The organism is Streptomyces sp. NPDC003077 (assembly GCF_040611095.1).
Lineage (GTDB): Bacteria > Actinomycetota > Actinomycetes > Streptomycetales > Streptomycetaceae > Streptomyces.
The window spans coordinates 1-57,671 of record NZ_JBEXNM010000041.1; the positions used below are offsets into that span (position 1 = coordinate 1).

46 protein-coding genes and 1 CRISPR repeat array (1 of these 47 running past the window's edge) are annotated in these 57,671 nt (G+C 73.2%); of the genes, 28 read left to right on the plus strand and 18 right to left on the minus strand.

Features of this window, described 5'->3' with window-relative positions:
- Positions 1 to 62: 62 nt before the first annotated feature.
- On the minus strand, positions 63 to 536 hold the full coding sequence (locus ABZX96_RS24490; RefSeq protein ID WP_355548209.1) for an STAS domain-containing protein: 474 nt from the start codon (positions 534 to 536) through the stop codon (positions 63 to 65).
- A 383-nt stretch (positions 537 to 919) separates the two neighbouring features.
- Between ABZX96_RS24490 and ABZX96_RS24495 the strand changes: the two genes are divergently transcribed.
- The 4 genes from ABZX96_RS24495 (at position 920) to ABZX96_RS24510 (ending at position 5,767) form a co-directional block, all read left to right on the plus strand.
- Entirely contained in the window at positions 920 to 2,122 is a 1,203-nt protein-coding gene (locus tag ABZX96_RS24495; protein WP_355548212.1) for a hypothetical protein, read from the plus strand.
- Between the two features lie 35 nt (positions 2,123 to 2,157).
- Positions 2,158 to 2,745, plus strand: a complete 588-nt coding sequence (locus ABZX96_RS24500) for a hemerythrin domain-containing protein (RefSeq protein ID WP_355548215.1) — start codon at positions 2,158 to 2,160, stop codon at positions 2,743 to 2,745.
- A gap of 314 nt (positions 2,746 to 3,059) precedes the next feature.
- Positions 3,060 to 4,121, plus strand: coding sequence for a tellurite resistance/C4-dicarboxylate transporter family protein (locus ABZX96_RS24505; protein ID WP_355548218.1), 1,062 nt, complete (start codon positions 3,060 to 3,062; stop codon positions 4,119 to 4,121).
- Positions 4,122 to 4,408: 287 nt separating this feature from the next.
- Positions 4,409 to 5,767, plus strand: a complete 1,359-nt coding sequence (locus ABZX96_RS24510; protein ID WP_355548221.1) for an NAD(P)/FAD-dependent oxidoreductase — start codon at positions 4,409 to 4,411, stop codon at positions 5,765 to 5,767.
- A gap of 29 nt (positions 5,768 to 5,796) precedes the next feature.
- Here ABZX96_RS24510 and ABZX96_RS24515 read toward each other — a convergent pair whose 3' ends face one another.
- The gene (locus ABZX96_RS24515) at positions 5,797 to 6,165 is read right to left on the minus strand and encodes a metalloregulator ArsR/SmtB family transcription factor (protein ID WP_355548224.1); all 369 of its coding nucleotides are present in this window, start codon (positions 6,163 to 6,165) and stop codon (positions 5,797 to 5,799) included.
- Between the two features lie 109 nt (positions 6,166 to 6,274).
- Here ABZX96_RS24515 and ABZX96_RS24520 point away from each other — a divergent pair, with 109 nt between their 5' ends.
- The 3 genes from ABZX96_RS24520 (at position 6,275) to lnt (ending at position 13,045) form a co-directional block, all read left to right on the plus strand.
- Positions 6,275 to 8,248: a heavy metal translocating P-type ATPase gene (locus ABZX96_RS24520; protein ID WP_355548227.1), complete on the plus strand. Its 1,974-nt coding sequence runs from the start codon at positions 6,275 to 6,277 to the stop codon at positions 8,246 to 8,248.
- A gap of 161 nt (positions 8,249 to 8,409) precedes the next feature.
- Positions 8,410 to 10,407 carry an ABC transporter ATP-binding protein gene (locus tag ABZX96_RS24525; protein WP_355548230.1) on the plus strand — a complete coding sequence of 666 codons (1,998 nt, stop codon included), beginning with the start codon at positions 8,410 to 8,412 and terminating at the stop codon, positions 10,405 to 10,407.
- A 184-nt stretch (positions 10,408 to 10,591) separates the two neighbouring features.
- Positions 10,592 to 11,047: a CRISPR direct-repeat array (repeat unit 28 nt; unit sequence GTGGTCCCCGCGCGTGCGGGGGTGGTCC).
- Between the two features lie 414 nt (positions 11,048 to 11,461).
- Positions 11,462 to 13,045, plus strand: a complete 1,584-nt coding sequence (lnt, locus tag ABZX96_RS24530; RefSeq protein ID WP_355548232.1) for an apolipoprotein N-acyltransferase — start codon at positions 11,462 to 11,464, stop codon at positions 13,043 to 13,045.
- Between the two features lie 169 nt (positions 13,046 to 13,214).
- Here lnt and ABZX96_RS24535 read toward each other — a convergent pair whose 3' ends face one another.
- Positions 13,215 to 14,120 (minus strand): Gfo/Idh/MocA family oxidoreductase, encoded by a 906-nt coding sequence (locus tag ABZX96_RS24535; protein WP_355548235.1) that lies wholly within the window; start codon positions 14,118 to 14,120, stop codon positions 13,215 to 13,217.
- On the minus strand, positions 14,117 to 15,487 hold the full coding sequence (locus tag ABZX96_RS24540; protein ID WP_355548238.1) for an FAD-dependent monooxygenase: 1,371 nt from the start codon (positions 15,485 to 15,487) through the stop codon (positions 14,117 to 14,119). The genes ABZX96_RS24535 and ABZX96_RS24540 overlap by 4 nt, the downstream gene beginning before the upstream one ends.
- Before the next feature lie 285 nt (positions 15,488 to 15,772).
- Here ABZX96_RS24540 and ABZX96_RS24545 point away from each other — a divergent pair, with 285 nt between their 5' ends.
- Both ABZX96_RS24545 and ABZX96_RS24550 read left to right on the plus strand, forming a co-directional pair.
- Positions 15,773 to 16,372, plus strand: a complete 600-nt coding sequence (locus tag ABZX96_RS24545) for a TetR/AcrR family transcriptional regulator (RefSeq protein WP_355548240.1) — start codon at positions 15,773 to 15,775, stop codon at positions 16,370 to 16,372.
- A 184-nt stretch (positions 16,373 to 16,556) separates the two neighbouring features.
- Complete coding sequence (locus ABZX96_RS24550) at positions 16,557 to 17,090, plus strand: DinB family protein (RefSeq protein WP_355548243.1); 534 nt, start codon at positions 16,557 to 16,559, stop codon at positions 17,088 to 17,090.
- Positions 17,091 to 17,428: 338 nt separating this feature from the next.
- Here ABZX96_RS24550 and ABZX96_RS24555 read toward each other — a convergent pair whose 3' ends face one another.
- The gene (locus tag ABZX96_RS24555; RefSeq protein ID WP_355548246.1) at positions 17,429 to 18,172 is read right to left on the minus strand and encodes an SDR family oxidoreductase; all 744 of its coding nucleotides are present in this window, start codon (positions 18,170 to 18,172) and stop codon (positions 17,429 to 17,431) included.
- 91 nt (positions 18,173 to 18,263) lie between these two features.
- Here ABZX96_RS24555 and ABZX96_RS24560 point away from each other — a divergent pair, with 91 nt between their 5' ends.
- Positions 18,264 to 18,872, plus strand: a complete 609-nt coding sequence (locus ABZX96_RS24560) for a TetR/AcrR family transcriptional regulator (RefSeq protein WP_355548249.1) — start codon at positions 18,264 to 18,266, stop codon at positions 18,870 to 18,872.
- Positions 18,873 to 19,027: 155 nt separating this feature from the next.
- Here the strand turns inward: ABZX96_RS24560 and ABZX96_RS24565 are convergent, their stop codons facing one another.
- From ABZX96_RS24565 to ABZX96_RS24600, 8 genes are all read right to left on the minus strand, one after another.
- Entirely contained in the window at positions 19,028 to 21,289 is a 2,262-nt protein-coding gene (locus ABZX96_RS24565) for a translation factor GTPase family protein (RefSeq protein WP_355548252.1), read from the minus strand.
- 287 nt (positions 21,290 to 21,576) lie between these two features.
- On the minus strand, positions 21,577 to 22,185 hold the full coding sequence (locus ABZX96_RS24570; RefSeq protein WP_355548361.1) for a hypothetical protein: 609 nt from the start codon (positions 22,183 to 22,185) through the stop codon (positions 21,577 to 21,579).
- 433 nt (positions 22,186 to 22,618) lie between these two features.
- Positions 22,619 to 23,299, minus strand: coding sequence for a uracil-DNA glycosylase (locus ABZX96_RS24575; protein WP_355548255.1), 681 nt, complete (start codon positions 23,297 to 23,299; stop codon positions 22,619 to 22,621).
- Between the two features lie 243 nt (positions 23,300 to 23,542).
- The gene (locus ABZX96_RS24580) at positions 23,543 to 24,313 is read right to left on the minus strand and encodes an SDR family oxidoreductase (RefSeq protein WP_355548258.1); all 771 of its coding nucleotides are present in this window, start codon (positions 24,311 to 24,313) and stop codon (positions 23,543 to 23,545) included.
- A 33-nt stretch (positions 24,314 to 24,346) separates the two neighbouring features.
- Positions 24,347 to 25,111: a 3-oxoacyl-ACP reductase FabG gene (fabG, locus tag ABZX96_RS24585; RefSeq protein ID WP_355548261.1), complete on the minus strand. Its 765-nt coding sequence runs from the start codon at positions 25,109 to 25,111 to the stop codon at positions 24,347 to 24,349.
- Between the two features lie 350 nt (positions 25,112 to 25,461).
- Positions 25,462 to 25,857, minus strand: coding sequence for a DUF3037 domain-containing protein (locus ABZX96_RS24590; RefSeq protein ID WP_355548264.1), 396 nt, complete (start codon positions 25,855 to 25,857; stop codon positions 25,462 to 25,464).
- Positions 25,854 to 26,681, minus strand: coding sequence for a HipA family kinase (locus ABZX96_RS24595; RefSeq protein WP_355548267.1), 828 nt, complete (start codon positions 26,679 to 26,681; stop codon positions 25,854 to 25,856). Before ABZX96_RS24595 ends, ABZX96_RS24590 begins: the two co-directional genes overlap by 4 nt.
- A 266-nt stretch (positions 26,682 to 26,947) precedes the next feature.
- Complete coding sequence (locus ABZX96_RS24600; protein WP_355548269.1) at positions 26,948 to 27,343, minus strand: hypothetical protein; 396 nt, start codon at positions 27,341 to 27,343, stop codon at positions 26,948 to 26,950.
- Between the two features lie 423 nt (positions 27,344 to 27,766).
- On the opposite strand from ABZX96_RS24600, the gene ABZX96_RS24605 reads away from it, so the two are divergent.
- The 13 genes from ABZX96_RS24605 to ABZX96_RS24665 all read left to right on the plus strand — a co-directional run bounded on the left by ABZX96_RS24605 (position 27,767) and on the right by ABZX96_RS24665 (position 47,813).
- Positions 27,767 to 28,111: a winged helix-turn-helix domain-containing protein gene (locus ABZX96_RS24605; protein WP_355548364.1), complete on the plus strand. Its 345-nt coding sequence runs from the start codon at positions 27,767 to 27,769 to the stop codon at positions 28,109 to 28,111.
- A complete protein-coding gene (locus tag ABZX96_RS24610; RefSeq protein WP_355548271.1) occupies positions 28,108 to 28,344 on the plus strand; it encodes a hypothetical protein in 237 nt (78 codons plus the stop codon). Before ABZX96_RS24605 ends, ABZX96_RS24610 begins: the two co-directional genes overlap by 4 nt.
- Before the next feature lie 7 nt (positions 28,345 to 28,351).
- Positions 28,352 to 29,116 (plus strand): sensor domain-containing protein, encoded by a 765-nt coding sequence (locus ABZX96_RS24615; RefSeq protein WP_355548273.1) that lies wholly within the window; start codon positions 28,352 to 28,354, stop codon positions 29,114 to 29,116.
- 4 nt (positions 29,117 to 29,120) lie between these two features.
- Positions 29,121 to 29,927, plus strand: a complete 807-nt coding sequence (locus tag ABZX96_RS24620; protein WP_355548275.1) for an ABC transporter ATP-binding protein — start codon at positions 29,121 to 29,123, stop codon at positions 29,925 to 29,927.
- Positions 29,927 to 32,467, plus strand: a complete 2,541-nt coding sequence (locus ABZX96_RS24625) for an FtsX-like permease family protein (protein WP_355548277.1) — start codon at positions 29,927 to 29,929, stop codon at positions 32,465 to 32,467. Before ABZX96_RS24620 ends, ABZX96_RS24625 begins: the two co-directional genes overlap by 1 nt.
- Before the next feature lie 129 nt (positions 32,468 to 32,596).
- Entirely contained in the window at positions 32,597 to 34,819 is a 2,223-nt protein-coding gene (locus ABZX96_RS24630) for a prolyl oligopeptidase family serine peptidase (protein ID WP_355548280.1), read from the plus strand.
- Positions 34,820 to 35,629: 810 nt separating this feature from the next.
- Positions 35,630 to 36,115, plus strand: coding sequence for a Rieske (2Fe-2S) protein (locus ABZX96_RS24635; RefSeq protein ID WP_355548283.1), 486 nt, complete (start codon positions 35,630 to 35,632; stop codon positions 36,113 to 36,115).
- Between the two features lie 760 nt (positions 36,116 to 36,875).
- The gene (locus ABZX96_RS24640; protein WP_355548286.1) at positions 36,876 to 40,544 is read left to right on the plus strand and encodes a nitrate reductase subunit alpha; all 3,669 of its coding nucleotides are present in this window, start codon (positions 36,876 to 36,878) and stop codon (positions 40,542 to 40,544) included.
- Positions 40,545 to 40,731: 187 nt separating this feature from the next.
- Positions 40,732 to 42,363, plus strand: a complete 1,632-nt coding sequence (gene narH / locus ABZX96_RS24645) for a nitrate reductase subunit beta (RefSeq protein WP_355548289.1) — start codon at positions 40,732 to 40,734, stop codon at positions 42,361 to 42,363.
- Entirely contained in the window at positions 42,360 to 43,184 is an 825-nt protein-coding gene (narJ, locus tag ABZX96_RS24650; RefSeq protein WP_355548292.1) for a nitrate reductase molybdenum cofactor assembly chaperone, read from the plus strand. The genes narH and narJ overlap by 4 nt, the downstream gene beginning before the upstream one ends.
- Positions 43,181 to 43,936 carry a respiratory nitrate reductase subunit gamma gene (gene narI / locus ABZX96_RS24655; RefSeq protein WP_355548295.1) on the plus strand — a complete coding sequence of 252 codons (756 nt, stop codon included), beginning with the start codon at positions 43,181 to 43,183 and terminating at the stop codon, positions 43,934 to 43,936. The genes narJ and narI overlap by 4 nt, the downstream gene beginning before the upstream one ends.
- A gap of 708 nt (positions 43,937 to 44,644) precedes the next feature.
- Positions 44,645 to 46,348, plus strand: coding sequence for an acyl-CoA synthetase (locus tag ABZX96_RS24660; protein ID WP_355548297.1), 1,704 nt, complete (start codon positions 44,645 to 44,647; stop codon positions 46,346 to 46,348).
- Positions 46,349 to 46,439: 91 nt separating this feature from the next.
- A complete protein-coding gene (locus tag ABZX96_RS24665; protein ID WP_355548367.1) occupies positions 46,440 to 47,813 on the plus strand; it encodes a carboxyl transferase domain-containing protein in 1,374 nt (457 codons plus the stop codon).
- A gap of 682 nt (positions 47,814 to 48,495) precedes the next feature.
- On the opposite strand, the gene ABZX96_RS24670 is transcribed toward ABZX96_RS24665, so the two are convergent.
- The gene (locus ABZX96_RS24670; RefSeq protein WP_355548300.1) at positions 48,496 to 49,404 is read right to left on the minus strand and encodes a LysR family transcriptional regulator; all 909 of its coding nucleotides are present in this window, start codon (positions 49,402 to 49,404) and stop codon (positions 48,496 to 48,498) included.
- Positions 49,405 to 49,759: 355 nt separating this feature from the next.
- Between ABZX96_RS24670 and ABZX96_RS24675 the strand changes: the two genes are divergently transcribed.
- Complete coding sequence (locus ABZX96_RS24675) at positions 49,760 to 50,842, plus strand: DMT family transporter (RefSeq protein ID WP_355548370.1); 1,083 nt, start codon at positions 49,760 to 49,762, stop codon at positions 50,840 to 50,842.
- A gap of 131 nt (positions 50,843 to 50,973) precedes the next feature.
- On the opposite strand, the gene ABZX96_RS24680 is transcribed toward ABZX96_RS24675, so the two are convergent.
- Positions 50,974 to 52,305, minus strand: coding sequence for an aminotransferase class I/II-fold pyridoxal phosphate-dependent enzyme (locus ABZX96_RS24680; protein WP_355548303.1), 1,332 nt, complete (start codon positions 52,303 to 52,305; stop codon positions 50,974 to 50,976).
- A 35-nt stretch (positions 52,306 to 52,340) separates the two neighbouring features.
- On the opposite strand from ABZX96_RS24680, the gene ABZX96_RS24685 reads away from it, so the two are divergent.
- The 3 genes from ABZX96_RS24685 (at position 52,341) to ABZX96_RS24695 (ending at position 54,075) form a co-directional block, all read left to right on the plus strand.
- Positions 52,341 to 53,006, plus strand: a complete 666-nt coding sequence (locus ABZX96_RS24685) for a pyridoxamine 5'-phosphate oxidase family protein (protein WP_355548306.1) — start codon at positions 52,341 to 52,343, stop codon at positions 53,004 to 53,006.
- Positions 53,007 to 53,015: 9 nt separating this feature from the next.
- Positions 53,016 to 53,144 carry a hypothetical protein gene (locus ABZX96_RS24690; protein WP_355548308.1) on the plus strand — a complete coding sequence of 43 codons (129 nt, stop codon included), beginning with the start codon at positions 53,016 to 53,018 and terminating at the stop codon, positions 53,142 to 53,144.
- A 376-nt stretch (positions 53,145 to 53,520) separates the two neighbouring features.
- Positions 53,521 to 54,075 (plus strand): EF-hand domain-containing protein, encoded by a 555-nt coding sequence (locus tag ABZX96_RS24695; protein ID WP_355548311.1) that lies wholly within the window; start codon positions 53,521 to 53,523, stop codon positions 54,073 to 54,075.
- A gap of 74 nt (positions 54,076 to 54,149) precedes the next feature.
- On the opposite strand, the gene ABZX96_RS24700 is transcribed toward ABZX96_RS24695, so the two are convergent.
- The 3 genes from ABZX96_RS24700 to ABZX96_RS24710 all read right to left on the minus strand — a co-directional run bounded on the left by ABZX96_RS24700 (position 54,150) and on the right by ABZX96_RS24710 (position 56,860).
- Positions 54,150 to 55,190, minus strand: a complete 1,041-nt coding sequence (locus ABZX96_RS24700) for an EamA family transporter (RefSeq protein ID WP_355548314.1) — start codon at positions 55,188 to 55,190, stop codon at positions 54,150 to 54,152.
- Between the two features lie 223 nt (positions 55,191 to 55,413).
- Positions 55,414 to 55,962, minus strand: coding sequence for a Clp protease N-terminal domain-containing protein (locus tag ABZX96_RS24705; protein WP_355548317.1), 549 nt, complete (start codon positions 55,960 to 55,962; stop codon positions 55,414 to 55,416).
- A gap of 301 nt (positions 55,963 to 56,263) precedes the next feature.
- Positions 56,264 to 56,860 carry a PadR family transcriptional regulator gene (locus ABZX96_RS24710; RefSeq protein WP_355548320.1) on the minus strand — a complete coding sequence of 199 codons (597 nt, stop codon included), beginning with the start codon at positions 56,858 to 56,860 and terminating at the stop codon, positions 56,264 to 56,266.
- Between the two features lie 183 nt (positions 56,861 to 57,043).
- Between ABZX96_RS24710 and ABZX96_RS24715 the strand changes: the two genes are divergently transcribed.
- Positions 57,044 to 57,671: the 5' portion of a PhzF family phenazine biosynthesis protein gene (locus ABZX96_RS24715; protein ID WP_355548323.1), read on the plus strand. 290 nt of this gene lie beyond the right edge of the window; 628 of the gene's 918 nt are visible here — the first part of the coding sequence; the start codon lies at positions 57,044 to 57,046; its stop codon lies beyond the right edge, outside the window.

The window sequence follows — 57,671 nt, forward strand, 5'->3', positions numbered from 1 at the left end:
GCACTCTCCGTGAGAGTGCCGGGCGCGGGAAGGGGCGCCGCCGCCCCGCCGGTCGCGCGGGGTCAGGCGATGGCCGCCCCGGCGGCGGCCCCGTCGTCGCCGTCGCCACCGATGCCCGGGTACGCGTCTCCCAGCCCCGGGAAGGCGTCCCCGCGAGCGGGGAACTCTTCCGCGGCACCGGGGAGCGGACCGGCGAGCCCGGCGGCCTCGTCGATCACGAAGTAGCGGGCCAGTCCCGTCAGGCCCAGCAGTCGCCGTACGCTCCGGCTGGCCGCGACGCCCGCCAGCCGCAGGCTGCCGCCCCGGGACTCGGCGCGATGCCGGGCCCGGCACAGCAGGGACAGTCCCCCGCAATCCATGAAGGTCACCGCGCGGACGTCCAGCACCACGTCGGGGTGGCGCCCGCCGGTGATCTCGTCCAGCCGCCCGGACAGCTCGGTGGCGGCCAGGATGTCCATTTCTCCGCTCAGTTCCACCACGATGCCGAAGCCCGCCGGGCGTTCCCGGCTTCCGAATCCGTGTCCCTCGATCACCATGACCGCTCTACCTCCGTGGCCAAGCGCGCGATGCCCCCATGCGTGGCGGTGGAGCGGTACGGAAGTTGGGGGACTCGCCAGGTCTGGACCAGGCGGGGGATACCACCGACGGCGCTCGGCATCCGCGCGGTGCCAGCCTCCGGCGGGGTCCGGGTCGTTGGCTGTGCCCATACGTGTCTACGGCTTACCCGCTGGCAGCGGGCTCAGTCGCGGCGCGGAATACGTAAAGAGGTTGTCTCAAACTCATCCCCTGCCCCCCCGTTCCTGGACGCCCCACCAGCGCGGAAGGCCCTTCGGCGATCACTCGCCCGCGCCGTTTCCCGGTACCGGCCCCGGGTACTCCGGAAGCCCGCCCTCCCCCGGCACGAGGAAGGAAATCCCTGATGACGTTCAATCCATTGGAGCAGCGCGGCATTCCGCTGGAACGGCAAGTGCGCACCTGGCGGGAACTCGACGTGCAGCCCATCGACCCGGACCACTGCGATCCGTACACCCGCTGCCGGGTCATCACCATGAACGGCATCGAGGTCGAGGCGGTCCTCTTCAGCCACCAGATGGCCCGGCACTGCCCCGACCCGGAGGTCAAGCGGCAGCTCGCCCGCACCCGCTACATCGAGGCGCAGCAGCAGAAGGCCGTGAACTGGCTGCTGCCGGGGGTCTCCTCGGTGCTGGAGACCACGATCGCCTACGAGCAGGTGGCCGTGGACCTCACCGCCTGGGTCGCCCGGATGGAGCCGGACCCCTACCTCAAGCAGGCGTACCAGTTCGGCGTGCTGGAGGACTTCGACCACCTGTACCGGTACGCCAACCTCTACGAGATGATCGAGCACCGCAAGGCGGACAGCATCGTCGACCAGCTCACCGAGGTCATGCCGGGCCGGCCGACGAAGTTCCACCACCGCGACCCGGTGGACAACGTGCGGGACCCCTACGACCGCACCCGCACCGACCCGCTCTCCAAGCTGCACGCGTTGACGATCATGTCGGCGGAGCAGCAGACCATGAACTTCTACATGAACACCGGGCCCACCTACATGGAGCCCATCGCCCGGCAGCTCTACCAGGAGATCGGGCTCATCGAGGAGGAACACGTCACCCACTACGAGTCGCTGGTGGACCCCGGCGAGACCTGGTGGGAGCAGCTCGTCAACCACGAGTACAACGAGTGCTACCTGTACTACTCCTTCATGGAGCAGGAGCCCGACCCCCGAGTGAAGTCCCTCTGGGAGCTGCACCTGAACATGGAGCTGGAGCACCTGCGGACCGCCTGCGACCTCATGCGCACCCACGACGGCCGGGACCCGGAATCCGTCCTGGCGCCGCGGCTCCCCAACGTCCTCACCTTCGAGCCCAACAAGGGCTACCTGCGCGAGCTGCTCGACACCCAGATCGACCTCACCACCCTCGGCGCCGGGTACGTCCGCGAGGCCCACGAGCGGTTCGAGGCCATGCAGGAGCGGATCAACGGCGGTGAGCAGCCGCCCAGCGAGCGGGTCATGGCGCAGCACCGGCAGATGTTCGGCCGCGAGTACCGCTCCCAGACCGAGGGCGAACACCCGGACCCCGCCCAGCGCGAGCAGAGCTGACGGCCCCCGGGAACAGGAGCGAGAAGGAGGACACGATGAACCCCCAGTCCCCGACCGCGGGCGCCCCGGACGCGGGCAGTGACGTCGTGGCGCTGCTGATGGCGCAGCACGGCGAGATCCGCAACCTCTTCGACGAGGTGGAGCGGAGCAACGGCGACGCCCGCCGGAACGCCTTCCGGCGCCTGGTCCGGCTGCTGGCCGTGCACGAGACCGCGGAGGAGGAGGTCGTCCACCCCTTCGCGCGCCGGTCCGTCCCCGGTGGCGAGCAGGTGGTGGACGACCGGCTGACGGAGGAGAAGGAGGCCAAGGAGGTGCTGGCCCGGCTGGACGAGACCGACACCGACGACCCCAAGTTCCTTCCGCGGCTCCAGTCCCTGCGCACCAGCGTGATGGCGCACGCCCGCGCCGAGGAGCGGTACGAGTTCACCCACATCCGCCGGCACGCCGACGCGGCCCGGCTCGCCTCGATGGCCAAGGGTTTCCGGGCCGCCGAGGCGATGGCCCCGACCCACCCGCACCCGGGCGTGGAATCGGGCGCGAAGAACATGGCGCTGGGCCCGCTCGCGGCTCTGATGGACCGCACCAAGGACGCGGTCCGTAAAGCCATGGGCAAGGACGGCTGAGCTGCCGGACCCCGGCGGGTGATCTCCCGGGCGGTGGGGCAGAAAGGCGGTGCACCCCAAGGGACGGGCGTGCGGGGCGCTCGGAAAGGGGTGCTGTGGAACAGGATGGGCGGACCCCCGGAGGGGATGACGACGCGCCGGGACCACCAGGTCCGGGGCCGGACGAGGACGCGCCGGGACCACCGGGCCCGGGACCGGACGAGGACGCGCCGGGACCACCGGGCCCGGGACCGGACGAGGACGCGCCCGGACCACCGGGCCCGGGACCGGACGAGGACGCCTCGGGACCGCCGGGTTCCGGACGGGGCGCCGGGATGCCGCGGAGCCGGGGGCAGGGCCGGGGCGCGGCGGTAGGTGAGGCCGAAGGGCGCGCCGTGAGGCGGACGGGTGACGCGGTACCGGTCAGCGGTGCGCGCCCGGCCGGCTCGCACACGAGCGCTCCGCCGCCGAAGGACCGCTTTCCCCCACCGGCCGCGGGCGGTGCCGTGATGGCCACCGGCATCGTCTCCGTCGGGCTGCGGACGACCGGCTGGCCCGTGGCGTCCGGCGTGCTGCTGGTCGTCGCCGTGGCCCTGTGGGTGGCGCTGGCCGGGGTCTTCGTCTGGCGGCTGTGGCGTGACGTCCACCGGTGGCGGGCGGACGCGGACACCCCGCCCGCCCTGACGGGGGTCGCCGCCACCACCGTCCTGGGCACCCGGCTCGCCCTGACCGGGGCGCGGCCGGTCGCCCTCGCGCTGCTGGCGCTGTCGGTGGCGCTGTGGCTGGTGCTGCTGCCCTCGGTCGTCCGGCACCTGCGGCGCCGGATGCCGGGCGCGGTCTTCCTGGTCTGCGTGGCCACCCAGGGGCCGGCCGTCCTCGGCGCGACCCTCGCCCCGGTTCCCGGCACGCGGTGGCTGACCGGGACGGCCACCGGCTTCTTCCTCCTCGGGGTGCTCCTGTACGTGGCGGTGTTCCCCCTCTTCGACGCCCGCCAGGTGTGGACCGGCACCGGCGACCACTGGGTGGTGGCGGGCGCGCTGGCCATCTCGGCGCTGGCCGGCTCCAAGCTGCTGCCCGTCATGGACCCGCACGGCGCGGTACGGGCGCTGCCCGGCGCGTACGGCGTGGTGCGGGTGGCGACCCTGGTGCTGCTGGCCCTGGCCCTCGCCGGGTACGCGCTGCTGGTCTGGGCCGAGGCCCGCCGCCCCCGCACGACGTACGACATCCGCCGCTGGTCCACCGTCTTCCCGCTCGGGATGACGGCGGTCGCCTGCCTGTCGGTGGCGGCGGTCGAGGCCGTTCCCGGGCTGCGGGTGCTCGGTGACGTCCTGCTGGCGGTGGCGGTGGGCGCGTGGTGCGCGGTGGGGGCGGCGGCGCTGGTGGACGCGGCGCGATGATTCGGGCCGCTCGCGGCAAGCGGTGATCCTCCCCCACTCACAGGAACCGCCGGCTCCTCCCCCACTCACAAGAAGCGCCGACTCCTCACCCACTCACAGGAACCGGTGATTCTCACCCGCTCGCAGGAAGCCGGGGCGGGCGCGGTGGCGGGCCCCGTACCCCCGTGCCAGCGTTGCCGAGAGGGCGGCAGCCGGTGACGTAGGGCATCGGCGGCGTCCGCGGCCACCGGCGACCCCTTCGGTGCCGGTGCCGGCCACCGACCGTGCCGACAGAGGCGAGAACCCTCATGGAACGACCCAGAGTCCTGATCGTGGGCGGCGGCTTCGCCGGTGTGGAGTGCGCGCGGGGCCTCGAACGCGGCCTCCCGGCCCGGGAAGCCGAGATCACCCTCGTCACCCCGCACAACTACTCGCTCTACCTGCCCCTCCTGCCCCAAGTGGCCGCGGGCGTGCTGACCCCGCAGTCCATCGCGCCGTCGCTGCGGCGGATGCTGCACCGCACGCGCATCGTGCCCGGCGGTGTGGTGGGCATCGACACCGCCGACAAGGTGTGCCTGGTCCGGCTCATCGACAACGAGGTCGTCTCCATCCGCTACGACCGGCTGGTGCTCACCCCCGGCAGCGTCACCCGCACCTTCGACATCCCGGGGCTGACCGAGCACGCGCGCGGCATGAAGACCCTCGCCGAGGCCGCGTACGTACGGGACCACGTCATCTCGCAGCTCGACATCGCGGCGGCGTGCTCGAACGAGGAGGAGCGGGCCGCCCGGCTCCAGTTCGTCGTGGTGGGCGGCGGGTACGCGGGCACGGAGACCGTCGCCTACCTCCAGCGGCTCACGGGCGCGGCGGCCCGGCGCTACCCGCGACTGGATCCGTCCCTGATCAAGTGGCACCTCATCGACATCGCGCCGAAGCTGATGCCGGAGCTCGGCGACCGGCTCGGCGCCAAGGCGATGGAGCTGCTGAAGAAGCGCGGTACGGAGATCTCGCTCGGTGTGTCGGTGTCGGAGGTCACCGAGGACACCGTGCGGTTCACCGACGGGCGGCTGCTGCCCTGCCGCACCCTGATCTGGACCGCGGGCGTCACCGCCAGTCCGCTCATCGGCACGCTGGGCGCCGAGACCGTACGCGGGCGGCTCGCCGTCTCCCCCGACCTGACCGTCCCGGGCTTCCCCGAGGTGCTGGCCTGCGGCGACGCCGCGGCGGTGCCCGACCTCTCCAAGGAGGACGGCGACGCCATCTGCGCGCCCACGGCCCAGCACGCCCAGCGGCAGGGCAAGCAGGCGGCCCGGAACGTCATCGCCGCCCTGCGCGGTCAGCAGCTCACCCCGTACGAGCACAAGGACCTCGGTCTGGTCGTGGATCTCGGCGGCATCGACGCGGTGTCCAAGCCGCTGGGGTACGAGCTGGCCGGGCTGCCCGCGCAGGCGGTGGCCCGCAGCTATCACCTGATGGCCCTGCACACGGGGGTGGCGCGGTTCCGCACGGTCGCGAACTGGCTGATCAACGCCACGGCCGGGGACGACTTCGTCCGCACCGGCTTCCTCTCCCGGCAGCCCGCGACGCTGCGCGACTTCGAGCGGACGGACGTCTACCTGTCGCCGGAGGACGTGCGGAAGCAGATGGCGGAGGGGAAGGCGGGGTAAAGCCCGCTTCCCCTACGCCCCACCCGTTCTCACGCCGGCCCCTGCTCGTCCGGCAGGTCGCGGGCGCCCAGGCGCAGGTGCTCGATGTGATACACCGCCTCGTCCAGGAGCTGGGCGACGTGCGTGTCGTACAGGCTGTAGACGATGCGGCGCCCCTGCCGGGAGCCGGTGACCAGGCCCAGCGCCCGGAGCAGCCGCAGTTGGTGGGAGACGGCCGACTGCTCCATGCCGACGGCCTCGGCCAGTTCGCCGACCGGGCACGGCCCTTGGCGCAGCCGGGTCAGGATCATCAGGCGCGAGGGTGTGGCCAGCGCCTGGAGGGTGGCGGCGATGGTCGCGGCCGAGTCCGCGTCCAGGTGCGCTGCCGGCGTGGTCCGGCCGTCGACTCCATGTCCCATGCGCTCATCGTATCTTCGCTTGGACAATACACTTGAAGATCTCTTCATGTGTTCGGCTATGGTGTGGGGCAATCTCCCTTCCCGTCCCCTCCTTTTCCGAGGTGCCTCCATGACATCCACGCTCGTCGAGGACCGGTCCGGCCGGGCCGTCGCGCCCGCGCGGCCCGCGCCCCCGCGCCGCACCGGTCTCCTGGCGCTCCCCGAAGTGCGCTGGGCCGCCCTCTCCGCGCTCGCTTTCCTGCTCGCCTTCCCGCTGGACCTGGCGGGCGCCCCGGGCTGGACGTGGGGCCCGCTGTACGCGGTGTGCTACGCGGCCGGCGGCTGGGAGCCCGGCTGGGCCGGGCTGACGGCGCTGCGCGAACGGACGCTGGACGTCGACCTGCTGATGATCGTGGCGGCGATCGGCGCGGCGGCGATCGGGCAGTTCCTGGACGGCGGGCTGCTGATCGTCATCTTCGCGGTGTCCGGCGCACTGGAGGCCCTGGCCACCCGGCGCACCGAAGACTCCGTACGCGGCCTGCTCGACCTGGCGCCGGCCACCGCCGTACGGCTCACCGACGACGCGAACGGCACCGAGGAGACGATCCCCGCGACCGCGCTCCAAGTGGGCGACACCGTCCTGGTCCGGCCCGGCGAACGGCTGCCCGCGGACGGCACGGTGATGTCCGGGGCGAGCGAGGTGGACCAGGCCACGATCACCGGCGAGCCGCTGCCCGTGGACAAGACCATGGGCGACGCGGTGTTCGCCGGCACGCTGAACGGGACCGGCGCGCTACGGGTGCGGGTGGACCGCGACGCGTCCGGTTCGGTGATCGCGCGGATCGTGGCCATGGTCGAGGAGGCGAGCCGCACCAAGGCGCCGACCCAGTTGTTCGTGGAGAAGATCGAGCAGCGCTACTCCCTCGTGGTGGTGGCCGCCACCCTCGCCCTCTTCGCCCTGCCGCTGGCCTTCGGGGCGGAGCTGACCCCGACGCTGCTGCGGGCCATGACCTTCATGATCGTCGCCTCGCCGTGCGCGGTGGTGCTGGCCACCATGCCGCCCCTGCTCTCCGCCATCGCCACCGCCGGGCGGCACGGCGTCCTGGTCAAGTCGGCCGTGGCGATGGAGCAGTTGGGAGCCGTCACGCGCGTGGCCATGGACAAGACCGGCACCCTCACCGAAGGCGCGCCGCACGTCGCCGCCGTCCACCCGGTGGGCGGCGCGGACCCGGACGAGGCGCTCGCCCTCGCCGCCGCGGCCGAGTTCCCCAGCGAACACCCGCTCGCCCGCGCCGTGGTCACCGCCGCCCGGGAACGGGGCCTGCCGATCGCCGCGGCCCGGGACTTCGGCGCGGCCCCGGGACGCGGCGTCCACGCGGTGGTCGAGGGCCGGACGGTCCGGGTGTGCAGCCCGGCCGCGCTGCCCGCGCCGGAGAACGAGGCCGCCGACACCCGCGCCGCCGTGGCCGCAACCGAGGAGGCGGGCCGCACCGCCGTGATCGTGACGGCGGACGACGCGCCGCTCGCCGTCCTCGCGCTCGCCGACCGGCTCCGCCCCGGCGCCCCGGACGCCGTGGCCCGCCTGCGCCACCTGACCGGCACCGACGTGACCCTCCTGACCGGCGACAACTCCGGCGCCGCCGCGCACACGGCCCGCGAGACGGGCATCACCGACGTACGCGCCGGGCTGCTGCCGCAGGACAAGGTGGCCGCGGTGCGCGGCTGGCAGCGGGAAGGCGCCCGGGTGCTGGTCGTCGGGGACGGCGTGAACGACGCGCCCGCGCTCGCGGCGGCGGACAGCGGCGTGGCGATGGGCCGGGTCGGCTCGGACCTCGCCTTGGAGACGGCGGACGCGGTCGTGGTCCGCGACGAGGTGGGCGCGGTTCCGGCCGTCGTCGCCCTCTCCCGCCGCGCCCGCCGCCTGGTGGCGCAGAACCTCGTCCTGGCCTCCGTGTGCATCGGGGGCCTGGTGATCTGGGACCTCGTCGGCCATCTTCCGCTCCCCCTGGGCGTGTTGGGGCACGAGGGCTCGACGGTCCTGGTGGGCCTGAACGGACTGCGCCTGCTGCGGACGGCCGCGTGGCGGCGGGCCGGGGGAAGCTGAAGCCGACGGCGAGGCGGGGGGCTCTTCTGCCGACAAGTCCCCACCTCAAGGAACACCTTGACCTCAACATTGGTTGAGGTCCTAGGTTCCAGTCCGTCGCCGGTCGTCACGGCCCGCGATCCGTGATGGCCACGACGCACACGAGGTACGGGAGAACCACGATGGACATGGAAGTCACCGCCTGGCACTCGCTGCACAGCACGCTCACCGCCCAACAGGACCGCCGCCCGATCTCCCGGGCGACCCTGCGCCGCATCGCCGCCTTCGCCCGCCCGCACCGCCGCCACCTGACGTTCTTCCTGCTGCTGAGCACGGTGACGGCGGCGCTCGCGGTGGCCACTCCCCTGCTCGCGGGCCGGGTCGTGGACGGAATCGTGGGCGGCGCGGCGGCCGGCACCGTCCTGTGGCTCTCCGGCCTCATCGCCGCCATCGCGGTGGTGGAGGCCGGGCTCGGGCTGCTGACCCGCTGGCTGTCGGCGAGCATCGGCGAGGGCCTGATCCTGGACCTGCGCACCACCGTGTACGACCACGTCCAGCGGATGCCCGTCGCCTTCTTCACCCGCACCCGCACCGGCGCGCTCGTCAGCCGCCTCAACAACGACGTGATCGGCGCCCAACGGGCCTTCAGCGACACCCTCTCCGGCGTCGTCGGCAACCTCGTGACCCTGCTGCTGACACTGACCGCGATGCTGGCCCTGTCCTGGCAGATCACCCTGATCGCCCTGGTACTGCTGCCGGTCTTCGTCCTGCCCGCGCGGCGGGTGGGACGCAGGCTGGCCGCACTGCGCCGCGAGGGCGCCGACCACAACGCGGCGATGGGGACGCAGATGACCGAACGGTTCTCCGCCCCCGGCGCCACACTCGTCAAACTCTTCGGCCGACCGTCCCGCGAGTCCGCCGAGTTCGCCGCGCGGGCACGGCGGGTGCGCGACATCGGCATCCGCTCCGCGATGGTGCAGACCTCCTTCGTCACCGCCCTCACCCTCGTCTCCGCCCTGGCGCTGGCCGTCGTCTACGGCCTCGGCGGGTTCCTGGCCCTGCGCGGCCAACTCGACGCGGGCGCCATCGTCTCCCTCGCGCTGCTGCTGACCCGCCTGTACGCGCCACTGACCGCGCTGTCCGGCGCGCACGTCGAGGTGATGAGCGCCCTGGTCAGCTTCGAGCGGGTCTTCGAGGTCCTGGACCTGAAGCCGCTCATCCAGGAGAAGCCGGACGCCCGCGCCGTACCCGACGGCCCGGTGTCGGTGGAGTTCGACTCCGTCCGCTTCGCCTACCCCTCCGCCGACAAGGTCTCCCTCGCCTCCCTTGAGGAGGTGGCCACCCTGGACACCCGCGGCGGCGCCGAGGTCCTGCACGGCATCTCCTTCCGCGCCGAACCGGGCCAGATGGTCGCCCTCGTCGGCTCCTCCGGAGCCGGCAAGTCGACGATCGCCCAGCTCCTCCCCCGCCTCTACGACGCCGACGCGGGCGCCGTCCGCCTCGCGGGCGTCGACGTCCGCGACCTGACCGCCTCCTCCCTCCGCGACACCCTGGGCATGGTCACCCAGGACGGCCACCTCTTCCACGACTCCATCCGCGAAAACCTGCTGCTCGCCGACCCGGAGGCGACCGAGGACGCACTGTGGGACGCCCTGCGCCGCGCCCGCCTCGACGGCCTGATCGCCTCCCTCCCCGACGGCCTGGACACCGTCGTCGGCGAACGCGGCTACCGCCTCTCCGGCGGCGAACGCCAACGCCTGACCATCGCCCGCCTCCTCCTGGCCCGCCCCCGCGTCGTCATCCTGGACGAGGCCACCGCCCACCTGGACAACACCTCGGAAGCGGCCGTACAAGAGGCCCTGACCGAAGCACTGGAGGGCCGCACAGCCGTGGTGATCGCCCATCGCCTGTCCACCGTGCGGGCCGCGGACCTGATCCTCGTGGTAGAGGACGGGCGGATCGTGGAGCGGGGCAGCCATGAGGCGTTGCTTGCCGCGGGTGGGCGGTATGAGGAGTTGTATCGGACGCAGTTCAGTGGGGAGGGGGATGGGGACGGGGCCGGGGCCGTCCGGGGAGCCGGTGAACTTACCGGGTCCGGTGAGCCTGCCGAGCTGTCCGCTGGTCCGGATGGGGAGCCGCTGGATGACGCGGGGGCCGGGGAGCGGGTGGGTGCGAAGTGAGGGGTAGGGCCTGGGGTGGGGGGCGAGTTGGTTAGATGGCCTGGCCGGTATTCCGTGCTGGTGGGAGGCGATGGTGAGGGCTTACGGCAGCCAGCCCGGAAAGTCCGGAAACTGCGCTATGCGAGAATCTCTGAAAGTGAGTAAAAACCGCGCCCGCCAGTCATAAAGCCCCAGGTCGCGGCCTGTGGTCCCCGCGCGTGCGGGGGTGGTCCCATGTTCGGTCTCGACACCAAGTCACTGATCGTGTGGTCCCCGCGCGTGCGGGGGTGGTCCCAAGCGCGGTGCCCTCGCCGACGAACTCGCCGGGTGGTCCCCGCGCGTGCGGGGGTGGTCCCTTTGGCGAGTCGTGGACGATCGTGCCAGGGTTGTGGTCCCCGCGCGTGCGGGGGTGGTCCCTGGATGCCCGGCGGCGAACCCAGCCCAATCGAGTGGTCCCCGCGCGTGCGGGGGTGGTCCCCAGCGCACCCACACCACCACGACGAAGGGAAAGTGGTCCCCGCGCGTGCGGGGGTGGTCCCCGGCCCACCACCCCCTCGGTGGCGAGGCTCAAGTGGTCCCCGCGCGTGCGGGGGTGGTCCTGGGACGATCGCCGCCATCTCCTCGATGTTGAGGTGGTCCCCGCGCGTGCAGGGACGGTCCCATCCCCTCTGCTCAAGGCACGGCCCCCCCACCGGCGATCAGTCGCCAAACCGACGGAAGGGGACGTCCCGGGGTGCCCCCGCAGCGGACTGGGGCGCGGCGGCCGGTGACGAGATCTCGTCGGGTAAGCGCAACTGCCGCGAGGAGGTACCCCGGGGCGGCCCCGACCCCGTACGAAACAGAAGGCGCACAACCCACCGAGCGCCACCCGCCCCAGAGCCCAACCCCGTACGAATCAAAAGGCGCAAGACGACACCAGGCGGTTCAAAGCGCGATCCCCGCACACGCAGGGCTGGCCCCCTCCCACGAACGGCGGGAGCATCACATATCAGGTACCTCGCGTGCGGACCGCTGCACCAACCAGCCGACACCCGACACGCGCCCCGATATGCCACCCACCAGAAAGAGGGGCCCTATGCCGACGACAGCCGGCCTGCGGGCGCAAGGGCTCGGTCCTCCACGCACACGTTCATGGGCCCGCGGCGCCTCCGCCCTCCTGGTCGGCGCCCCTCCCGCGCTCACCTTCCCCGCCCCCTCCCTCTGGTGGCTGGCGCCCGTCTCGCTGGTGCCGTGGATGCTGCTGCTGCGGACGGCCGGCACCTGGCGGCGGGCCGCATGGGAAGGGTGGCTCGGTGGGATGGGCTTCATGCTGGCGGTGCACCACTGGCTGCTGCCGAGCCTGCACGTCTTCACGTTCGTGGTGGCCGGTCTGCTCGGCGCGCTGTGGGCCCCGTGGGGTGTGCTCGTACGAACGTTGCTGACCGGGGGCCGTACGACGACCGCAACCGACCACCAAGCAGCCGCCCACCCCCGGCGCTACCTCGCGGCCCTCGTGCTGCTGCCCTCCGGCTGGCTGATGGTGGAGCTGGTCCGGTCGTGGGAGTACCTGGGCGGGCCGTGGGGGTTGCTGGGCGCCGGGCAGTGGCAGGTGCCGCCCGCGCTGCGGTTGGCCTCGGTCGGTGGTGTGTGGCTGGTGAGCGCGCTGATCGTGGTGGTGAACACCGCGCTGGCCGAACTGGTCGCCCTGCCCGCCGCCCGGCCGCCCGCCGTGGCCGCGCTGATCGTCTGTGCCCTCGTCGTCGGCGCGGCCTGGTGGTGGGCACCGTTGCCGCGACCGGCCGGATCGGTCCGGATCGCACTGGTCCAGCCGGGCGACATCCCGGGCCCGGCGCCACGGCTGCAACGGAGTGAGGAGCTGACCCGTTCTCTCGCGGGGCGCGGGGCGCGCCTGGTGGTGTGGGGAGAGAGCAGCGTGCACCGCGACCTGGACAGCCATCCGGCCGTACGCACCCGCCTGGCCGCCCTCTCGGCCGAGGTCGGCGCGCCGGTGCTGCTCAACGTGGACGGGCGGCGGCCGGGGCGTCCCGGCATCCACAAGAGTTCCGTCCTGATGGGCGCGAACGGGCCGATCGGCGAACGTTACGACAAGATGCGGCTGGTGCCCTTCGGCGAGTACGTGCCCGTCCGCCCCGTTCTCGGCTGGGCCACCCGCGTCGGCCGGGCCGCCGAGGAGAACCGGCTGCGCGGCACCCGGCAGGTGGTCATGTCCGTCCCGGGCACGGACGGACCAAGGGTGGGGCCGCTGGTGTGCTTCGAGTCGGCCTTCCCGGACATGAGCCGCCATCTGGTGCAGGACGGCGCCGACATACTGGTCGGGCAGTCCTCCACAGCGACGTTCCAGAACAGTTGGGCACCCGCGCAGCACGCTTCGCTGGCCGCCCTGCGCGCGGCCGAGACCGGGCGCCCGATGGTCCACGCGACGCTGACCGGGGTGAGCGCGGTGTACGGCCCTCGGGGCGAGCCGGTGGGCCCGCGGCTCGGTACGGAGACGAGCGGCAGTGCCGTGTACGACGTACCGCTCGCCCGGGGCACCACCCTGTACGTCCGCTTCGGCGACTGGCTCCTGTACGCGGCGGTCGCGGCACTCGTCGCCACCGGCACGCTGACGTGCGCGCGGACGATCCGCCGCCGGGAGGACTCTGCAGCGTCCGCCACCTGACCGACCGATAACCTGCGGACACATCCGCCCTCCAGGAACCGACGGACGACAGACGAACGACAGACGGACGACAGACGGACGACAGACGGACGCCCAACGGACGGTTCGCCGAACGATCCGCGACCATCCGGACCCCCGCCCGCCCCCAGCCCCCGATGCCGACCGCCCCTCAGCCCGCCTGCGCCAGCGCCTCCGTCACCACCCGCTCGCACAGCTCATGCGTCCGCAGCGCGTCCTCGGCGGTGAGCGGCTCCCCTTCCCGCACGGCCTTGAGGAACCCCAGCGCGACCTGCTCGATGCCGCGCTGGCGGGCGACCGGCACCCAGTCGCCGCGGCGGCTGACGGTGGGCCGTCCCTGGTGATCGACGACCTCGGCGAGGTCCACGACCTGGCGTTTGGCGTCCTGGCCCGAGACGTCGAGGATCTCCTCGCTCGATCCGCTCCGGCGGTTCATCGTCCCGATGGCGGTGAACCCGTCCCCCGAGAGCTGGAGCACGACGTGGTGCATCAGCCCGTCCCGCATCCGGGCGCGGACATCGACGTGCTCGACGGGACCGGGCGCCAGGAAGCGCAGCGTGTCGACGACGTGGATGAAGTCGTCCAGGACGAGCGTGCGCGGGTCCTCGGGCAGCCCGACGCGGTTCTTCTGCATCAGGATCAGCTCGCGCGGGTGCTCCAGGCACGACACGTAACCGGGGGCGTGGCGGCGGTTGAAGCCGACGGCCAGGCCGACGCCGCGTTCCCGCGCGAGCCGCACGACCCGTTCGGTGTCGGCGAGTTCGTAGGCGATCGGCTTGTCGACGTATGTCGGTACGCCGGCCTCGACCAGACGGGTGACGATCTCCGGGTGGACGACGGTCGGCGCGTGGACGAAGGCCGCGTCCAGGCCCGCGGCCAGCAGCGAGTCCAGGTCCTTGTGCCGCTGCGCGGCGGGCAGGTGGTAGCGGTCGGCGACCGTCTGGAGGGTGTCCGGGGAGCGCGTCTGGAGGTGCAGTTCCACGCCCGGTTGGGCGCCGAGCACCGGCAGGTAGGCCTTCTGGGCGATGTCTCCGAGTCCGATGCAGCCGACCTTCACGGGGCCTCCTTCGTTCGCGTCACCGGGCGGGCGTCCGGCGTCCCGGCAGCATACGGGCCGACCGGAGGCCGCCAGTCCGCGATGCCGTCGAGGGCCCGCAGCGCCAGGTCCGGGGCGCACCGGGCCATGGTCGTCATGACTGCGGCGCGCAGCGCGCGAACGGGCGCGGCCTTCCAGCGGACGGCGCGGGCTATCCGCGCGGCACGGCGGACGACATCCATGGTGCGCGGCAGCCGTTCGTCCGTGTAGCGGCGCAGGGCTGCGGCGAGGTCGGCGTCCGGCGCGGCCAGGTGGGCCAGCACGATCGCGTCCTCGATGGCCTGGCAGCCGCCCTGTCCGAGGTTGGGCGTCATGGCGTGGGCCGCGTCCCCGAGGAGCGCGACCCGGCCCCGGTGGTAGGCGGGCAGCGGGTGGGCCATCCAGTAGACGTCGTTGCGCAGGACGGCCGCCGGGTCGGCGATCCGGAGGATGTCCGGGACGGGGTGGTGCCAGTTCCCGAACCGGCGCAGCAACTCGGCGCGCTCGTCGTCCGGCGCCCGTCCGCCGGGCGGGAGGACGGCGAGGCCGTACGCGTAGGTCCGGCCGTCGTACAGCGGGAAGGTGCCCCACAGTTGTCCGGGGCCCCAGGTCTCGTGGGCCGGGAAGGGCCGGTCGGGGGTGGGGACGACGACCCGCCAGGTCGTGAAACCGGCGTAGCGGGGTCCGGGGTGACCGGGGAAGAGCGCGCGCCGGGTGGCGGATCGGATGCCGTCCGCGGCCACGACGAGATCGGCGGTGAGGTGGGGGACGTTGCCGGAGGGGTTCGAGGGCGGGTGGCCACCGTTCTCGTCCACGTCCGACTCGACGCCCGGCTCGACCTCCGACTCGACGCCCGGCTCGACCTCCGACTCGACGCCCGGGACGACGCCCGGGACGGCGTCCGACGTGATCAGCCGGACGCGCGCGGGGCGCGCGGGGTCGCCCGGATCGCCGGGTTCGGCCAGCTCGGCCGTCACCCCGGTCCGTACCGTCCCTTCGGGCAGGAGGGAAGCGAGCAGGCCGACGACATCGGCACGGTGAGCGACGACGACCGGCCCCCCGAACCGCCGTACGGACGCCGCGTTGTCCGTCCGGGCCAGCCGGCGCCCGCTCGGAAGCCGCAGCTCGCCCTCGACCTGCCAGACGGCCATGGCACGGACGGCGTCACCGGCGCCGATGGTGTCCAGGGCGCGCTGCGCGTTCGGGGCCAGGGCGATGCCCGCACCCACCGGTTCCAGAGAACGGGCCCGTTCGAGGACGGTGACGGACCAGCCCGCACGGTGCAGGGCGACACCGGCAGTGAGTCCGCCGATCCCGCCACCCATGACGATCGCGGTGCACTGCCGCATGGTTTTCCTCCCTGGGTCGGGACGTGGGACGAGGAGTGAGGGCGGCGATGACGCGTCGACCGGGCTTCGGGACGACCGCCTGTGTCGTGGCGCGGACGCTGTCCATGCCATGACGCCGGGCGCTGTCCATGCCGTGACGCCGGGCCGTGCGGACGGCCCCGGCCGGGCGCCCCGGACCGACCACCGACCCCCTCGGCAACTACATGTGTAGTGCGAGAGCGACGTTACTACAGCCGTAGTCCACAGGCCACTACGCTCGTAGTCCCGCGCGCTAAGATCGGCACCATGAGCAGCACCGCCCGCACCGCTCCCCGCCGCGAACTCGTCGCCGACACGGCCGTGTCCCTGCTCGTCGAACGCGGCCTGCGGGGCCTCACCCACCGCGCCGTCGACGAGGCCGCCGGACTGCCGCCGGGATCGACGTCCAACCTGGCGCGCACCCGTGCGGCGCTACTGGAAGCGGCGGTACGACGGCTGGCCGAGCGCGAGGGGTCCGTGCTCGCGCCGGAGGAGATGCCGGACGCCGCGGCCGGTGGCATCGAGACGCTCGCCGACGCCCTGTCCCGGGCCCTGCACCGCTACCTGGCCCGCCACCGCGATCTGCTCGTCGCCCGTTACGAGTTGGCATTGGAGGCCACCCGGCGCCCCGAACTGCGGGCGATCTACGACCGGGCCGGCCAGGCCTTCCGCGAACCGTTGACGACGATGCTGACGGCCGCCGGCTCCCCCGACCCGCGGCGGCACGCGCGCGATCTCGTCGCGTGGTGCGACGGCGTCCTGTTCTCCTGCACGGCCGGCCAGTTCCACGCCGATTCGCCCAGCCGCCAGGAACTGCGGGCCAGTTGCACGGAATTGCTCACCGGGATGGTGGGCGGCGGCGGGTGAGGGCTGAGACTCCGCTGTACGGAGATGACCGCCCCACGAGGCAAGCCCCGAGTTCCCGTGGTCGCCGCTCGTGGGACGAGACGGAACTCCGCGATGCGCGAGGATGGACCGCCGCATCGCACCAGCCATCCACGCTCCGGATAATCGCTGGCCAGGCGGGTCACCCGGCAGCATGCTGTGCGCCATGACCACTGCAGACACCCCTCAGCCCCAGGTCCCCGAGCGTGCTGTCCCGCCGGGTGTCGCCGACGAGCGCACCATGCTGGAGCGCTGGCTCGAATTCCACCGCGCCACGCTGGAAACCAAGTGCTCCGGCCTGAGTGACGAACAGCTCCGCACCGCATCGGCGGAACCCTCCGACCTGACCCTGCTGGGTCTGGTCCGGCACATGGCCGAGGTCGAACGGTCCTGGTTCCGCAGGGTCCTCGCCGGCGAGGACGTGCCGTGGGTCTACTGCGACGAGGCCGACATGGACCGGGACTGGCACGTCACCGAGGAGGACACCGGCGCCGAGGCGCTCACCACCTGGCGCGCCGAAGTGGAGGCCGCCCGCCGGACGGCCGCCCGGTTCGAGCTGGACGACGTGGGCCACCGCCGGTCGGACGGCAAGGACTACGGCCTGCGCTGGATCTACGTGCACATGATCGAGGAGTACGCGCGGCACAACGGCCACGCCGACCTGATCCGGGAGCGCATCGACGGGGCCACGGGAGTCTGAGCCGCACCGCTTCGGGAATCGACGGGGCCACAGGAGTCTGAGCCCGCACCGCTTCGGGAGCGGATGGGCGCCCGGCCCCTCCGGAAGGGGCAGGGCGGGCGCCCCTCCCGAACGGGCTACGGGAGCCCCGCCACCGGGACGGCGGACTTGCGAAACTCCTTGCCCGATCACTCCGCCAACGCGAACGGGATCGCGACGCGGAAGTCGAGCGCATCCAGGGGGACGAAGAACTTCCGCGCGCCCAGCACCCTCCCGGCTGACGGGTACACGGGTGCACGGGTGCAGGGATGCACGGGCACTTTGCCACCCGCAGCCGGTCGGGGCTCCGCCCCGCGGGGTCAGAACTGGTTCTCGCCCCCGTTGACGTGCAAGGTGGTGCCGAGCATGAAGCTGCTGTCCGCGGAGGCGAGGAAGGCCACGGCGGCGGCGACCTCCTCAGGGCGTCCGACCCGGCCGATCGGGATCCCCGCCACGAGTTCCGCCTTGACGGCGGCGTTCTCCTCGCCGATGGCGGCGTCGGCTCCGGGGGTGTCGATCGCTCCCGGCGCGACCGTGTTGACCCGGATGCCCCGATCCTTCAGCTCATTGGCCCAGGTCCGCGCGAGGGAACGGACCGCGGCCTTCGACGCCGCGTACAGGCCGAAGGCCTCCCGGCCGTCGTCGGCACGGATCGAGTCGTTCAAGATCACCGAGGCACCGTCGTTGAGCAGCGGCAGTGCCTTCTGCACGGTGAGCAGCGTGCCCCGGACGTTGACGCCGAAGATCTGATCGAACTGCTCCTCGGTGGCCTGCGCCAGCGGTGCGAGCGTGGCCGCGCCCGCGTTGGCGAAGAGCACGTCCAGGCCCCGGCCGCGGTCGCGGATCGCGTCGTAGAGCCGGTCCAGGTCGGCCGGCTCCGCTATGTCGCCCCGCACCGCGGTGACGGCGGAGCCGATCGACTCGACGGCCCTGTCGAGCGCGTCCTGGCGCCGGCCGGTGATGAACACATGGGCACCCTCGGACGCCAGCCGCGCGGCGGTGGCCAGTCCGATTCCGGTGCTGCCGCCGGTGACGACGGCGGTCTTGCCTTCCAGCTGTCCCATTGCCTGATCTCCCTGAAGTTAGATACCGATCGGTGCAGAACGGAACCGTAGCACTTCTGCACCGATCGGTATCGAAGGGTAGGATGGGGCTATGGAGATCACCCGGAAAGCGCCGATCGGCCGGCCGAGAGGCTTCGACGCGGACGAGGCCCTGGAGCGGGCGATGATGGTCTTCTGGGAGCAGGGCTACGAAGGCGCCAGCCTGACCGACCTGACCCGCGCCATGGGCATCACCCGCAAGAGCATGTACGCGGCCTTCGGCAACAAGGAGGAGCTGTTCCGCAAGGCCCTGGAGCGCTACACCGACGGTCCCGCCGCCTACGCGGCCCGCGCGCTGGAGAAGCCGACCGCCCGAGAGGTGGCCACGGCGTTCCTCGCCGGCTCGGTCGACACGACCACCCGCCCCGACTGCCCCGCCGGGTGCCTCGGCGTGCAGGGCTCGCTGGCCTCCGGCGACTCCGGCCGGGTGGCCCAGGACGCCCTCATCGCCTGGCGCGACGACGGCCGCGCTCGCTTCCGCCGGCGGTTCCAGCGAGCCGTCGACGAGGGTGACCTGCCCCCCGGCACGGACCCCGAACTGCTCGCCCGTTACCTCATGACGGTGGCGAACGGCATCGCCGTCCAGGCCGTCGGCGGTGCCACCCGCTCCGAACTCCAGAAGGTGGCCGACGCGGCACTGCGGAACTGGCCACCGATCTGACAGCCGGTGCGCGGCGGGAGCGTGCGGGCTCCCGCTCGTTCGGTGCGCGACGGGAGCGTGCGGGCTCCCGCTCGTCCGAAGGCGCGGCCCCCGGACGAACGCGGCGTCACCGGCCCCGGAACACGCAGACCCCCTGCCCCGCGGCCGGTGGCTCCCTACCCTCCGGCACCCCCGCGGACCCTGCGCACGACACGCAGCAGGTATTCCTCCCGGTCCAGCGGATTGTGGTCCGTCCTGGGCCGGCTCGGCGGCGTGCCGGACACGGGTTGGTAGCGGTCGAAGGCGGATTCCAGCAGTCCCTCGCCACGGGTCAGCGACGGCAGGAGCCGCTCCAGTTCATGGACGCGGGCCGCCGGGATCTCCCCCTCCAGCGTGCATTCGGCACCCCGCGGCACGGGCGCTCCCGGGACGGCACGCAGCCGCGCCAGGACCGGTGTCACCGCCCCGAGGGCGTCCGCCGGAAGTTCCAGACGGAAACGGTGCAGCGGCTCGTACACCCGGGTACCGGCGTGCCGCAGGGCACTGAACAACACCAGGGGCGTCAGATTGCGGAAATCCCCCGCCGTGCTCGACATGCTGCGGTCGAAAACGCCGCCGCTGTGACTCTGCCGCGCCCAATAGCCGGAATGCGTCATCGTCACCGTGCAGTCGATGACTTCCCAGCCGTGCATTCCCTGCCGCAACGCCTCTTTCACGGTTTCCTCGACCGCCCGGAAGAAGGAGAACGGCATCGAACCGAGTTCGACCTCCAACCGGAAGGACACACCGGCGCCGGGCGGGGCCGGATCGACGCGGAGTCCGACGGTCGCCAGGAACGGATTGGGGTCCTTGGCGATGACCTCGACGGCGGCGCCGGTGCCGATCGGCCGTTCCACACAGAGGGTCGTGGTCGCGCGGAAGGCGACGTCCATACCGAAGTCGTTCGCGAGCGTGGCCTGGATGACTTCTTTCTGCACCTCTCCGTAGAGCGACACGGACACCTCCCCCCGGATTTCGTCCTGCCGGAGGTTGATCAGCGGGTCCTGTTCCGCGAGTTGGGTAAGAGCGGCGTGGAGTGCGCCCTTTTGGGCGGGGTCACGGGGAACCACGACCGTTTCCAGAGTCGGCGGAGCGAAATGGCGCCGCTCGCCCTTCGCCGTACGAGGCGCGCCGCCCCGGCCGCCGATCACCTCGGCGATCTCCTCACCCGTCTTCTCGCCCGTCCCCTCGCCTGTCCCCTCGTTGATCCCCTTACCGATCTCATCGCCGATCCGGACATCGCCGAGACCCCACAACTTTCCGATCTGCCCGGCGACGACCGACCCGCTCGGTTCGGCCAGCGCACCCCGACGGAACACACCGATCGCGGTGACCCTTTCCTCACCGGCCCGCTTGGCCGCCCGCTTCTTGGTGCCGGCGCTCTTCCTGGTGCTTGCGCCGGGCCCGCCGAGCCGGTCAGCCCCGGCCACTTCTTTCCCGTTCTTCTCGCCGCTTTCCCCGCCACCGCGTCGGAACCGCAGGCGGTCCCGCGTGCGCACCGCACCGGACCACATACGGACGTACGCGACCTTCTCTCCGGCCGGGCCGCGTTCCACCTTGAAGACGGTGCCCGAGACCTGACCGCCGGCGTCGCCCTCCACGGCGGGCAGCAGTTCCCGGATGCCGTCGACGAGTGCGTCCACCCCCGTACCGGTCACGGCCGAACCGAAAAAGACCGGATGCACCAGCGCCCGCCGCGTCTGCGCCACCAGTGCGGCGCGCAACGCGGAATAGGGAATCAGCGTCTCGTCATCGACGTACGCGGCCAGCAACGCCTCGTCGTGCTCGGCCAGCACTTCGGCCAGTGCAGAAGTGAAGACGGCGTCGGCGGCGGTGTAGGGCAGATAGTGGGCGCTTCCGGATGCCGCCGTTCCCGGTCCCCACCCGATTTCCCGACCTGGTTCCGGTTCGGTTTCCCTCCCGTGGACCGTTCCCATCGGGATCACGGCCGGAGTCAGCCTGTCGGAAATTCCGCGCAGCACCTCGTCGTACCGCGCACCACGGCGGTCGACCTTGTTGACGAAAAGAAGCGTGGGAATGCGCAGTCGGCGCAGCGTCCGCATCAGCACCCGTGTCTGCGCCTGTACGCCCTCCACCGCGGAGACGACCAGCACCGCGCCGTCGAGCACGCTCAGCACTCGCTCCACCTCGGCGATGAAATCCGGGTGGCCTGGCGTGTCGATGAGATTGACGGTGATGTCGTCCAGGGGGAACGACACGACCGCGGATTTGATGGTGATACCGCGCTGTCGTTCCAGTGCCAGGGAATCGGTCTGGGTATTGCCGTCATCGACGCTGCCGATCTCGTCGATGACGCCGGCGGCGTGCAGCAGCCGCTCGGTCAGGGAGGTCTTACCGGCGTCGACGTGCGCCAGGATTCCCAAGTTCAACGTGCGCATCAAGCCTCGTGTCCTTCGCGTGGCGGGCGATCTCCTGCTGGATGGACACGAAAGCTGTGCGCATTTCCCCTCCTGGGGTCGTTGGACGTCGCCGGGTAGTGCAACAGATGGCGGCACCGGCCGGCAACCGATTTACGGGGGGCCAGACGGCAATAGGGCAAGGGATCAGGGGCAGCATGGGCATGCCATCCAGGGGGCCCAGAGGGCAGGAAGAAGGCGAAGGCCGGAGGGCAGTGGAGTACACCCCTGGGCCGGGGCGCGGCGGTGACGGGCTCCTGCCCCGCCCCTCACGGCTCCTGGCCGGGGGTCCCCTCGACGTTCCGGGCCAGCCGCACGATGGCCTCGCGGAGGCTCTGGCGATAGGCGCCGTCAGCCAGTGCGTCGACCGCCGCCCGGGCCTGGCCGAGCTGGGCGCGGGCCTCCCGGCGGCAGTCCAGGCGGGCGTAGTCGGCGGCCAAGCTGAGGTGCAGGGAGGGGAAGAACGCCCGGAGCGCCGGAGGGAACCGACGCGCCGCCGACCGGTCATCGGCAGCCCCGGACCGTCCCGCCCCGGACCGTTCCGCCCCGGGCCGTCCCGCCTCGTCCTGCTCCGGACCGGCGCCGTCCTGCTCAGGCCCGGCACTCCCCTGCCCCCGAGCGGCCCCATGCTGCTCAGGCCCGGCGCTCCCCCGCTCCGGACCGGCGGCGGTGGCCGTCGAGCGTTCCGCCGCGTCCAGGGCCATCAGGTCCCAGTGCAACTCGTCCAGAGGATCATCCTGGGTGTCGGCCAGGTAGTGCGCCAGGGCACAGCGGTGGAAGGGGTCCCCGCGTGGGCCGACCTCCTCCCACAGGGCGCGGAGGCGGTTGCGGGCCTCTTCCCTGTCGCCGCCCCGGTGCAGCATGACCGCCTGGCCCATCCGGACCAGTACGGCGTCCTCGGCCGCCCGGGCGCACCGCTCCTCCGCCACACGCTCTCCCGCACTCGCTCACCGGTCGCCGCACGCGCTTCCCCGGCGACGCTAACCGGCTCCGGCCCGATGCGCTCGGCGTGCGCGGCGTACCGGGGAGGTCTGCGGACGCATACGGCGGCCCCGCCCCTGCCCCTGCCCCTGCCCCTGCCGCGCGACCGTGCCCCGCACACGAGCGCACGAGCCGAAGGACCCGCCACGCATGCGCACCCCTCCCCGGACCGGCTCGCCTGCGCAACCGACCGACCCGAGCCGTACGAGGACCCCACCCCCTCAGTCCAGCCGCCCCCCAACGCCGACGCCCCCGGCCCGGCCCATCCCCGTCCGGAAGCCGCCGATCCGCCCCGCGACCCGGCCCGCCGTCTCCCCGGAAGCCGCCCCCTCAGCCGGCCAGGTTCGGAATGCGCCAGTCGATCGGCTCGTGCCCCTGCGCGGCGATCGCCTCGTTGATCTGGGTGAAGGGGCGGGAGCCGAAGAACTTCTTCGCGGAGAGCGGGGAGGGGTGGGCGCCCTGCACCACCGCGTGGCGGGTCTGGTCTATGAGGGGGAGCTTCTTCTTCGCGTAATTGCCCCAGAGCACGAAGACCGCCGGATCGGGCCGCTCGGCCACGGCCCGGATCACCGCGTCGGTGACCTTCTCCCAGCCCTTGCCCTTGTGGGAGTTGGCCTCGCCGCCCCGGACGGTGAGCACCGCGTTCAGCAGCAGCACGCCCTGCTTGGCCCACGGCATCAGGTAGCCGTTGTCCGGGATCGGGTGGCCGAGCTCCTCGTGCATCTCCTTGTAGATGTTGCGCAGCGAGGGCGGAGTCTTGACCCCGGGGCGGACGGAGAAGCACAGCCCGTGCCCCTGCCCCTCGCCGTGGTACGGGTCCTGGCCCAGGATCAGGACCTTCACCTGCTCGTACGGCGTCGCGTCCAGCGCCGCGAAGACCTCCTCGCGGGGCGGGTAGACGGGGCCCCGCGCCCGCTCCTGCTCGACGAACTCGGCGAGCTCCTTGAAATAGGGCTTCTCCAACTCCTCGCCGAGGACGCCGCGCCAGGACTCGGGCAGCATGTCGGTCATCACTGTGCAACCTCCGGTGTGCGATCCGTTCTCACCCGAAGAACCTACCGGCGACCACTGACAACGCCGACCACGCCCACCACCGCCCGGTTCCCGCGGCCTTCTCCGGCAGGCGGACGAACGCCCAGACCCCGACTCAGCGGCCCGTTCCCATGCCGGACCGACGGCCCCACCCGCCCCGCACCGGCCGCGGACCGGGCCCGGCGCCCCCACCCGTGCGCGGCCCCAGGAGCGCCCCGCCCGTCACACCCCGGCGTTGAGGAACAGCCCGCCGTCCAGCAGCAGCGTCTGACCGGTGATCCAGCTCGCGTCGTCGGAGAGCAGGAAGGCCGCCGCCCCGCCGACGTCCTCCGGTTCGCCCAGCCGTCCCATGGGGTAGCGGGCGGCGGCCTCCTCCTCGCGGTCCTCGTAGAGCGCCGCGGCGAACTTCGTCTTCACGACCGCCGGCGCGATGGCGTTGACGCGGACGACCGGCGCGAACTCGTGGGCGAGCTGCAACGACAGGTTGGCCATCGCCGCCTTGCTCATCCCGTACGCGCCGAGGAACGGCGAGGCGCTGATGCCGGCGATGGAGGCGATGTTGACGATCGCGCCGCCGTGCTCCTTCTGCCACGCGTGCCAGGTCCGCTGGGCGAACCCGAGGGCGGACAGGACGTTCATCTCGAAGATCTTGCGGGCGGCGCCCAGGTCGAGGTCGGCGAGCGGGCCGAAGACCGGGTTGGTGCCCGCGTTGTTGACGAGGTAGTCCAGCCGGCCGAACGCCTCCATCGCGCGCTCGACGGCGGTGGCCTGGTGGTCCTCGTCATGGGCCTTGCCCGCGACGCCGATCACCCGGTCCGCGCCCAGGCCGCGCACCGCCTCGTCGAGCGTTTCCTTGTTGCGGCCGGTGATGCACACCCGGTCGCCGCGGGCGACCAGCGCCCGCGCGATGCCGTAGCCGATGCCGCGGCTGGCGCCCGTGACGAGCGCGGCGCGGCCGGAGAGCTCGGGGAGCTCGTTGTCCTGCACGGTCATGTCCGGTGCTCCTTGGAGGGGTCGGTGGGCAGGTCAGTCGAGCGGGCCGCCGGCCACGTACAGGACCTGGCCGGAGACGAAGCCGGCCGCGTCGCCCGTGAAGAAGGCGATGGCGTTGGCGACGTCGTCGGGGCGGCCGACGCGCTGCACCGGAATCTGGGTGGCCGCCGCAGCCTGGAAGTCCTCGAAGCCCATGCCGACGCGCTCGGCGGTGGCCGCCGTCATGTCGGTGGCGATGAAGCCGGGGGCGACGGCGTTGGCGGTGACGCCGAACTTGCCCAGTTCCTTGGCGAGGGTCTTGGTGAAGCCCTGGAGACCCGCCTTGGCCGCCGAGTAGTTGACCTGGCCGCGGTTGCCGAGGGCGGAGCTGGAGGAGAGGTTGACGACCCGGCCGAACCCGGCGTCCACCATGTGCTTCTGACAGGCTCGGGTCATCAGGAACGCGCCGCGCAGGTGCACGTTCATGACGGTGTCCCAGTCGTCCTCGCTCATCTTGAACAGCAGGTTGTCGCGGAGCACACCGGCGTTGTTGACGAGGACGGTCGGCGCGCCGAGTTCGGCCGCGACCCGCGCGACCGCCGCGTCCACCCGCGCGGCGTCCGAGACGTCGCACCCGACGGCGAGCGCCCTGCCCCCGGCCGCGGTGATCTCCTCGACGGTGCCCGCGCAGGCCGCCTCGTCCAGGTCGAGGACGGCGACGGCGCGGCCCTCGGCGGCCAGGCGGACGGCGGTGGCCGCGCCGATGCCGCGGGCCGCGCCCGTCACGATGGCGGTGCGCTGCTCGGTGCTGGACGACATGCGGGGTTCTCCTCGTCTCGAAACCTCGGCAAGCGGCCCGCCGCACCGGTCCGGCGCGGGAGACGGCCATCAGGCGTAACCGGTCCCGCGCGGGAGGGCCACCAGGAGTGGCAGGTGAGCAACCGCTTAGTAGCTTGAGCAGAGCTGACGCTAGAAGCCCGGCCACCGACTGTCAACGCCTCGCCACAGCTCGGCTATGACCAGCGCGGGCCGCCGCCACAGCGGCCCTGCCGGCCACCTCGCCGGCGCTCCGGTGGATCACCGCCGAGCGGACCCGCCGACTCCCCACCAGGGGCCGGAGAGCACCGCCCGGACGGCCCGCGCGAATCACCGGGCTCTCGGCTCCCGGATCACTTCACCAGCAGGTCCAGGAGCCGGGCCGTCTCGGCCGCCGGGTCCGTCGTCAGTCCGGAGTGCACCGGTCCCGCCTGGACGACGGTGCTGCGCGGCGCGATCAGCCAGCGGAACCTGCGCCCCGCGTCGTCCCCCGCCGCCTGCCCGGCCCGCTCGCCACCCAGGCACACGCCCTCGACCGCGTTGAGGGCGGCGCGTACCCCCTCGACGTCCACGGACGGGTCCAGCGCCCGCAGCCGGGCCTCGTCCAGATGCGTCCGGGCCTCCACGAACCGGCGGGCGTGGCAGTAGACGACCACACCTGCATTGATCATTTCTCCGCGCTCGACCCGCGGTACGACCTTCAGGAGGGCGTACTCGAACACGTCGCGGCCATTGTGCAGCCCGCTCACTTCACTGCCCTCCGCGGCGGCAGCTTGGCCGCCAGCCAGCCCGGCGCCTGGGAGGGCCGGTCCTCCGTGCGCTCTCCCATGACGATCTGATCGCTGATCGTGCCGGCACGCGCCAGCAGCGTCTCGACGTACGCGCGGCGCAGGTCGTCCGGCGAGTCGAAGCCCGGCTCGTCCACCAGCCACTCGTCGGGGACCAGAGCGGTGACCTCGGCCAGGAGGTCCTCGGTGACCCGCGGCACGAACTCGGCCGCCGCGGACGCCAGGTCCGGCGCGAAGGTGGCCAGGACGTGGTCCGAGGCGTTGTACGGCTTGGCGGCGGCGGTCTTGGCGGTGGGCCAGTTGTGGTGCCAGATCATGGTGGCCCCGTGGTCGATGAGCCACAGCTGCCCGTGCCAGACCAGGAGGTTGGGGTTGCGCCACGACCGGTCGACGTTGTTGATCAGGGCGTCGAACCACACCACCCGGCCCGCCTCGCGGGAGGAGACCTCGAAGGCGAGCGGGTCGAACCCGAGCGATCCCGGCAGGTAGTCCATGCCCAGGTTGAGGCCGCCACTGGCCTTCAGGAGCTCCTGCACCTCCTGGTCGGGCTCGCCGAGCCCGATCACCGGGTCGAGCTGCATCCGCACCAGGTCGGGCACCCGCAGGCCGAGCCGCCGGCCCAGCTCGCCGCAGACGACCTCGGCGACGAGCGTCTTACGGCCCTGTCCCGCCCCGGTGAATTTCATGACATAGGTACCAAGATCGTCGGCTTCGACGACTCCCGGGAGCGACCCGCCCTCACGCAAGGGCGTGACGTAGCGCGTCGCGATGACTTCGGACAACATGCGGATCAGGCTACTTCCTGGGCTTTGCCGCAGGTCAGCGACGTGCGGTCGATTCGGCCACCGATACTGATGCAATCGTATCGGTGCAGCCGCATCGGATCGACCCGATTACCCAATCCCACCCTGCGGCGAACCGCTCCGGACACGGCCCGGAGGGACCCGCTCCGCCTCGCCCCTTGCGCAGGCCAGCGGCGAACCAGCAGCGGATCAGCGGCGATCCCCCGGAGGACCCCGGCCGGCTGGGGCGCGGCGCACGGACCCGCCGCTCAGTCCACCGCGATCAGCACCGGACCGGCGACCACCAGGGCGTACTGGGCCAGCACCAGATTCCTTCGGCCCGCGCGGCCCAGCATGCCGGTCGGCAGGGAGAGCGCAAGGAGGCCGACGGGCAGGGAGAAGCCCATCGCCCACTGCCCCGCCTCCAGCAGCGGCCCGCTCGCCCCGTCACCGCTGTACGCCTGGTGGAGGCTGATGACGAGGGACAGGACCCACGCCACGGCCAGCGCCAGGAAGCCGAGCCCGGCGAAGACGCGCAACGACCGCACCGGGACCGCGTACGGATCGTCCGTCCCGGCGACCGCGGTCTCCTCGGCCGGGCGGTCGGTGGGCGGCCCCGCGAGGGAGCCGGGAGCCGGTTCGTGAGGCGTACTGGAAGTGCTCATGCCGCCATCCTGTCCGCCCGGCGAGGGCCTGGCGCGGGGGCAGGTACTCAAAGGCGCTGCGTCACGTACTCACGTTCGATCGGTGTGTTTGCCCGGTGGCCTCGCCGTGGGGCACGCAGGTGGCGGCCTGGCCGGCGGCGGGTTCCTTGAAGCGCCGGATCACCGTGGTCGTCCCGCTGCGGGTCCGGTGGCCGGTGCGGCCGTTCCCGCCGGGTGCCGATCCCTCGGGTGCGGCGCCGTTCACGCGGCCGGGAGTGACGCCCGGCGGTGGCGGCGCCGGGGCGGCACAGGCGGGGTGCTCCCGTCGACGCGTAAGCACGGTCATCTCCATTGAGAGTAGGGCGAGTTGGGAGGCGGTTGGATTGACATCCCCGATTACACCTGTCAGATTCTTTTTACAGGTGAAGGAAGGGGGTGAGTGTCCTGACGAGTGAAGAGCTGCTGGCGCGACTCGCGGCCGTCGGCCACGCGCAGCGACTGCGCATCATCGGCGAACTGGCCGACGGGCGCGTGCACGTGAGCGAACTGGCCCGTCGTCTCGGCCTCTCCCGGCCGCTTCTGTACATGCACCTGGAGCGGTTGGAGAAGGCCGGACTGGTCGCCGGCTCACTGGAGTTGTCCGACACGGGCAAGGCGATGAAGTTCTTCGAACTCATGCCCTTCGACATACACATCACGCTGGACACCGTCCTCACCGCGCTCCGGGAGGACACGCTGCAATCCGCACAAGCGGACCGCGAGGCCGGGAGGAAGGGAAAATCCATATGAACGGCGGCCTCATCGCCATCGTCATCACTCTGATCGTCGTCGGCGGAATCAGCCTGAGCACGGTCGCCTACTTCACGCTGCAACGCCACCGCGCCGACGCCGTGGCCATGGCCGGCTATCGCAAGCTGGCCGAGGAGGCCGTGGCCAACCAGGCCGCGCTGAACGCGGAGTTGAAGGACCTGTCCGCCCGGCTCGCCTCCGTCGAGGCCCTGCTGCGCACCGTGGACGAGTGACGCCGCCATGACTACGAGCCCGACCCCACGTCCGGGCGCGCCCCGCCTGTTATCCGGTCTCCGCCCGTTACCCCTGCTCCGCTCGTCGGAGCCGTGGCGCGCGACCGCCTACCTCGCGGGTTACGCCGTACTCGGACCCGTCCTGTTCGCCTTCTGCCTGGCCACCCTCGTCGTCTCGGCCGCCCTCAACATCAGCCTCCTGGGGCTCCCCCTCCTCATCGGTGCCGCCGCCGTGCTGCGCGGCGCCGCGCACATCGAGCGGTCGCGCGCCGCCCTGGTCGGCCCCCCGGTGCCGGCCGACTACCGCCACGTCGAGCCGACCGGCGTGCTCGCCGCCGTCAAGGCGCGCTGGAGCGACCCGGCCACCCTGCGCGACCTGCTCTACCTCGTCGCCCTCTTCGTCCCGCTGCTCCTGCTCGACGTGGTGGCCCTGCTCCTGTGGCTCACCACCCTCGCCCTCGTGCTCTTCCCCGCGTGGTACTGGGCCTTCCCCGACGGCAGTGCCCTGGGCCTGCTGTACGTCGACAACCTCCCGCTCGCGCTCCTGGTGGCCGTGGCCGCCTGTGCGTGCGCCCCGCTCACCGTCTGCGCGGCGGTCGGCGCGGCCCGGCTGCACGCCGCCGTCGCCCACAAGCTGCTCGGACCACGGACCGATCCGCTGGCCGCCGCCAAGCGGCTGCTGGCCGGACCCGGTCCGCTCTCCGGAGCCGCCGGGCCACCGGCCGCCGGGCCCCGGACCTCTTCCCGACTTTCCAAGCACTCAGGGGGATGACCACATGAACACCGCATCCGCGCCCGCGGCGCACCCGGCCCTCGGCGACGACGTGGTCCGGCTGACCGGCGTCAGCCGGACCTACGGCGGCCAACGCAACCGCGTCACGGCACTGGACCAGGTGTCGATCGGTTTCGCACGCGGTACCTTCACTGCCGTGATGGGCCCCTCGGGCTCCGGCAAGACCACGCTGCTCCAGTGCGCCGCGGGACTCGACCGGCCGTCCGCCGGTTCGGTGGTCCTGGACGGGCAGGATCTCACCGGGCTCGACGAGAAGCAGCTCACCCGGCTGCGGCGGGAGCGGATCGGCTTCGTCTTCCAGGCGTTCAACCTGCTGCCCGCCCTCACCGTCGCCGACAACGTGGCGCTGCCGCTGCGCCTGGCCGGCCGCAAGCCCGAGCCGGGCAGCGTGGACCGGGTGCTGGAGCGCGTCGGCCTCGGAGACCGCAAGAAGCACCGTCCCGGTGAGTTGTCGGGCGGGCAGCAGCAGCGTGTCGCCATCGCCCGCGCGCTGATCACCCGGCCCGCGGTCGTCTTCGGCGACGAGCCCACCGGCGCCCTCGACACCCGCACCGCCCTGGAGGTGCTGCGGCTGCTGCGCGAGTCCGTGCACCAGGGCGGCCAGACCGCCATCGTCGTCACCCACGACCCCGTCGCCGCCTCGCACGCCGACCGCGTCGTCTTCCTCGCCGACGGGCGGATCGTGGACGAACTGCGCGGCGCGTCCGCGGACCGGATCGCCGAGCGCATGACCCACCTGGGTGCCTGGGGCGACCCGGCGGGCCGGTCGTACGCGGAAGGGGCCGTGTGATGTTCGGGCTCGCCCTCCAGACCCTGAGATTCCGCAAGGGCGGATTCGCCGCCTCCTTCGTGGCGCTGTTCTTCGGCGCCACCATCCTGGTGGCCTGCGGCTCCCTGCTGGAGACCGGCGTGCACAGCGCCGTACCGCCGCGGCGCCTGGCCGCCGCGCCCGTCGTGGTCACCGGTGAGCAGACCTTCGACGGGGACGCGCTGCCCGAGCGGTCCCGGGTCGACGCGGGCCTGGCCCGGAAGCTGGCCGCGCTGCCCGAGGCCGACCGGGCGCTGCCCGACGTGTCGTTCCCGGCGTCAGCTCTGCCCGACGGTGACGGGGCGCCCGAGCGCGGTCTGACCGGGCACGGCTGGTCCTCCGCCGAACTCTCCGGCGCGCCGCTCGCCGACGGGGCCGCGCCCCGCGCCCAGGGCGAGACGGCCCTGGACCGGCGGCTCGCGGACCGGCTCGGCGTCGGCACCGGCGACCGGCTGACCCTCGCCGTCGGCGGCGGCAGCGCACAGTTGCGCGTCACCGGGGTGCTGCGCCCGGCCACCGGCGCCGACGCCTCGTTCTACGTCACCGACGCCGAGGCGGCCCGGCTCGGCGGGATCCAGGGGCAGGCCGACGCGATCGCCGTGCTGCCCGCCGAGGGCGCCTCCACCGCGGAACTCGCCGACGCCGTCGGCAAGGCCCTGGCCGGCACGCAGGCGCGCACCCTGACCGGCGACGCCCGCGGCGAGGCCGAGTTCCCCGACGCGCTCGCCGCCTCGACCCGGCTCATCTCGATGTCCGCGGTGTTCGGCGGCCTCGCCGTGATGGTGTCCGTGTTCGTGGTCGGCTCCACCCTCGCGCTGCTGGTCCAGCAGCGGCTGCGCGAGATGGCGATGCTGCGGGCCATCGGCTCGCTGCCGGGGCAGATCCGCCGCATGGTCGTCGGGGAGACCCTGGTCATCGCCGCCGGCGCGACCCTGCTGGCCCTGGTCCCCGGCTGGTTCGCGGGCCGCTGGATGCTCGGCCTGCTCGCGGACGGCGGCGTGGTCAGCCCCGAGATCGCCTACCGTGCCGGTTGGGTGCCCATGGTCGTCGGCGCCGGCGCCTCCGCGGCGGCCGCGATCGCCGCCGCGTTCATCGCCTCCCGGCGCGCCGCGCTCGCCCGGCCCTCCGACGCGCTGGCCGAGTCCGCCGTGCAGAGCCGGTGGCTGTCCGTGCCCCGGCTGCTGTTCGCGCTGCTGTGCCTGGGCGGCGGCACCGCGCTCGCCCTCGTCACCGCCCTGGTCATGGACGGCCCGCTGGCCGCGGCGACCTCCGGTCCGGCGGCCATGCTGTGGGCCGGTGGCATCGCCCTGCTGAGCCCCGGCATCACGCGGGTCCTCACCGCCCTGCTCCAGTGGCCGCTGCGCGCCCTGTCCGGGTTCCCCGGCCGGCTCGCCATGGACAACGCCAAGGCCCGGCGCGTCCGGCTGGCTGGCGCGGTCACCCCCGTGGTGCTCGTCACCGGCCTCGCCACCGCGCTCCTCTACATGCAGACCGGGCAGGCCGAGGCGTCCAAGAACGCGGAGGCCGCGCTGATCCGCGCCGACGCGGTCGTGACCTCGTCGGTGGACGGGCTCGACCCGGCGCTCGTGGACCGCGTCTCGGCGCTGCCCGAGGTCTTTGCGGCCACGGCGTACACGGCGGGCGAGGCCTTCATCGTCCAGCCGCTCCCGGCCGACGAGGACCCGGACGAGGAACCCGACACGGTCGAGCTGACGGTCCGCGGCGTCTCCGCCAAGGGCGCGGCCGGCACACTCACCCCGCGGCTCACCGAGGGCTCCTTCGAGCGGCTGCGCGGCGACACCGTCGTCCTGCCCACGTCGCTGACCGGGGACGCCGGGCAGCACGTCGGGGACACCGTGCAGATGGTGCTCGGCGACGGCACCCGGCTGCCCGTGAAGGTCGTGGGCTCCTACGAGGCACAGCCCGGCTTCGAGATCGCCTTCCTGCCCTCGGAGCTGGTCCTCGCGCACACCGACACCGGTCTCGTCCCGCAGATCCTCGTCTCCGGCGAACAGGGCACCGACACCCGCGCACTGCTCGCCGCCCTGCGCGGCCTGGCCCAGGACGGGCCGCCCGGTCTCGTGGTCGCCGACCGGGCCACCCTGGAGGACTCCGCCGACGACAACGCCACCAGCACCTGGATCAACTACCTGCTGGCCGGCACCATCATCGGCTACGCCGTGATCTCGCTGGTCAACACCCTGATCGTGGCCGCGGCCGAGCGGCGCCGCGAGTTCGCGCTGCAGCGGCTGGTGGGGGCCTCCCAGGGACAGATCATGCGGATGATGACGGTCGAGTCGGTCCTCGTCGCCCTGCTGGGCACCCTGCTCGGCACCTTCGTCGCCCTCGCCACGCTGGCACCCTTCGGGATCGGGCTCGACGGCTCCTGGATACCTCGCGGCCCGGTGTGGATCTACCTGTCCGTCATCGGCTTCGCGGTCCTCCTGACGCCGGCCGCCACCCTGCTGCCCACGCGCGCCGCCCTGCGCGACCGCCCGGCCGAGGTACTGGCCGTCGCCTGAACCGCCGCGGCGGCCCCCCGCAGCGGTGGTGTCGCGGCCCTTGATGCCGTGCCAGATGGCGCTCTGCCCGGCCGCCCGGTTCACGAAAACCGGAGGCGGCGCGGCTCTCCCATGAGATAGGAGATAGAAATGTCTTCCTCTTCACACACGAATCCCCCGGGCGCCGCCGCCTTCCCCCGCCAGTTCGCCCGCACCCGCCGCTTCTCCCTGGGGGTGCCGCGCCATTTCGCCCTCTCCCCGGACGGCCGCCGGGTCCTGTTCGTCCGTACCGGCGGCGGGGCCGATCCCGTAGGACGGCTCTGGCTGCACGAGGACGGCGCGGAGCGGCTGCTCGCGGACCCGGAACAGCTGGTCGGGACAGGGACTGCGGACCCCTCCTCGGAGCGGGTGCCGGAGGCCGAACGGGCACGGCGGGAGCGGGCGCGGGAACGTTCCACCGGGGTGGTGACGTACGCGGCCGACCATGAGGCGCGCGTCGTGGCCTTCGCGCTGTCGGGCGCGCTGTGGGTCGTCCGCACGGACGACGGGAAGCCCTTCCCCGTGTCCGCCGCCGGTCCGGTCGTCGATCCCCGCCCCTCCCCCGACGGACGGCACATCGCCTACGTGACGGGCCGCTCGCTGCACGTCGTCGATCTGGAGGGCCGGGACCGGCGGCTGGCCGCCGCCGAGGGACCGGACGTCACCTACGGGCTCGCCGAGTACGTGGCCGCCGAGTCCATGGGGCGGCACCGCGGCTACTGGTGGTCGCCCGACAGCCGCCGCCTTCTGGTGGCGCGGGTGGACACCTCCCGGGTGGAGCGCCGCTACCTGAGCGACCCGGCGCACCCGACGAGGGCGCCGCGCGCCATCCCGTACCCGGCCGCGGGCACGGCGAACGCGGACGTGTCGCTGCGCGTCCTGACCGTCGACGAGGCCCCCGACGCCCCCGCGGAGGCGCTGGACGCCGCCGAGGCCCCGGACGCCCCCGTGGAAGGCGCGCGTCCGCTCCCGGGGACGGAGGTGAGGTGGGACCGGGACGCGTACGAATACCTCGCCACCGCGGGCTGGGACGCGCACGGCCCGCTCATCGGCGTCCAGAGCCGCGACCAGCGCGTCCTGCGCACGCTCGCCGTCGACCCGGACACCGGAAAGACCACGCCGCTGCACGAGCGGACCGACCCGGCGTGGGTCGAACTCGTCCACGGCACCCCGGCCCGTACCGCGTCGGGGGCCCTGGTGGTGGCCCGGGACGTGGACGCCACCCGGCACCTGAGCGTCGAGACGGCGGACGGCGGCGGGCCGGTCACACCCGCGGGCCTCCAGTTGCGCGAGGTGCTCGGCGTCCAGGGCGAGCGGGTGCTGTTCACCGCGAGCGAGGACCCGACCGAGACGCACGTGTGGCGGTACGAGCCCGGCACGGGCTGTACGCGGCTGAGCGACGGGCCCGGCCTGCACACGGCGGTGGCCGCCGGGCCTGCCCTCGTCCTCGACAGCCGCACGCCGGACGGGCAGCGGGTGACCGTGCTGCGCGACGGCCGCCCCGCCGGCACCATCGCCTCGCTCGCCGAGGAACCGTCGGTCGTCCTGCGCCCGGCCCATCTCACGCTCGGCGAGCGCGAGTTGCGCGCGGCGCTGTACCTCCCGTCCTGGCACGAGCCGGGGACGGGGAAGCTGCCCGTGCTGCTCGACCCCTATGGAGGGCCGGGCATCCAGATGGCGGTACGGGCGCGCGGGTGGACCGGTTGCGTGTCGCAGTGGTTCGCGGAGGAAGGGTTCGCCGTCCTGGTGGTCGACGGGCGCGGCACACCCGGCCGCGGCCCGAAGTGGGAGAAGGCCATCCACGGGGACCAGCTCACGCCCGCGCTGGAGGACCAGGTGGACGCCCTGCGCGCCGCCGCCGCGCGGTATCCGGAGCTGGATGTGGACCGGGTGGCGATCCGCGGCTGGTCGTTCGGCGGGTTCCTGGCCGCGGCGGCGGTGCTGCACCGCCCCGACGTCTTTCACGCGGCGGTCGCCGGGGCGCCGCCCACCGACCAGCGCCTGTACGACACCCATTGGAAAGAGCGCTTCCTCGGCCACCCGGACGCCGTCCCGGAGAACTACGCCCGCTCCTCACTGGTCGGCAATGGCCACCTGCTGCGCCGTCCCCTGCTCCTCGTCCACGGGCTCGTGGACGACAACGTGGCGCCCGCGCACACGCTGCGGTTCTCGGCGGAGCTGCTGGCGGCCGGGAAGCAGCACAGCGTGCTGCCGCTGCCGGGGGCGAGCCACTCGCCCGCCGACGACGCGGTCAACGAGAACCTGCTGCGCTTCCAGAGCGATTTCCTGCACCGGGCGCTGGGGTGGGCCGGGGAGGGTGTGACGTCGGGTTAGGTCGCGAAGGCAAAATTCCGGGGGGTTTGGGGGTGAACCCGTACGGGGTGGGGTGGGGTGGCCCTTACGGGGTGTGATCGCCCCATCCGGCCCATGCCCGGTGCGTGGTGGTCTCAACCTCGGCCCGGGGAGGGCAGTCAGGAGGCGCGCAGAGAGTTCGCGAGGGGGCCCGGACGGTCGGGAGGCGCGGGGGAAGTTCGCGAGGAGTTCCAGGGGGCCGGGAAGTGCGGGGGAAGTCCGCGAGGAGTTCCAGGAGGCCGGGAAGTGCGGGGGAAGTCCGCGAGGAGTTCCAGGAGGCCGGGAGGCGCGGGGGAAGTTCGCGAGGAGGTCCGGGAGGAAGTCCGTCGGATGGGGAGCCTCTCGGGACGAGACGCGATCCGTGCCAACCCGGCTGCCCCATAAGGCGCTTGAGGCTGAACGCCGGCGCCCCGCCATCCGTATGGAACAGGTGCAACCGCCGTGGAACGGGTGGCGGTGGACGCCGGCCGCCAACGCACCCCGCGGCGGGCGAAAGGCACCAGCGACCGGAGGCAGGCCATGACGCGACAGCCATCGTCGGGCCGGACATCAGGACAGACGCCAGGGCGGACGTCGGGACAGCCCCCGGCGCGGACGCCGGACCCGACTCCAGAATCCGCATCGACACAGACACCGGTTCCCACGCCGGACCACACCTCGGCGGAAAGGCGACCCGCCGAACGCGGCGCCGGCGACCGCCGCCCGGTCCTCCCGGTCCAGGCCACCCCGCATCGCGCTCCCGGCCCACCCGCGACCCGCCGCGCCGTCGTGGCGGCGGCCGGGGCGGCCGGGTTGGTCGCCGCACTCGCGGCGTGCGGGGGCGGCTCCGGAAACCCGGCGACCGGCGGAGGCGCGTCCGCACCACCGTCCCCATCCGAGGACGACAGCGGGGACGACAGCGGGAAAGGCAGCGGGGACGACAGTGGAAGCGGCAGCGGGAACGGGAGCGACGGGAACGCCAAGCAAGGCGGAACCAGCGGCCCGGGCAGCGGCGAGGAACTCGGCCCGGCCTCCGGGATCCCCCAAGGCGGAGGCAAGGTCTTCAAAGACCGGAAGGTCGTGGTGACGCAGCCGGAGTCCGGGCAGTTCAAGGCGTTCTCGGCGATCTGCCGGCATCAGGGCTGCGTGGTGGGCGACGTCTCCGGCGGCACGATCAACTGCCCGTGCCACGGCAGCAAATACGCCATCGCCGACGGCAGCGTCCGGCACGGCCCCGCCACACAGGGGCTGCCGAGCGCCCGCGTGCACGTGCGGAACGGCATGCTCTGGCTCGGTTGAGGCGCGGGATCAACCGAGACCCGGGGCTGCGGTCCATACCAACTCTCGAAAAGCTCTGCTGCGGGCAAAGCGTGCGCAAACCTGGGTGGGCAGAACCGGCCGCCGGGGCGTGGCCGGTTCGAAGGCGGTGAGGGGCCGTTTCGTCGCCAGCCGGCCGGACGGGCGGCAAGCGGCCCGCCGTGAGCGGGAAAGTCCGCCGACGGGCCCTGCTCCGCGGCCTCCGGGACCGGCGGCGGGAGGGGAGAGCGCGGGCCGTCCCGTCGGCCCGGCGGCGCCTCCCTCCTGTCCCGCCAACCATGTCCTCGTCCCTCTCACCAGCCTCGTCCCGCTCCGCCCCGTCAGCCGCGTCCCCCTCGCCGCCCGTCCCCGACCGGCCCGCGCGCCCGCGCGTGCCGTGCCGTGCCCGCGGCGGACGAGTCCCCTCGACACCCGCTCCCGGAACCCGGCGCGATCCTCGCCGGCCCCGTAGGAGGCCCCCCGCGCCTACCGCACACATCCGGACCGGAATCGACCGCACCGGTACCCGGAGAGTCCGGTTTCGGCCAGATACGACGGCAAAGCGGACGGAAATTCTTCTCTGGGCCTCACCCAAGGGCGCTGCTGTCGGGTGCCCCTGACGGGGGCGGCGGGCGCACCCTGCTTCTTGGCGATCGCGGGAACCGCCCTTCGGCGCGCTTCGGTGATCGCCGCGAGCCGCTCGTCGCGATCACGGCGGGATCGCTCTTCGACGATCGCAGGGGCCACCGAGGGGAGCCGTCTGGTGGGTACGGGCAGGTTGCGGGCGCGCGGCGGGCGGTCCGCCGACGCGGCGGCGGAACGACTGCTGCGGGCGGGGCGGCTCCTGAGCCGGGCGCCGGTGACCCCCGACGCGCGGGCGGTCTTCCGTACCGGTCAGGGCGTCAACGACGCTCCGTACCGGGAGCGCTGGGCGCACGACAAAGTGGTGCGTTCCACCCACGGGGTGAACTGCACGGGGTCCTGTTCCTGGAAGGTGTACGTCAAGGACGGGCTGATCACCTGGGAGACGCAGGCCACGGACTACCCCTCCACCGGTCCCGACCGCCCCGAGTACGAGCCGCGCGGCTGCCCCCGGGGGGCCTCCTTCTCCTGGTACACCTACTCGCCGACCCGGATCCGCTACCCGCACGCGCGGGGAGTCCTGGTGGAGCTGTACCGGGAGGCCAGGGCGCGGCTCGGTGACCCGGTGGCGGCCTGGGCGGAGATCACCGCCGATCCGGAGAAGCGGCGGCGCTACCAGTCGGCGCGCGGCACGGGCGGGCTGGTGCGCGTCGGATGGGACGAGGCGCTGGAGCTCGCCGCCGCCGCGCATGTGCACACGTTGGCGGAGTACGGTCCGGACCGGATCGCCGGGTTCTCGCCGATCCCGGCGATGTCGATGGCCTCGCACGCGGTCGGCGCCCGCTTCATGTCGCTGATCGGCGCGCCGATGCTCTCCTTCTACGACTGGTACGCGGACCTGCCGATCGCCTCCCCGCAGGTCTTCGGCGACCAGACGGACGTGCCGGAGTCCGGCGACTGGTGGGACGCTGCCTATCTGATGCTGTGGGGTTCCAACGTGCCGGTCACCCGCACGCCGGACGCCCACTGGATGGCCGAGGCCCGCTACCGGGGCCAGAAGGTCGTGGTGGTCTCGCCCGACTACGCGGACGCGACGAAGTTCGCCGACGAGTGGCTGCACCCACACCCGGGGACGGACGGGGCGCTGGCCATGGCGATGGGGCACGTGATCCTGCGCGAGTGCTTCGTGGAGCGGCGGGTGCCGTACTTCACCGACTACGTCAAGCGCTTCACCGACCTGCCGTTCCTGGTGGCGCTGGAGGAGCACGACGGCGCCCGCGTCCCGGGGAAGTTCCTCACCGCCGCGGATCTGGGGGCGGCCCCGGACGAGGCCCCGGACGCCGACGCGGACCGCTACCGCACGCTCCTGGTGGACGCTGTCTCCGGCGCGATCGTCGCCCCCAACGGCACGCTGGGCGACCGCTGGTCCGAGCGGGGCCGGGGCCGCTGGAACCTGGACCTGGGCGGCACCGACCCGCTGCTGACGCTGCACCGGCCCGAGGGCGGGCGCACCGCCGAGGTGGTGCTGCCGCGTTTCGACGAGCCGGGGGCGGTGGTCCGGCGCGGGGTGCCGGTGCGCGAGGTCGGCGGCCGGCTGGTGACCACGGTGTTCGACCTGCTGCTGGCCCGGTACGGGGTCGGCCGGCCCGGGCTGCCGGGCCGGTGGCCCGCCTCGTACGAGGACGGGTCCCAGCCGGGCACCCCGGCGTGGCAGGAGGCGATCACCTCGGTGCCCGCGGGGGCGGCGGTGCGGGTGGCGCGGGAGTTCGCCCGCACCGCGGAGCAGACCCGGGGCCGCTGCATGATCGTGATGGGCGCGGGCACCAACCACTGGTTCCACTCCGACACCGTCTACCGCTCGTTCCTCTCGCTGCTCCTGCTCACCGGCTGCCAGGGCGTCAACGGGGGCGGCTGGGCGCACTACGTGGGCCAGGAGAAGATCCGCCCGTACGCCGGCTGGCAGCAGTTGGCCACCGCCGCGGACTGGGTCCGTCCCTCGCGGCAGATGGCCGGGACGCCGTACTGGTACGTGCACACCGACCAGTGGCGTTACGAACAGGCCCCGGCCGACGCGCTGGCCTCCCCGGCCGGCCGGGGCCTGTTCGCCGGGCGGCACACCGCCGATCTGGTGGCGGAGTCCGCCCGCCGGGGCTGGATGCCGTCGTACCCCACCTTCGACGCCAACCCGCTGGACCTGGGGCGGCGCGCCCGCGACTCCGGACGGGACCCGGCCCGCTGGCTGGCCGACGAGCGGGCGGCGGGCCGGGTGCGGTACGCGTGCGAGGACCCGGACGCGCCGCGGAACTGGCCGCGGGTGCTGACCGTATGGCGGGCGAACCTGATCGGTTCCTCGGCCAAGGGGAACGAGTTCTTCCTGCGGCACCTCTTGGGCGCCGACGGCCACGCGCGGGCCCCGGAGACCCCGCCGCACCTGCGTCCGCGCGAGGTCGCCTGGCGGGACGAGGCGCCGCACGGCAAGCTCGACCTGCTGCTCACCCTCGACTTCCGCATGACGTCGACGACGCTCTTCGCCGATCTGGTGCTGCCCGCGGCGACCTGGTACGAGAAGCACGACCTGTCCAGCACCGACCTGCACCCGTACGTGCACGCGTTCTCCCCGGCGATCATCCCGCCCTGGCAGGCCCGTACCGACTTCGACATCTTCCACGGGCTGGCCGCCAAACTCGGCGAACTCGCGAACGGCCGCCTGGACACCGCGTACGACCTGGTGGCCACCGCGTTGCAGCACGACACGCCGGGCGAGGCGCCGCCTCCGGGCGAGACGGCACCGGCCGTCACCGTCGTGGAACGCGACTACACGACGGTGGCCGACCGCCTGGCCGCCTTCGGGCCGCTCGCCGAGCGCGCCGGGATGCCGGTCAAGGGCGTCACCGTGCGTCCCGGCCCGGAGGCGGCGTGGCTGGCCGCCCGGTGCGGCACCGCCGCCGGGGGCGCGGCGCGCGGACGGCCGCTGCTGGACACGGACGTCAAGCTGTGCGAGGCGATCCTGGCGCTGTCCGGCACCACCAACGGGCGGATCGCGGCGGAGGGGTTCACCCGGCTGGCCGAGCGCTGCGGGTCCGCGTCGGGGCTGGCGGAGCTGGCCGCGTCGGTGGCCGAGCGGCGGGTGGTCTTCTCCGACACCCAGGACCGGCCCGTCCAGGTCGGCGCGAGCTTCGAGTGGTCCGGGAAGGAGGGCCCCGAGCGCCGCTACGCGCCCTTCACCATCAACACCGAGCACCGCAAGCCCTGGCACACCCTCACCGGCCGCCAGCACTTCTACCTCGATCACGACTGGATCGCCGAGTACGGCGAACAGCTCCCCCTGTACCGCCCGCCGCTGGACCTGGCCGCCCTCGGGGAACGCCCCCGGGAGGGCGGCGGGACGGGGCGCTCGGTGACGGTGCGGTACGTCACGCCGCACTCGAAGTGGTCCATCCACTCCGAGTACCAGGAGAACCCCCTCATGCAGACGCTCTCCCGGGGAGGGCCCACGATCTGGCTCAGCCCCCAGGACGCCGAGGCGATCGAGGCGGCGGACAACGACTGGATCGAGGCGGTCAACGCCAACGGCGTCGTGGTGGCGCGCGCGATCGTCTCGCACCGGATGCCGGTGGGCACCGTGTTCATGTACCACGTGCAGGAACGCCTGGTGAACGTGCCCAAGTCCGAGACCACCGGCCGGCGCGGCGGCGTGCACAACGCCCTGACCCGGCTGCTGATCAAGCCGACCCACCTCATCGGCGGCCACGCCCAGCTCTCCTTCGCCCCCAACTACTACGGGCCCACCGGCAACCAGCGGGACGCGGTCACCGTCATCCGGCGGCGATCGCAGGACGTGGAGTTCTGACGGTGGGCCGGCGGCGAGCGGCTTCCCGACGCGCGGTGCGGACCGTGCGGGGCCCCGCCGCACGGACCGCGCGAGGCCCCGGGGCCCTCGGGAACGTGCGACCGCCGCGTGGGGAGCGGCGCCCTCCCCGCGCCCCCGGGAGCGCGCCGCTCCCCTGCCCGACGACACCACGAGTGGAGCTCCGACAATGCGTGTGATGGCGCAGATCGCCATGGTCATGAACCTCGACAAATGCATCGGCTGCCACACCTGTTCGGTCACGTGCAAACAGACCTGGACCAACCGCACGGGCACCGAGTACGCCTGGTTCAACAACGTCGAGACCCGCCCCGGCCAGGGCTACCCGCACGGCTACGAGGACCAGGACCGGTGGCGGGGCGGCTGGGAGCTGCGGCGTGGCCGGCTCGTGCCGCGTTCCGGCGGCCGGGCGCGGCGGCTGGCCCGCCTGTTCGCCAACCCCGAACTGCCCTCCCTGGAGGACTACTACGAGCCCTGGACCTACGACTACGCCAACCTCACCACCGCCCCTTTGGGCGACGACGTGCCGACCGCCCCGCCCCGGTCCCTGATCGACGGCCGGCCCATCTCCGTCACCGGCGGCCCGAACTGGGACGACGACCTGGGCGGCGGACCGGCGCACACCGCCGGCGACCCGATTTTGCGGAAGATCGGTGAGCAGGTGCGGCTGGAGTACGAGCAGGCGTTCATGTTCTACCTGCCCCGCATCTGCGAGCACTGCCTCAACCCGTCGTGCGTGGCCGTCTGCCCCTCGGGCGCGCTCTACAAGCGGATGGAGGACGGCATCGTCCTGGTGGACCAGGACCGCTGCCGGGGCTGGCGGATGTGCGTCAGCGGCTGCCCGTACAAGAAGGTCTACTTCAACCACTCCACCGGCAAGGCCGAGAAGTGCACCCTGTGCTACCCGCGCATCGAGGCCGGTGAGCCCACCGTCTGCTCCGAGACGTGCGTGGGCCGGCTGCGCTACCTCGGCGTCATGCTCTACGACCCGGACGCGGTCGGCCGCGCCGCCTCCGTCCCCAACGAGAAGGACCTGTACGAGGCGCAGCTCGGCTGCTTCCTCGACCCCGACGACCCTGAAGTGGCCCGCGCCGCCGAACAGGCCGGCATCCCGTACGACTGGATCACCGCGGCGCGCCGCTCCCCCGTCCGCGACCTGATCGTGAAGTACCGGATCGCGCTGCCGCTCCACCCGGAGTACCGCACCCTGCCCATGGTCTGGTACGTCCCGCCGCTCTCCCCCGTCGTCGAGGCGCTGACCCGCGACGGGCACGACGGGGAGGACCCGGCCGCCCTGTTCGGCGCCATCGACAGTCTGCGCATCCCGCTGTCCTACCTGGCCGAACTGTTCACCGCGGGCGACCCCGCCCCGGTCGAGGCCGCGCTGTGCCGGCTGGCGGCCATGCGCGTCCACATGCGGCGCGTCAACCTGGGCGAGGAGCAGGACCCCGCCATCGCGCGCGCCGTCGGGCTCGACGCGGCGGGCATAGAGGGGATGTACCGGCTGCTGGCCCTGGCCAAGTACGCCGAGCGGTACGTCATCCCGACCAGCTACACCGCCGAGCCCGGCAGCGCCGTGGACACCGGGTGCAGCCTGGACGGCGCGGACGGCCCCGGCATGTACGCGGCCGAGGCGCTGCACACCCTGCCCGAGGACGAGGCCGCCCCCGAGCCCGCCGGCACCGCGACCCGCGGTCGCGTCAACCTCCTGAACTGGGACGGCCGGGGGCGCCCGGCGGGACTGTTCCCCCGGCGGAACGCCCTCGGGGACACCACCCTCGGGGACGAGGCCCGCCCATGAACGGCACCACCGCCGTCCACCAGGCCGCCTCGCTGCTCCTGTACTACCCCGGGGACGGCTGGCCGGGCCTCCTCGGGCTGGTGCGCGAACAGCTCGGCACGGTCCGCGGCCCGGCCGCCCGGCCCCTGGTCCGTTTCTGCGACCGCATGGCCGACACGCCCGTCCTCGACGCGGCGGCCCACTACACCGACGTGTTCGACCGCACCCCGCGCCGCACCCTGCACCTGACCTACTACACCGACGGGGACACCCGCCGCCGCGGCGCCGCCCTCGCCCGTCTCAAGGCCCTCTACCAGCAGCACGGCTGGCAGCCCGCCCCCGACGAACTCCCCGACCACCTCGCCCTCATGCTGGAGTTCGCCGCCCGCTGCCCCCGGCCCGGCCGGCGCCTCCTCCACGACCACCGAGCCGCCGTCGAACTGCTGCGGACCGCACTCGACGCGCGCGGCACCCCGTACGCCCTGGTGCTGGAGTCCCTTTCGGCGACGCTCCCCGGCCCCCGCCCGGCGAATCGGGCTGCGGCCCGCCGACTGGCGCGGACGCCGCCGCCGGTCGAGCGGGTGGGGGTGGGGGACGACGCGCCGCCGATGGAGCGGGGTGGCGGGGGAGGCGCGTCGCCGACCGAGCTGACCGACCAAGAAGAACCGCGGCCGATCGAACGAGTCCGCCCGGAAGGCGCGTCGCCGACCGAACAGGTCAACCGGGGAGGCCCGTCGGAGACACGCCCCGGGGACCTCCCCGCATCCGTCTCTTCTTCGTCTCGGTCCGCCTCATCCCCGTCTCGCCGTGATGCCCGCCCGGCGGAAGGTGCCCCCCGATGAACCACCTGCACACCGCGCTGTGGGGCGTCCTGCCCTACCTCTGCCTCGTCTTGTTCGTCGCCGGCACCGTGTGGCGCTTTCGCCACGACCGCTTCGGCATCACCACCCGTTCCAGCCAGCTCCACGAACACCGCCTGCTGCGCGTCGCCTCGCCGCTGTTCCACTACGGCCTGCTCTTCGTCATCGGCGGCCATGTGGTGGGCCTGCTCGTCCCCGAAACCCTCACCGAGCGGTTGCGCGTCAGCGAGAGCACGTACCACGCCGCCGCCCTGGCCCTCGGCAGCCTGGCGGGCCTGGCGACGGTCGGCGGTTTCCTGCTCCTGATGTGGCGGCGCGTACGGGTACGCGCGGTACGGCGCGCCACCACCCGCGGTGACCTGGCGCTCTTCCCGCTGCTGGCCACCGTCCTGGTGGGCGGCCTCGTGGCGACGGTGACCCTCGCCTTCCCCCACCCCTACGACTACCGCGCCGGCCTGTCCGTGTGGTTCCGCAGCCTGTTCGCCCTCGACCCCGCGGTGCCCGCCATGGCGCACGCCCCGTTCGTCTACCAGCTCCACACCCTCCTCGCCATGCTCCTCTTCGCCCTGTGGCCCTTCAGTCGCCTCATCCACGCCTTCGCCGCCCCTATCGGCTACCTCGTCCGCCCGTATGTGGTCTACCGGTCCCGTGCCGGACGGGCACGGGGGTTCTCGGCGGCCCCGATGGCCGCCGCGGTGTCGCGGGTGCGGGGGCGGTCGGCGGGGGTGCGGTAGTCGTACCGGGGGGTGCGGTGGTCGCGGTGGGCGGGCGGGCCGCGGCGGCCTTCCGCGCCCGTGGGCCGCGTCGAGCGGGGGCCGGGGCGCCACCTGTTGGTGCGGGGTTTGCCGCCTTCGGCGGGAGGGGGGTGTGTGGGGCGGACGCCCGGTGTGTTTTGGGGTCGGGGCCGCCCCGGGGTACCTCCTCGCGGCAGTTGCGCTTACCCGATGTCATCTCGTGACGGGGCCGCCGCGCCCCAGTCCGCTGCGGGGGCACCCCGGGACGTCCCCTTCCGTCGGTTGCGCGTCCGCCCCTTTGTGGGGGGAGAGGAAGAAAAGAGCAGGCGCGGGCACTCGGGGCGCTGGGATTCGTCCGTCCTGGGGCGCGTCGGCCCGCGCCCCTCCTGTGAAACGCCGCTGTCCGCCCGGCCGCCCGCCGGGCCCTTGCGTGCGGCCGGGCCTTCGCGTACGCGTGGACACGGCGCACGGAGGAGTGCCCCGCCTCCGGCCCCGGACGGCCCCGGAGGCCTTTGTCCACGTCGTCGGCCACCCGCGCTGATCGCTTGTCAGTGGTCTCTGCGACAGTGGTGGACGTCAGCCCGTGCCGCGCCGTCGCGGGCCGTCCGGCCGGTGTCCGCGGAGCCGGCCGCGGCGGGGCGGCGCGGTGGCGGGGCGGCCCCGGCCGGACGGCCCGGGTGCCGGGCCGACGAGGACGAAGGAGAACCGGTGAACGTGCTCTTCCCCGCGCTGCGCGAGGCGTCGTCCGCGCCCGCGCTGCGCTTCGGTGACCGCCTGCTGACCTACCGCCGGCTGGCCGCGGTGGCGGGCCCGCTCGCCCAGCGGATCGGCGCGGAGACGAGGGTGGCGATCTGGGCCACGCCCACGCTGGAGACCGCCGTCGCCACGGTCGCCGCGCTGCTCGCGGGGGTGCCCGCCGTCCCGGTGAACCCGAAGATCGGCGAGCGCGAGCTGGCGCACATCGTGACGGACAGCGCCCCCACCCTCGTCCTGGCCGAGCCGGACGCCGTCCTCCCCGACGCCCTGGCCGCCCTCCCTCGTATGAACGTCGTCGATCCCTACGAGGCACGGATTCGGGGCGCACATGTGTCACCGACAACGGGAGCGGACGCGACACCGAAGGACGGGCCGGGCGCGACGGCGGAGGACGGGCAGGGCGCGGCGCCGGAATCCGCCACCCCGGAGCGCTCCCCCGAAGCGGCCCCCTCGGGCGCGGAGGCGATCCCCCCGGGCGCCATCGCCGATCCTGAGCCCGCGTACGTGGACGACCTGCCCCAGGAGCCCAACGCCGAGACGCCCGCGCTGATCGTCTACACCTCCGGCACGACGGGCCCGCCCAAGGGCGTCGTGCTCCCCCGCCGTGCCCTCGCCCACACCCTGGACGCCCTGGCGGAGGTCTGGCGGTGGACGGCCGACGACGTGCTCGTGCACGCCCTGCCGCTCTTCCACGTCCACGGGCTGGTGCTGGGCGTCCTGGGTCCGCTGCGCCGCGGCGGCAGCCTGCACCACTTGGGGCGCTTCTCCACCGAGGGCGTGGCCCGGGAGCTCGCTGCGGACGGCACGATGCTGTTCGGGGTGCCCACGATGTACCACCGGCTGGCCATCGAGGCGGAGGGTGATCCGGCGCTCGCCAAGGCGCTCGGCCGGGCCCGCCTCCTGGTCTCCGGCTCGGCGGCGCTGCCCCGTACGGACCACGAGCGGATCGCCGCGGCCACCGGGCGCCGGGTCGTCGAGCGGTACGGCATGACCGAAACACTCATGATCACGAGCGTGCGCGCCGACGGCGAACCGGCCACGGGGACGGTCGGCTCCCCCCTTCCCGGTGTGTACGTCCGGCTCGTCGACGACCACGGCGAGCCGATCCGGGACGACGACGGCGAGACCGTGGGGGAGATCCAGGTCCGCGGCCCGAACCTGTTCGTCGAGTACCTCAACCGTCCGGACGCCACCGCCGCGGCGTTCGACGGCGGCTGGTTCCGTACGGGGGACATGGCCACCCGGGACGCCGCGGGCAACTACCGCATCGTGGGCCGCAAGGCCACCGACCTCATCAAGAGCGGCGGGTACAAGATCGGCGCGGGTGAGATCGAGAACGCCCTGCTCGAACACCCGGGCGTCGCCGAGGCCGCCGTCACCGCCGAACCGGACGAGGACCTCGGGGAACGCATCGTCGCCTGGGTCGTCCGGGCCCCCGCCCCGGACGGAGCGTCCTCCGCGCGGGCGGACGTGCCGGCAGAACCGTACGAAGGAACGTCACCCACAGGGACCTCGGCCGCCCCTTCGGCGGAGGAACTGGCCGACCACGTCGCCCGGCAACTCGCCCCGCACAAGCGCCCGCGCGTCGTCCGCTTCCTGGACGCCCTGCCGCGCAACGACATGGGCAAGATCCTCAAGCGGGAACTCCGTGCCTGAGTCCCCGCCCTCCGGCTCCCCACCGCCGGGCCAGGCGCCGGCGCCTGGCCCGGCCGCGCCGCGCTGGTCCGCCCGGGAGGCCATCGCCGCGGTGACGGAGGAGTTCTCGGAGCTGCCCGCGCCACCCGCGCGCGCGGCGTCGCCGGTGGACGGGCCGCTCTCGTGGGACGGTTACGACGCCGCGCGCGACCGCGCCCGGGAACGCACCGGCGAGCCGGAGTCCGTGGTCACGGGCGTCGCCACGATCGGCGGGGCCCGGGCGGTGCTGGTCTCCTTCGAGTTCGGTTACCTGGGCGGCTCCCTCGGCGAGCGCACCGGCGACCGCCTCGCGACCGCCCATGCCCACGCCCGCGCGCTCCGGCTGCCGATCGTCTCGCTGATCGCCACGGGCGGCAGCCGGATGCAGGAGGGCATGCGGGCCCTGAGCCAGTTGCAGCGGCTGGCCGGCCAGTCGGCGCTGACCCGCGCGGCGGGGCTGCCGCAGATCGCCGTGCTGCGCGACCCGGCGACCGGCGGCGGCTGGGCCACCCTGGGCGCGGGGGCCGACGTCATCCTGGCCCTGCCGCGCGCACAGGTCGGCTTCGCCGGTTCCCGCGTCCGTCCCTGCGACGCCGACCCGCACGCCTACACCGCCGAGGCCCAGTGGTCCGCCGGCCACATCGACGCCCTCGTCCCGCCCCACCGCCTCCGCCCCACCCTGGCCCGCTGGCTGCGCCTCCTGGGCGGCCACGGGCCCGTGACGGCAGGAGGGACGGGCGGTACGGAGACGGCCGAGAGCGCCCCGGCCCCGGCGCCCGCGCCACCGCCGCACGCCTTGGGCGCGGCCGAGCTCCCCGCCACCGGCTGGGAGGCCGTGCGGCGTGCCCGGGACCCCCGCCGTCCACGCGCCGAGGCGTACCTGGACGCGTACTTCGACTGGCGGGAGGAGATCAGCGGCGACCGCTGCGGCGGTGTGGACGACGGCGTCCGCTGCGGCTTCGGCCTGCGGGACGGGCGGACGATCGCGTTCGCGGCGCAGTGCGGCACGCCCACCCGGCCGGCCGGTTTCCGCACGGCCGCCCGGCTGATCCGGTCGGCGGACCAGCTGTGCGTCCCGGTGCTCACGCTGGTGGACACGCCGGGCGCGGCCAACGACGCGCGGGCCGAACAGGAGGGCGCCGGCCCGGCCATCGCGGACGCCTTCGCCGCACTGGCCACGGCCCGTACTCCCCTCACCTCCCTGCTCATCGGCGAGGGCGGCTCCGGCGGGGCGCTGGCACTCGCCGCGCCGGACCGGCTGTGGGCCACTCCGGACAGCTACTTCTCCGTGATCGGCCCGGAATCGGCCGCCGCGATCCTCAAACGCGACGCGAACGAGATCCGGCACACGGCCGACCAACTGCGCCTCCGCCCCCAGGACTTGCTCGACCTGGGCATCATCCGCGGCATCGTCTCCAGGGCTCCCGGGGCCGGGCCTGCACCCTGACCCGGGTGAGAGCCCGCCCTCCGAGTCCTCGTCCGGGCCCTCGTCCGGGCCCGCACCCGCGCCTGCGTCCGCGCCTGCGTCCGCGCAGACCCCGAGCAGAACCCGCCGGGCGGCAGCGGCCCGGGGAACCAGGACGACGAAGAGCCACAGGCCAGCGGGCGGTCCTGCCCCCGGCCCGCAGGCACGGCTCGCAGCGCACAGCCTCCATCCACGGCCTGGCACGACGGGCGGGGACGTGTCACTGATCCGGGAGCCCAGGGGACACGAGCATCGCCCACCTCGGGGAACGCGATATACAGGGCCGCGCGTGCCCCAGGGGACCAGGACGACGAGAAGCGGGGCCCGCGGGGCTCCGCCCTGGCCCGCGCGGCTCTGCCCTGGCCCGCGCGGCTCCGCCTTGGCCCGCGCGCACGGCCTGGCGCACCGGGCACGGACACGTCGCTGATCCGGGAGCCCCATGGACAGGCGCACCACCGGCCTCGGACGGACAGGGCATGCACGGCCCGCGAGCCCCACGGGTGACGACTTCCCCGCCTTCCCTCACAGCCGAGCGCGCGTCAGCCGTCCCGCGTCAGCCGAGCACGCGTCACAGCCGACCGACCGGCGTGTCACAGCCGACCGCGACGGCGACTTCTCCGACGCTCCGGAACGGCGCCCCACCCCACCCACCCGCCACACGGGCTCAGCCGTCCGCGACCGACGCCCCCACCACCCGCAGCGCCTCGACCACCGCCCGGATCGACGGCCTGCGATCGGCGTCCGCGCGCCACACGGCATAGATGTGGCGGCGCATCGTGTGCCGTACGGGCACCACGCGCACCCCTTCCGGCACCGGCCCACGGCCGAGCCGGGGCGCCACCGCCACTCCGAGCCCGGCCGCGATGAGGGCGAGTTGGGTGTGGTGCTCACCGGCCAGGTGCGCGATGCGCGGTTCGATGCCCTTGCCCCGCAGCGTGAACGTCAGCCACTCGTGGCAGAGTTCGCCCTGCGGCCAGGAGATCCACTCGTCGTCGGCGAAGTCCTCCAGCTCCACCGTCCGGCGATCGGCCAGCGGGTGGTCCGCGGGCATCGCCAGGTCGGCCGGGTCGTCCAGCAGCGGCGCCTTGGCCAGGCCCTCCGGCAGGGACAGCGGCTGGTTGTACCAGTCCAGGACGACCGCGAGATCGGCACCGCCCCGCACCACGCTGAGCACGCCCTCCTCCGGTTCCTTCTCCAGCGTCCGCACCCGGAGCTTGGGGTGCTCACGGCGCAGGGTGGCGAGCGCGGTGGGGAAGAGGCCGCGTGCCGCGGTGGGGAACCCGCACAGCCGCAGTTCGCCGATCGCCTGGCCGCGGTGTGCCTCCAGGTCGGACCGGGCCAGTTCGACGTGGGACAGGATGCGGTCGGCGTGTTCGGCGAGGAGTTGGCCGGCATCGGTCAGGCGCACGCCCCGGCCGTTCTTGGTGAGCAGTTGCTGACCGGTCTCCCGCTCCAGCTTGGCGAGTTGCTGGGATACGGCGGAGCTGGTGACGTGCAGCCCCACGGCCGCCGCGGTCACCGACCCGTGCCGTGCCACCGCGCTCAGAATGCGCAAGCGCTCCAGATTCATCACGTAAGCGATGCTAAGCGATCACCCCCAGATAATTTCGCTTGTACTACGCGATCACCTCCAGCATCGTGACTTCATGAGCACCACCAGCCCCTCCGAACCGAACGGCTCCCCCGCCGCCCGCTCCCTCACCTCACCCCCGTTCCGCGTCCCCCTCCTCTCGCATCCCACCGACGCGGCCTCCACCCCGGCCCCACCGACCGCCCCGCCTCTCCCGGCGCCCACCGCGCCCCCGGCCGCCCCGGCCGCCCCGGACACCCCGACGGCCGGGCGGCAGTCCGACACGGGCGACGACGCCACGGCCGAATCCCCCCGCAAGGCCGCATCGGTCCCTGGGCGACCCCGGCTCGACTGGCGCATCCGCTTCGGCGCCCTGTCCCTGATCTGGGGCTTCAGCTTCCTGTTCATCAAGCTCGGCATGCAGACCTACGTGCCGCTGCACGTCACCTTGGGCCGGATGGTGTTCGGCACGGCGGTCCTGCTCGTCGTGCTCGTGTTCAAGCGCGAACGGCTGCCGCGCTTCGCCCGGACCTGGGGCCATCTGACGGTCGCCGCGTTCTTCCTCAACGCCCTCCCCTTCTCGCTCTTCGCCTACTCCGAACTGACCATCCCCTCCACCCTGGCCGGCATCTGCAACGCCACCTCCCCCCTGTGGGGCATGGCGCTCTCACTGGTGGCCCTCTCCGAGGACCGCCCCACCCGCCGCCGCGTCGCGGGCCTGGGCCTGGGTTTCCTGGGCGTGCTCACCGTGCTCGGCGCCTGGCAGGGTTTCGCCGGCACGGACCTGACCGGGACGGCGATGGCCCTGGGCGCTTCGCTGAGCTACCCCATCGGCTGGATCTACGTCCGGCGCACCCTCGGCGACACCGAGGAGTCCCACCTCTCGATAGCCGGCACCCAACTCCTCCTGGCCACCCTCCAACTGGGCGTGGTGTCCGCGTTCTTCACCTCTCTTCCGCATTCCTTCTCGATCGTCTCCCTGCTCGCGGTGGCCGCCCTCGGAGCGCTCGGCACCGGCTTCGCCTTCCTGCTGCAGTACGGCCTGGTGGCGGAGGTCGGGCCCACCACCGCGCAGATGGTGACCTACTTCGTTCCCGTGATCGCCGCCGCGGCGGGCGTGCTGGTCCTGAACGAGGAGTTCGGCTGGAACACTCCCGTCGGCGCTCTCATCGTCCTCGCCGGCGCCGCCCTGACCCAGACCCGCCCTCGCCGCACCGTCACGGGCACTGACACCACCACCAACGGCACTGGTACCGGCACCGATTCCGGCGTTTCCGCTCGCTCCGCGCCCGACGCAGTCGCCTCTCCCCCGGCTGCGTCGCCGCCATCCTCGCCCTCGGCCTCACCCTCCTCCCCGTCCTCTTCCCCGTCCCCTGACGCTCCGTCCCCCAACGCCGCACCTCCAGCCGCCGCCTCGACCAACGGCCACGCCCCCGTCTGACGTCGCCGCCACGCCCCTCTTCGCCAGGCCCGGAGCCCCGCGCCCCAACGGGAAGGGCGGAAGCACCCCGAAGCCCGGCCGTCCCGCCAACGGCCCGGGCCACGGCCGGGACCGCGCCCCCGCCCGCCTCGTCAGTCGTACCGACGAGCCTCGCCGGGCCCGATGGCGGAGGCCACCGCGTCCGCCACCGTCTCGATCTCCTCCTCGCTCAGGCCCGAGACGGTGACGCGTATCCCCGGCGGGGAGTCGACGCGGAACCGCGCCCCGGGCGCGACCGCCCACCCCGAGTGCAGCAACCGCGCCACCGCGCCCGTCTCGTCGCGCACCGGCACCCAGACGTTCATCCCACTGCGCCCCCGGGCCGCCACGCCCCGCTCCCCCAGCGCCGCTGTCAGAGCCTCCCGTCGCCGCCCGTAGGAGGCCGCGACCTCCTCGGGCCGCACCACCTGCCGCCGCCACAGGTGCGCCACCGTGTCCTGAAGGAGATGGCTCACCCATCCGGGGCCGAGCCGCTGCCGCCCACCGACCCGGTCCACCGTCACCTCGTCGCCGGTCAGCACCGCCAGCCGCAGGTCGGGCCCGTATGCCTTGGCCGTCGAGCGCATCAGCACCCAGTGCCGCGTCACCCCGGCCAGCGGATGCAGCGGCAGGTCGACGATGGCGTGGCCGTGGTCGTCCTCGATCAGCAGGATGTCCGGATACTCGGCCAGCAGAGACCGCAGCGCGGTGGCGCGCCGCTCGGTCAGCGCGGCGCCGGTCGGGTTCTGCGCCCGGTCGGTGACCACCAGCGCCCGGGCCCCCTCGTCCAGCGCACGGCTCACCTGCCCGACCAGCGGCCCCTCGTCGTCCACGCCCACCGGAGCGACCCGCAGCCCGAGCGCCGGGATGAGATCCAGCAGACTGCCCCAGCCGGGGTCTTCCACGGCGACCGTGTCGCCGGGCCGCAGGTGAGCGGCGAGCACCCGCTCGATGGCGTCCAGCGATCCGGAAGTGACGGCTATGGGGCCTTCCGGAACCCCGTCCGCGGCGAAGTGCGCCCGGGCCAGCTCCCCGATCTCCACGCCGACCGCGGGCGCGCCGTACAGCGTCGGCGCCTTGGCGTAGCGCGCCGCCACCTCCGCCAGCGCCCGTTCGAGCGGAGGCAGCAGCCCGGGGTCGGGGTTGCCGCTCGACACGTCCCGCACCCCCGGGGGCACCTGGACTTGCAGCGCCTCGCGCGATGTCGTGGCCGGCCGCCGGCGCACCCGACTGCCGCGACGACCCGCCGTTTCGATGACTCCCCGGTCGCGCAGCGTCCGGTACGCGGACGCGACCGTATTGGGATTGACCTCCAAGTAGACGGCCAACTCCCGCAGCGGGGGCAGGACTTCGCCCGGTAGGAGCTCGCCCGCACCGATGGCTCGCTCGACGCTGGCGGCAATCTCCGATGCGCGCCGCCCTTCGATCCGATACTCTCCTAGCACAAACTCAACTTTGCACTAATGCAATGGAGATGTCAATGGCCGAATCCGCTTCCTACGTCCCCACCGATCGCACGGTCCCCACGCGGTCCCGCGACCGTGCCGCGTACGACCACGAAACGGTGCACGCCATCCTCGACGCCGGCTACGTCTGCCACCTCGGCTTCGTCCGCGACGGCGCGCCGGTGGTCCTGCCCACGCTGTACGGCCGCGTGGAGGACCGGCTCTACGTACACGGTTCGACCGGCTCGCGCCCGCTGCGGATGGCCGGCGCGGCCAAGGACCCCGGCCTGCCGGTGTGCGTCACCGTCACGCACGTGGACGGCCTGGTCCTGGCCCGGTCCGCCTTCCACCACTCCATCAACTACCGCAGCGTCGTCGTGCACGGCGTCGCCTACGAGGTCATCGACGAAGCCGAGAAGCGAGCCGCGCTGGACGCCCTGGTCGATCACGTCCTGCCGGGCCGCGCCGCCGACTCCCGTCCGGCGAACGCCAAGGAACTCGCCGCCACCGCCCTGATCCGCCTCGACCTGCGCGAGGTGTCGGCCAAGACGCGTACCGGCGGCCCCAACGACGAACCGGAAGACCTCTCCCTCCCCTACTGGAGCGGCGTCCTGCCGGTGTCGCCCGTGTACGGCACCCCGATACCCGCCGACGACCTGGCCCCGGGCCTGCCCGCCCCCGCCTACCTCGCGGCCCGCTGAGGAGGGGCGATGCCCGTCCAGCCGCGGGACGCCCCCACCGACGACTCCGCGCGGCAGGACCGGCTCGCCGAGCGCGACGTCCCCTGCGGACGCGCCCGCTCCCACGAGCAGCGGCGGCTGACGGCGAGACAGCGCTGATCCAGGGGACGACGGACGGGGCCGCGAACGGACGGACGCGGACGAAAGCCGGGGCCGGCCCGCCCGAGCACAAGCACGGCCCGCCCTGAGCACAGGCACGGTCCGCTCCGAGCACAAGCACGGGTCCGCCCTGAGCACGACCATGCGCGATCAGCCCCGTCCGATGAGCCCCAGGCAGGAGCACCGGCCACCGCGGACAAGGACGCCCGCCGGTGGCTGGACAGCGCCGTTGACCACCCTCATCGGCGGCAGTTCCATGGAGGACGCCGCTGCCCCGTCGTCATCGGCGCCTTACGGATCCGACACGGGCCGCGATCCGCGCAGCAGGCTCCTCCAGAGGGAACACCCCGGTAGCGCGAAAGGAAGGTGGGTCTCCATGGCTCACGACATCACCGAGGGCAAGTTCAGCATCCTCTTCGACTGGTTCGACCGCACCCAGGACGGCTGGCTCACCCGTGACGACTTCGAGCAGATGGCCGAGTTGTTCACGGCGGTGGCGCGCCCCGACGACCACGAGAACAGGGACGCCCTGCGGGAGGCGTTCACCAGGTGGTGGGACGTCCTGATCGACGCGGGTGCCGGGAACGGCGAGGCGCGGGTGGGGCGCGGGGCGTTCATCGGCGTCATGCGCTCGCACGTCACCGACCCGAAGACCTTCGAGCACGTCGTGCTGCCGATCGCCGACGCGCTCATGCGCGCTCTCGACACGGACCGCGACGGCGAGCTCACAACCGACGAATACGTACGGATGTATGACGCGCTGGGCATCGACCCCGCGACATCCACCCCCGCCTTCCACCGGCTGGACCGCGACGGCAACGGCGTGATCAGCCACGCGGAGTTCCGTACCGCCATCGAGGAGTTCTACCTGAGCCCGGACCCGGAGGCCCCCGGCAACTGGCTGCTCGGATCGCCGCTCGCACCGCGTTAGGCCACCACGGGCTGACCGGCGCACGCTGATCCCGGAAACGTTCGTACTGTCCTCACAGGCAACCGATCCCGCCGTTAAGGAACGGCCGACCCCGTGCGCCTCCCCTCGTCCGGCCGCTCCGTCCCGTCCGTCCCGTCCGTCGCGACCCCCACCGCACCGCCCACCAGGGCCTCCGACGCCGCGGCCCCGCCCGCCTTCGGCGCGGCGGACTGCGCGATGAAGGCGCCGATCAGCACGATCACGCCGCCCGCGATCTGCGGCAAGGACAGGTGTTCACCGAGCAGCACCCACGCCAGCACGGTCGCGATCACCGCCTCCAGGCAGGCCACCACGCCGGCCACCTGGGGCGAGAGCCTGCGGATCGAGACCACCCCGGTCAGATACGCCAGCACCGTCGAGACCAGGACGACCCAGCCGAGCAGCAACACGGCGGGGACCCAGACGCCGTTCAGGGACGCGGTGCCGGACAGCACGGACCAGTCCAGTCGCCAGGGCTGCGTGATCAGCGTGAGGGCCACCGCGCCGATCAGCAGCCCGTAGGCGATCACGCCCAGCGGATCCGCGGTGTCCGCGCCGTCGCCTCCCTGGTCGGACAGGACGAAATACCCCACCTGGCAGCAGGCCGCGCCGAGCGCGAGGGCCAGCCCCACCGCGTCGAACCGCAGCCCCGACCACACCTCCACCACGCACACCAACCCGCCGGCCGCCAGGACGACGCCCCAGGCGGCGGCCCGCGTCACCGGTTTGCGCTGGACGAAGCGCACCCAGCCCAGCACCAGCGCGGGCGCCAGATACTCGATCAGCAGGGCGACGCCGACGGGTATCCGGGAGATCGCGGCGAAGTAGCACGCCTGCACCCCCGTCACGGCGAGCAGCCCGAAGCCGACGAGCAACGCGGGCCGGCGCCTGAGCAGCCCGCGGTGCCGCCAGGCGACGGGCAGCATGACGAGCGCGGCGCACACCACCCGCAGCCACGTCACGTGCAGGGGCTGCAACCCCGCCTCGATCAGCGGCTTGGCGGCGACGCCCGATCCGCCGAAGGCGCAGGCCGAGACCAGCGCCAGACCGAGTCCCGTGTTCCGCCGGACGTTGTGACTCCCCGAAGTCGCGTGCATCGGATCATGATGGCAGGCAGGGTCAAGGGGGACCCTCCGTGGCGCGGGGCGGCCGTGGTGCGGACCGCGCTCGGCCTCGTACCGGCGATCTCGTGGCGGATGCCGGCGCCCGCCCGGCCGGGGATCGGTTCATCGGGCGTGGCGACGACAGTCAGGATGCCAGGCGGCCACCGGCGCACAGGAGCACCCGCTCACCGCACCCTCACGTCACCCTGTCGCCCCGTCACCGCGCCGCCGCGTCCCCCCGTCGCCGGGCCGCGTCGCCCACGAGCCGCGCGGCCACCAGGGACGTGTCCACGGACGCGCGGCGCAGCACCTCGACCGCACGGGACTCCGGGTCGCCCAGCAGCGCGGCGAGCAGATCGAGGCAGTCGGCGTGATCGGCGCGGCGGGCGCGCGCGAGCGTCCGCGCGCCGTCGACGGCCGCCAGCGCCGCCGGGGACCAACCGGGAGCCCCGCCCTCGACCACCGGCACCGTCCCGGAGTCCTCCACCCGGCCGTGCCACCGGAGTCCGTACCCGATGCTGCGCTGCACGAGGTAGCCGAGCAGCCGCGCGACCGGCGGGCCCGCGCCGTCGAACATCGCCCGTACGGCGGCGTCCGACTCCAGCAGGCCGTGCAACAGGTGGGCGGTGTCCACCTGGCGGTCACCGTCGCGGGTGGCCCGCCTGCGGGCGGCGGAGAGCACGGCCGCGAGTTCCGCGGTGAGCCGGGTGCCGGGGCCCTCCTGCCGCGGATCGGCTCCGCTGTCATACGCGGTACGGTTCAACACCCTCCCCACCCCACCAGGCCCGCACCGACGGAGCATCCCCGCCGGGAAGCATTCGCGCGTCCCACCCTGGTTGCGCACTCCGGCAGGGCGCCTCCTCCCTGGGGAGGAGAAAAGAACCGGCCGGTACGAGAGCGGCCGGTGTCCCGGATCTTCTCCCCCGAGACGGGGCACCTCTGGCGTCACGAGAAAACGCACGTCATCGGCGGGGTCGCCACCCCTATAAAACCCCGAGGGCCTGCGTCCGCACCCTTGCTGGACGCGGACACAGGCCCCTGACGGAACGCGGATGCCCCGCCGGCGCTCACTCATCCTCGGCGAGGATGAGGTACAGCTCCTTCCGGGCCTTGTTGACCACGGCGATGGCCTTCTCCCGCTGCTCCGGCGTGCCGGTGTCCCAGACCTGCTTGAAGGCCTCGATCAGGCCGCCGCCGGCTTTGCGGATCTCGTGCATCGCCTCCCAGTCGATGCCGCGCCCGGCGGCCTCCCAGGGTGCGTCCGGTCCGTTTCCGGCTTCGGCGGTACCGGTTTCGGTCAGCGAGAAGAGCTTCTTGCCGCCTTCTGTCGCGCTCGTGATCAGTCCCTCGTCCTCCAGGAGCTGGAGGGTGGGGTAGACCGAGCCGGGGCTCGGCTTCCAGGCGCCGCCGCTGCGCTCGGCGATCTCCTGGATCATTTCGTAGCCGTGCATCGGCCGGTCCTTGAGCAGCGCCAGGATGGAGGCGCGGACATCGCCGCGCCGCGCCCTCCCGCGCGGGCCGCCACCCCGGCCCCGGCCGCCGAACGGCGGTCCGAACGGGCCGAAGGCCGCGCGCAGCCCTTCGACCCGCGCCTCGAAGTCGCCCCAGCCGCCTTGGCGCCCGGGTCCGCAGTGCTCGTGTCCATGAGGTCCGTGCGTACGCATGGTGATGATCCTTTCCTCGTCGGTCAGCCTCTTATCGATCTATCACGACTCTCTTTGATCTATTACTGATCTGTCGCGATGCTTCAACGATATATCGGTACGAGTGGCATGACAAGCCTGCCCGGTCCAATTTCCGGAAATTGGCCTTGGCCTGCGGCTTTGTCGCGGACCTACGCTCCCGTCATGAGAATCCGCATCGTCGACGCCTTCACCGACCGCCCCTTCTCAGGGAACCCCGCCGGAGTCGTCCTCCTCGACGCCGCGAACACCGGCGGCGCCGTCGGCCGGGACGGCTCCCACCCCACCGGGGACCACCCGGGATTCCCCGACGACGCGTGGCTCCAGCACGTCGCCGCGGAGGTCAATCTCGCCGAGACCGCCTTCGCCCACCCGCTGCCGGAAGGGGCCGACGCCGACTGGGCGCTGCGCTGGTTCACACCGGCCACCGAGGTCGACATGTGCGGCCATGCCACTTTGGCCACCGCGCACGTCCTGCACACCACCGGGACCGCCACCGGCACCGTCCGCTTCCGCACCCGCAGCGGCATCCTGATCACCACGGCCGACGACAGCGGCGCGATCACCATGGATTTCCCGACCGCCGAACTGACGCCGGTCCCGGTGCCCCAGGTGGTCGCCGACGCGCTGGGCGTCGAGATCCTGTCCGCCTACGACACCGGGGAGAACGTCGGCGACCTGCTGGTCGAGCTGCCCGACGAGAAGTCCGTGCGCGCCCTGGACCCCGACCTCCGGGCCCTGGCGGGCCACGGCGGGCGCGGCGTCATCGCCACCGCGCGGGCCGAGGACCCGG

Bases quoted from the DNA above. Each gene is read 5' to 3' on its own strand.
- narH (WP_355548289.1), top strand. From the start codon at position 40,732: ATGCGTGTGATGGCGCAGATCGCCATGGTCATGAACCTCGACAAATGC.
- ABZX96_RS24515 (WP_355548224.1), bottom strand. From the start codon at position 6,165: ATGGGACATGGAGTCGACGGCCGGACCACGCCGGCAGCGCACCTGGAC.
- ABZX96_RS24685 (WP_355548306.1), top strand. From the start codon at position 52,341: ATGGCCGAATCCGCTTCCTACGTCCCCACCGATCGCACGGTCCCCACG.
- ABZX96_RS24690 (WP_355548308.1), top strand. From the start codon at position 53,016: ATGCCCGTCCAGCCGCGGGACGCCCCCACCGACGACTCCGCGCGGCAG.
- lnt (WP_355548232.1), top strand. From the start codon at position 11,462: ATGCCGACGACAGCCGGCCTGCGGGCGCAAGGGCTCGGTCCTCCACGC.
- ABZX96_RS24695 (WP_355548311.1), top strand. From the start codon at position 53,521: ATGGCTCACGACATCACCGAGGGCAAGTTCAGCATCCTCTTCGACTGG.
- ABZX96_RS24560 (WP_355548249.1), top strand. From the start codon at position 18,264: ATGGAGATCACCCGGAAAGCGCCGATCGGCCGGCCGAGAGGCTTCGAC.
- ABZX96_RS24525 (WP_355548230.1), top strand. From the start codon at position 8,410: ATGGACATGGAAGTCACCGCCTGGCACTCGCTGCACAGCACGCTCACC.
- ABZX96_RS24620 (WP_355548275.1), top strand. From the start codon at position 29,121: ATGAACACCGCATCCGCGCCCGCGGCGCACCCGGCCCTCGGCGACGAC.
- ABZX96_RS24490 (WP_355548209.1), bottom strand. From the start codon at position 536: ATGGTGATCGAGGGACACGGATTCGGAAGCCGGGAACGCCCGGCGGGC.
- ABZX96_RS24630 (WP_355548280.1), top strand. From the start codon at position 32,597: ATGTCTTCCTCTTCACACACGAATCCCCCGGGCGCCGCCGCCTTCCCC.
- ABZX96_RS24510 (WP_355548221.1), top strand. From the start codon at position 4,409: ATGGAACGACCCAGAGTCCTGATCGTGGGCGGCGGCTTCGCCGGTGTG.
- ABZX96_RS24565 (WP_355548252.1), bottom strand. From the start codon at position 21,289: ATGCGCACGTTGAACTTGGGAATCCTGGCGCACGTCGACGCCGGTAAG.
- ABZX96_RS24625 (WP_355548277.1), top strand. From the start codon at position 29,927: ATGTTCGGGCTCGCCCTCCAGACCCTGAGATTCCGCAAGGGCGGATTC.
- ABZX96_RS24550 (WP_355548243.1), top strand. From the start codon at position 16,557: ATGACCACTGCAGACACCCCTCAGCCCCAGGTCCCCGAGCGTGCTGTC.
- ABZX96_RS24575 (WP_355548255.1), bottom strand. From the start codon at position 23,299: ATGACCGACATGCTGCCCGAGTCCTGGCGCGGCGTCCTCGGCGAGGAG.
- fabG (WP_355548261.1), bottom strand. From the start codon at position 25,111: ATGTCGTCCAGCACCGAGCAGCGCACCGCCATCGTGACGGGCGCGGCC.
- ABZX96_RS24710 (WP_355548320.1), bottom strand. From the start codon at position 56,860: ATGCGTACGCACGGACCTCATGGACACGAGCACTGCGGACCCGGGCGC.
- ABZX96_RS24555 (WP_355548246.1), bottom strand. From the start codon at position 18,172: ATGGGACAGCTGGAAGGCAAGACCGCCGTCGTCACCGGCGGCAGCACC.
- ABZX96_RS24595 (WP_355548267.1), bottom strand. From the start codon at position 26,681: ATGTTGTCCGAAGTCATCGCGACGCGCTACGTCACGCCCTTGCGTGAG.
- ABZX96_RS24600 (WP_355548269.1), bottom strand. From the start codon at position 27,343: ATGAGCACTTCCAGTACGCCTCACGAACCGGCTCCCGGCTCCCTCGCG.
- ABZX96_RS24580 (WP_355548258.1), bottom strand. From the start codon at position 24,313: ATGACCGTGCAGGACAACGAGCTCCCCGAGCTCTCCGGCCGCGCCGCG.
- narI (WP_355548295.1), top strand. From the start codon at position 43,181: ATGAACCACCTGCACACCGCGCTGTGGGGCGTCCTGCCCTACCTCTGC.
- ABZX96_RS24495 (WP_355548212.1), top strand. From the start codon at position 920: ATGACGTTCAATCCATTGGAGCAGCGCGGCATTCCGCTGGAACGGCAA.
- narJ (WP_355548292.1), top strand. From the start codon at position 42,360: ATGAACGGCACCACCGCCGTCCACCAGGCCGCCTCGCTGCTCCTGTAC.
- ABZX96_RS24610 (WP_355548271.1), top strand. From the start codon at position 28,108: ATGAACGGCGGCCTCATCGCCATCGTCATCACTCTGATCGTCGTCGGC.
- ABZX96_RS24615 (WP_355548273.1), top strand. From the start codon at position 28,352: ATGACTACGAGCCCGACCCCACGTCCGGGCGCGCCCCGCCTGTTATCC.
- ABZX96_RS24520 (WP_355548227.1), top strand. From the start codon at position 6,275: ATGACATCCACGCTCGTCGAGGACCGGTCCGGCCGGGCCGTCGCGCCC.
- ABZX96_RS24500 (WP_355548215.1), top strand. From the start codon at position 2,158: ATGAACCCCCAGTCCCCGACCGCGGGCGCCCCGGACGCGGGCAGTGAC.
- ABZX96_RS24540 (WP_355548238.1), bottom strand. From the start codon at position 15,487: ATGCGGCAGTGCACCGCGATCGTCATGGGTGGCGGGATCGGCGGACTC.
- ABZX96_RS24700 (WP_355548314.1), bottom strand. From the start codon at position 55,190: ATGCACGCGACTTCGGGGAGTCACAACGTCCGGCGGAACACGGGACTC.
- ABZX96_RS24545 (WP_355548240.1), top strand. From the start codon at position 15,773: ATGAGCAGCACCGCCCGCACCGCTCCCCGCCGCGAACTCGTCGCCGAC.
- ABZX96_RS24570 (WP_355548361.1), bottom strand. From the start codon at position 22,185: ATGGGCCAGGCGGTCATGCTGCACCGGGGCGGCGACAGGGAAGAGGCC.
- ABZX96_RS24505 (WP_355548218.1), top strand. From the start codon at position 3,060: ATGCCGCGGAGCCGGGGGCAGGGCCGGGGCGCGGCGGTAGGTGAGGCC.